The organism is Streptococcus mitis (assembly GCF_005144795.1).
Classification (GTDB): domain Bacteria; phylum Bacillota; class Bacilli; order Lactobacillales; family Streptococcaceae; genus Streptococcus; species Streptococcus mitis_BB.
This window is the reverse complement of record NZ_SWFJ01000005.1, coordinates 1-57,671: the sequence shown is the minus strand read 5'-3', so window position 1 is coordinate 57,671 and position 57,671 is coordinate 1. Positions and strand designations below refer to the sequence as shown.

48 protein-coding genes, 1 tRNA gene, 1 pseudogene and 1 other annotated feature (1 of these 51 running past the window's edge) are annotated in these 57,671 nt (G+C 39.1%); of the genes and pseudogenes, 6 read left to right on the top strand and 44 right to left on the bottom strand.

The window, feature by feature from the left end; translation table 11 throughout:
• The 7 genes and pseudogenes from FBF73_RS04530 to FBF73_RS04500 all read right to left on the bottom strand — a co-directional run.
• Positions 1–527, bottom strand: the 5' portion of a protein-coding gene (locus tag FBF73_RS04530) for a hypothetical protein (RefSeq protein WP_136937104.1). 196 nt of this gene lie to the left of the window's left edge; 527 of the gene's 723 nt are visible here — the first part of the coding sequence; the start codon lies at positions 525–527; the stop codon falls past the left edge of the window.
• A gap of 10 nt (positions 528–537) precedes the next feature.
• Positions 538–2,226: a hypothetical protein gene (locus FBF73_RS04525; RefSeq protein ID WP_136937103.1), complete on the bottom strand. Its 1,689-nt coding sequence runs from the start codon at positions 2,224–2,226 to the stop codon at positions 538–540.
• Between the two features lie 116 nt (positions 2,227–2,342).
• Positions 2,343–2,615 carry a PspC domain-containing protein gene (locus FBF73_RS04520; protein ID WP_001085044.1) on the bottom strand — a complete coding sequence of 91 codons (273 nt, stop codon included), beginning with the start codon at positions 2,613–2,615 and terminating at the stop codon, positions 2,343–2,345.
• A gap of 58 nt (positions 2,616–2,673) precedes the next feature.
• The gene (locus FBF73_RS04515; RefSeq protein ID WP_136937102.1) at positions 2,674–3,123 is read right to left on the bottom strand and encodes a SprT family protein; all 450 of its coding nucleotides are present in this window, start codon (positions 3,121–3,123) and stop codon (positions 2,674–2,676) included.
• A complete protein-coding gene (locus FBF73_RS04510; RefSeq protein ID WP_136937156.1) occupies positions 3,110–5,239 on the bottom strand; it encodes a Tex family protein in 2,130 nt (709 codons plus the stop codon). The genes FBF73_RS04515 and FBF73_RS04510 overlap by 14 nt, the downstream gene beginning before the upstream one ends.
• Before the next feature lie 104 nt (positions 5,240–5,343).
• Positions 5,344–5,427, bottom strand: a pseudogene (locus FBF73_RS10105) (acetyl transferase); the annotation flags it as partial.
• A gap of 332 nt (positions 5,428–5,759) precedes the next feature.
• Entirely contained in the window at positions 5,760–6,140 is a 381-nt protein-coding gene (locus FBF73_RS04500; protein ID WP_115904397.1) for a PBECR2 nuclease fold domain-containing protein, read from the bottom strand.
• Between the two features lie 154 nt (positions 6,141–6,294).
• Here FBF73_RS04500 and FBF73_RS10210 point away from each other — a divergent pair, with 154 nt between their 5' ends.
• From FBF73_RS10210 to FBF73_RS04485, 3 genes are read left to right on the top strand one after another with little or no spacing between them, the layout of a single operon-like run.
• A complete protein-coding gene (locus FBF73_RS10210) occupies positions 6,295–6,426 on the top strand; it encodes an SPJ_0845 family protein (RefSeq protein WP_060628174.1) in 132 nt (43 codons plus the stop codon).
• Positions 6,427–7,332, top strand: coding sequence for a permease (locus tag FBF73_RS04490; RefSeq protein ID WP_136937101.1), 906 nt, complete (start codon positions 6,427–6,429; stop codon positions 7,330–7,332).
• Complete coding sequence (locus tag FBF73_RS04485; RefSeq protein WP_136937100.1) at positions 7,329–8,144, top strand: TIGR03943 family putative permease subunit; 816 nt, start codon at positions 7,329–7,331, stop codon at positions 8,142–8,144. The genes FBF73_RS04490 and FBF73_RS04485 overlap by 4 nt, the downstream gene beginning before the upstream one ends.
• An 83-nt stretch (positions 8,145–8,227) precedes the next feature.
• Here FBF73_RS04485 and FBF73_RS04480 read toward each other — a convergent pair whose 3' ends face one another.
• The 9 genes from FBF73_RS04480 to FBF73_RS04440 form a co-directional block, all read right to left on the bottom strand.
• Positions 8,228–9,154 carry a bifunctional riboflavin kinase/FAD synthetase gene (locus FBF73_RS04480; protein ID WP_136937099.1) on the bottom strand — a complete coding sequence of 309 codons (927 nt, stop codon included), beginning with the start codon at positions 9,152–9,154 and terminating at the stop codon, positions 8,228–8,230.
• Between the two features lie 143 nt (positions 9,155–9,297).
• Complete coding sequence (gene smc / locus FBF73_RS04475; protein WP_136937098.1) at positions 9,298–12,837, bottom strand: chromosome segregation protein SMC; 3,540 nt, start codon at positions 12,835–12,837, stop codon at positions 9,298–9,300.
• Complete coding sequence (gene rnc, locus FBF73_RS04470; RefSeq protein WP_000661490.1) at positions 12,828–13,526, bottom strand: ribonuclease III; 699 nt, start codon at positions 13,524–13,526, stop codon at positions 12,828–12,830. Before rnc ends, smc begins: the two co-directional genes overlap by 10 nt.
• A gap of 181 nt (positions 13,527–13,707) precedes the next feature.
• Positions 13,708–13,779 (bottom strand) — tRNA-Arg (locus tag FBF73_RS04465).
• Positions 13,780–13,845: 66 nt separating this feature from the next.
• Positions 13,846–14,832, bottom strand: coding sequence for a GMP reductase (locus FBF73_RS04460; protein ID WP_000931164.1), 987 nt, complete (start codon positions 14,830–14,832; stop codon positions 13,846–13,848).
• A 713-nt stretch (positions 14,833–15,545) separates the two neighbouring features.
• Positions 15,546–17,117, bottom strand: a complete 1,572-nt coding sequence (gene ffh / locus FBF73_RS04455; RefSeq protein ID WP_136937097.1) for a signal recognition particle protein — start codon at positions 17,115–17,117, stop codon at positions 15,546–15,548.
• Between the two features lie 11 nt (positions 17,118–17,128).
• Positions 17,129–17,461 (bottom strand): putative DNA-binding protein, encoded by a 333-nt coding sequence (locus FBF73_RS04450; protein WP_000402071.1) that lies wholly within the window; start codon positions 17,459–17,461, stop codon positions 17,129–17,131.
• 143 nt (positions 17,462–17,604) lie between these two features.
• The gene (gene tuf, locus FBF73_RS04445; protein ID WP_001040724.1) at positions 17,605–18,801 is read right to left on the bottom strand and encodes an elongation factor Tu; all 1,197 of its coding nucleotides are present in this window, start codon (positions 18,799–18,801) and stop codon (positions 17,605–17,607) included.
• A 205-nt stretch (positions 18,802–19,006) separates the two neighbouring features.
• Entirely contained in the window at positions 19,007–20,116 is a 1,110-nt protein-coding gene (locus FBF73_RS04440) for an AI-2E family transporter (protein WP_136937096.1), read from the bottom strand.
• A gap of 102 nt (positions 20,117–20,218) precedes the next feature.
• Here FBF73_RS04440 and pbp3 point away from each other — a divergent pair, with 102 nt between their 5' ends.
• Positions 20,219–21,460: a D-alanyl-D-alanine carboxypeptidase PBP3 gene (gene pbp3, locus FBF73_RS04435; protein WP_136937095.1), complete on the top strand. Its 1,242-nt coding sequence runs from the start codon at positions 20,219–20,221 to the stop codon at positions 21,458–21,460.
• Positions 21,461–21,650: 190 nt separating this feature from the next.
• On the opposite strand, the gene sdbB is transcribed toward pbp3, so the two are convergent.
• The 9 genes from sdbB to FBF73_RS04390 form a co-directional block, all read right to left on the bottom strand.
• A complete protein-coding gene (gene sdbB / locus FBF73_RS04430; protein WP_136937094.1) occupies positions 21,651–22,217 on the bottom strand; it encodes a thiol-disulfide oxidoreductase-associated lipoprotein SdbB in 567 nt (188 codons plus the stop codon).
• A gap of 10 nt (positions 22,218–22,227) precedes the next feature.
• Positions 22,228–22,935: a thiol-disulfide oxidoreductase-associated membrane protein CcdA2 gene (ccdA2, locus tag FBF73_RS04425; RefSeq protein WP_136937093.1), complete on the bottom strand. Its 708-nt coding sequence runs from the start codon at positions 22,933–22,935 to the stop codon at positions 22,228–22,230.
• A 165-nt stretch (positions 22,936–23,100) separates the two neighbouring features.
• Positions 23,101–23,961 (bottom strand): methionyl aminopeptidase, encoded by an 861-nt coding sequence (locus FBF73_RS04420; protein ID WP_136937092.1) that lies wholly within the window; start codon positions 23,959–23,961, stop codon positions 23,101–23,103.
• A gap of 15 nt (positions 23,962–23,976) precedes the next feature.
• Positions 23,977–25,254 carry a CBS-HotDog domain-containing transcription factor SpxR gene (spxR, locus tag FBF73_RS04415; protein ID WP_136937091.1) on the bottom strand — a complete coding sequence of 426 codons (1,278 nt, stop codon included), beginning with the start codon at positions 25,252–25,254 and terminating at the stop codon, positions 23,977–23,979.
• On the bottom strand, positions 25,247–25,798 hold the full coding sequence (locus FBF73_RS04410) for a GNAT family N-acetyltransferase (protein WP_070482709.1): 552 nt from the start codon (positions 25,796–25,798) through the stop codon (positions 25,247–25,249). The genes spxR and FBF73_RS04410 overlap by 8 nt, the downstream gene beginning before the upstream one ends.
• 15 nt (positions 25,799–25,813) lie before the next feature.
• Positions 25,814–27,073 (bottom strand): UDP-N-acetylglucosamine 1-carboxyvinyltransferase, encoded by a 1,260-nt coding sequence (locus FBF73_RS04405; protein ID WP_124787933.1) that lies wholly within the window; start codon positions 27,071–27,073, stop codon positions 25,814–25,816.
• A 177-nt stretch (positions 27,074–27,250) separates the two neighbouring features.
• Positions 27,251–28,756: a pyruvate kinase gene (gene pyk / locus FBF73_RS04400; RefSeq protein WP_136937090.1), complete on the bottom strand. Its 1,506-nt coding sequence runs from the start codon at positions 28,754–28,756 to the stop codon at positions 27,251–27,253.
• Between the two features lie 57 nt (positions 28,757–28,813).
• Complete coding sequence (gene pfkA / locus FBF73_RS04395) at positions 28,814–29,821, bottom strand: 6-phosphofructokinase (protein ID WP_124787935.1); 1,008 nt, start codon at positions 29,819–29,821, stop codon at positions 28,814–28,816.
• Positions 29,822–29,902: 81 nt separating this feature from the next.
• On the bottom strand, positions 29,903–33,004 hold the full coding sequence (locus FBF73_RS04390) for a DNA polymerase III subunit alpha (RefSeq protein ID WP_136937089.1): 3,102 nt from the start codon (positions 33,002–33,004) through the stop codon (positions 29,903–29,905).
• 401 nt (positions 33,005–33,405) lie between these two features.
• Here FBF73_RS04390 and FBF73_RS04385 point away from each other — a divergent pair, with 401 nt between their 5' ends.
• On the top strand, positions 33,406–35,688 hold the full coding sequence (locus FBF73_RS04385; RefSeq protein ID WP_136937088.1) for a Xaa-Pro dipeptidyl-peptidase: 2,283 nt from the start codon (positions 33,406–33,408) through the stop codon (positions 35,686–35,688).
• 474 nt (positions 35,689–36,162) lie between these two features.
• Positions 36,163–36,633 (top strand): arginine repressor, encoded by a 471-nt coding sequence (locus FBF73_RS04380; protein ID WP_136937087.1) that lies wholly within the window; start codon positions 36,163–36,165, stop codon positions 36,631–36,633.
• A 42-nt stretch (positions 36,634–36,675) separates the two neighbouring features.
• On the opposite strand, the gene FBF73_RS04375 is transcribed toward FBF73_RS04380, so the two are convergent.
• The 19 genes from FBF73_RS04375 to FBF73_RS04285 form a co-directional block, all read right to left on the bottom strand.
• A complete protein-coding gene (locus FBF73_RS04375) occupies positions 36,676–36,834 on the bottom strand; it encodes a hypothetical protein (protein WP_033683527.1) in 159 nt (52 codons plus the stop codon).
• 9 nt (positions 36,835–36,843) lie between these two features.
• The gene (gene obgE / locus FBF73_RS04370; protein ID WP_136937086.1) at positions 36,844–38,154 is read right to left on the bottom strand and encodes a GTPase ObgE; all 1,311 of its coding nucleotides are present in this window, start codon (positions 38,152–38,154) and stop codon (positions 36,844–36,846) included.
• Positions 38,155–38,217: 63 nt separating this feature from the next.
• Complete coding sequence (locus tag FBF73_RS04365) at positions 38,218–38,352, bottom strand: DUF4044 domain-containing protein (protein WP_000863852.1); 135 nt, start codon at positions 38,350–38,352, stop codon at positions 38,218–38,220.
• Positions 38,353–38,410: 58 nt separating this feature from the next.
• On the bottom strand, positions 38,411–38,602 hold the full coding sequence (locus FBF73_RS04360) for a PspC domain-containing protein (protein ID WP_000744434.1): 192 nt from the start codon (positions 38,600–38,602) through the stop codon (positions 38,411–38,413).
• Between the two features lie 14 nt (positions 38,603–38,616).
• Complete coding sequence (locus tag FBF73_RS04355; protein ID WP_136937085.1) at positions 38,617–39,942, bottom strand: glycosyltransferase family 4 protein; 1,326 nt, start codon at positions 39,940–39,942, stop codon at positions 38,617–38,619.
• 15 nt (positions 39,943–39,957) lie between these two features.
• On the bottom strand, positions 39,958–41,001 hold the full coding sequence (gene cpoA / locus FBF73_RS04350) for an alpha-galactosylglucosyldiacylglycerol synthase (RefSeq protein ID WP_169435173.1): 1,044 nt from the start codon (positions 40,999–41,001) through the stop codon (positions 39,958–39,960).
• Positions 41,002–41,115: 114 nt separating this feature from the next.
• Positions 41,116–41,445 carry a metal-sulfur cluster assembly factor gene (locus tag FBF73_RS04345; protein WP_000331929.1) on the bottom strand — a complete coding sequence of 110 codons (330 nt, stop codon included), beginning with the start codon at positions 41,443–41,445 and terminating at the stop codon, positions 41,116–41,118.
• A 14-nt stretch (positions 41,446–41,459) separates the two neighbouring features.
• A complete protein-coding gene (rpoD, locus tag FBF73_RS04340; RefSeq protein WP_004259586.1) occupies positions 41,460–42,569 on the bottom strand; it encodes an RNA polymerase sigma factor RpoD in 1,110 nt (369 codons plus the stop codon).
• 2 nt (positions 42,570–42,571) lie between these two features.
• Positions 42,572–44,332, bottom strand: coding sequence for a DNA primase (dnaG, locus tag FBF73_RS04335; RefSeq protein WP_240798242.1), 1,761 nt, complete (start codon positions 44,330–44,332; stop codon positions 42,572–42,574).
• A gap of 193 nt (positions 44,333–44,525) precedes the next feature.
• Positions 44,526–45,284, bottom strand: coding sequence for an ABC transporter ATP-binding protein (locus FBF73_RS04330; protein WP_136937084.1), 759 nt, complete (start codon positions 45,282–45,284; stop codon positions 44,526–44,528).
• Complete coding sequence (locus FBF73_RS04325) at positions 45,281–46,147, bottom strand: ABC transporter permease (protein WP_136937083.1); 867 nt, start codon at positions 46,145–46,147, stop codon at positions 45,281–45,283. Before FBF73_RS04325 ends, FBF73_RS04330 begins: the two co-directional genes overlap by 4 nt.
• A 61-nt stretch (positions 46,148–46,208) precedes the next feature.
• Positions 46,209–47,204 (bottom strand): tryptophan ABC transporter substrate-binding protein, encoded by a 996-nt coding sequence (gene trpX / locus FBF73_RS04320; RefSeq protein ID WP_136937082.1) that lies wholly within the window; start codon positions 47,202–47,204, stop codon positions 46,209–46,211.
• 112 nt (positions 47,205–47,316) lie between these two features.
• Positions 47,317–47,534: a binding site (T-box leader), on the bottom strand.
• Positions 47,535–47,630: 96 nt separating this feature from the next.
• Positions 47,631–50,327 (bottom strand): phosphoenolpyruvate carboxylase, encoded by a 2,697-nt coding sequence (ppc, locus tag FBF73_RS04315; protein WP_136937081.1) that lies wholly within the window; start codon positions 50,325–50,327, stop codon positions 47,631–47,633.
• A gap of 23 nt (positions 50,328–50,350) precedes the next feature.
• Entirely contained in the window at positions 50,351–51,574 is a 1,224-nt protein-coding gene (ftsW, locus tag FBF73_RS04310; protein WP_125411498.1) for a cell division peptidoglycan polymerase FtsW, read from the bottom strand.
• A 159-nt stretch (positions 51,575–51,733) separates the two neighbouring features.
• Positions 51,734–52,672 carry a peptidylprolyl isomerase PrsA gene (gene prsA, locus FBF73_RS04305; protein WP_136937080.1) on the bottom strand — a complete coding sequence of 313 codons (939 nt, stop codon included), beginning with the start codon at positions 52,670–52,672 and terminating at the stop codon, positions 51,734–51,736.
• A gap of 66 nt (positions 52,673–52,738) precedes the next feature.
• Positions 52,739–53,452 carry an O-methyltransferase gene (locus FBF73_RS04300; protein ID WP_136937079.1) on the bottom strand — a complete coding sequence of 238 codons (714 nt, stop codon included), beginning with the start codon at positions 53,450–53,452 and terminating at the stop codon, positions 52,739–52,741.
• A 1-nt stretch (position 53,453) separates the two neighbouring features.
• Complete coding sequence (gene pepF, locus FBF73_RS04295; protein ID WP_136937078.1) at positions 53,454–55,256, bottom strand: oligoendopeptidase F; 1,803 nt, start codon at positions 55,254–55,256, stop codon at positions 53,454–53,456.
• Between the two features lie 18 nt (positions 55,257–55,274).
• Entirely contained in the window at positions 55,275–56,228 is a 954-nt protein-coding gene (locus tag FBF73_RS04290; RefSeq protein ID WP_136937077.1) for a competence protein CoiA, read from the bottom strand.
• A 403-nt stretch (positions 56,229–56,631) separates the two neighbouring features.
• Positions 56,632–57,671 (bottom strand): DUF1542 domain-containing protein (locus tag FBF73_RS04285; RefSeq protein WP_136937076.1); only part of this gene is annotated, 1,040 nt, incomplete at its 5' end.

The following is a 57,671-nucleotide window of genomic DNA, read 5'->3' as shown; positions in this document are numbered from 1 at the left end:
TTTACAAGTCTATCATTAAATTTAGAAAGTATTACCTCATGTTTTTCGATAGAGTTTTTGCTATTTTCTTCGTTAAATTTCTCTTTAAATTGCTTAAGAGCTACTAGAGTTGCTTTTTGTTTCTCAATGGTTTTATCAATACGAGATTGTTCTTTCAGAATTTTCTTGTTGGTATGTTCAATGGCAACTACAGAAGAGAGGATTGCTTGAATATAATCTTTATCCAGAGCCTCTAAAGCTTTATAAACTTGACCAAATTCTTCAATAAGTTTTTGTTGATTATCATAAAATTTTGAAATGTAATTTTGAGTTTGTTCAACTAAAGTATTAAACTCTTTACCTGTAACCCCGTGTTCAGCAAATTCAAAACCAAAGAAATCTTCATGAGTTCTAACTGTATCAAAATACAATTCATCTTGACTTTGTTCAGCAAACTCTTTCAGATGCTCTTTCGCTTCATCGAAATCATGGTTACTAATGTTTATCTCAATTGTTTCTTGTTCTTGCTCAAATACTTCTTGTTCCATATTTTTCTCCTTAATCTAATAATTCTTGTAATAAAGTATCAATCTCATCAAAGTCACTTTTATCGTCTCTTGTAGATTCTGCAAAAATATCTGACAGCTTTTCTTTCATCATTGAAGCAGCCATATCATGTCTTTCCTTAATAGTATTGATAACAGAATCTTTTTCAACTTGTAACTTTATACTCTTAACATCTAATAATTGATCTTGGATTACTAACATTTCATTATTTTGATCAATTTTCTTAGAATTTAGCTCGGAAATTTGTTTATTGACAATTTGCTGATCAATCATTTTTAGTACGAAAGCGCCAATAATTCCTGATAAAGTTGCTCCCATAAATGTTCCAATGACGCTACCGATTGTTCCCAAAAGTGGTATTGAAATAGCCAAAACTGGAAAACTTGCAGTGAGGGATGCTCCTAAAACTTCCCCAACTACAATTGCACCTGTAGCTGTTAAACCCCCAACAATAATTTTTCCAACCTCTAACATCATAATATCAAGGCTTTTATCTTTATTTTCAGGATTATTTATATAATCTATTGCTTCTTTCAAAGATTTCCAACCTTGGTGTATAAAGGTCCAGGCTTTAAGAACTGTATTAATTACAGGTCCAACTATTGCAGACGCAATCATCGTAACTACAGATTTACCGACATTTAATACATGATTTGCTAAGTTATTTACAAAAGATATGATAGCCTCTTTTATTTTATCAATAAAAGTCGATAAGTTTCTTTCTGTATCTTTTAGCCAAGAGATAAATTTAGAAATCAATTCTCGCAAAAATTCTGATAATAACTGTAAAAGCGCTGCTTTCAAAGCTTTTCCGGAAATTTTTAACGCTTCATCACGACGTGATTTTTTACCTGATTTTATAGCTCGCTTCTCAGCCTCATCTCTCACTCTGTCGTATTCCGTGCGTGCCTCTTTATCTTTCTCTCTTAACTGTTTCTCTTCTTTTGAACTAATATTATGGACTTCTCTAGCATATTGTCCCTTAGAGTTTGGATTATCGAATAATTCTGATGTAGATAAATCTCCCTTCGCTTGATTAACTTCACTCCTAATTTCGTTAAGATTAGCTTTACTATTTGCAAAAGCAATCTGCTCTTCTTTTGTCAAAAAAGCATTTGCTTTTGGATCACGTATAATCTCTCCAGCAGAAACTGTATGATCCATTTGGGTTCCTTTTTCTTTTGAACCTGTTGGCCTTCCGGTGTCAAATGGTTTTCTCGCTTCTTTGGTTAAAGTATTTACAATTTTACCTGAACGAGTTGAGTGTGTTTGAATATTCCCTAAGTCGTCTTTAGCAAAATTATTTTGCCAAGTGTCGTATCTTTCTTGAAAATTAACATCTCTATTATGAGTCGCAAGTTTCCCTTTTTCAAAATTTTCAGCAGTTTGTATATGTGCTTCTTTTCGTAAGTCTAGGGTTTGTCCCTGATTCTCATTTATAAACTCTTCACCTATCTGAGCGGCAAGTTGAAGTTGTACTTGCTCCCAGACTATATTTTCAATAGATTCTTGAAGGTATTCATTATTTTGTAATTTTTCCCTATCTAAATCAATTTTTTCTATATCTTTAATAAGATCTTTGAGATTATTTTCTAGAGAATTTTCTAAATTAAGCAATTCGTCGTATTTAATCTCAATATCTGATGATCGTAATGCGAGTAACTCATTTTCATTAGCCATAATCCATTTCCTGTCAAATTATTTTTATACGCTTATTATACCATTTAGCCATAGATTCTGACAAGATGAAAAAAAGCCTTGTCTTTTATAATACAAAGCTTATTTTCTTATTTAACTCACCAAAACCAGCCTTCATTATCGTCAATGGCTTGGGCTTCTTTGCGTTTACGTGGGCCTGTTCCGTACATTTCTGCTTCGATTTCTTCCTTGGTTGGCATGATAGAAGCTAGGATGATATATATAATCACGCCAAGTCCAAAGTTTGCGACTGTAAAAATAGCAAATAGAAAACGAACAAGGGTAACATCAAAGTTCCACTTGTCTGACAGACCCGCCAGAACTCCTGAAATCATGCGATTTCGTCTCATTTTATAAAATTTACTGTTCATGATATTTCCTCTTTCTGCTAGGTTAGACATAGTATATCACGGGTAGGCTCGGCTTTCATCAGTCCTCAGGCTGATTTATTAGTAGCAATTTACCTCTACAAACTCCACAGCGATAGCGTTTGGTATCAATCCTTCGCTTGCGCTGATAAGTTTGCCGGCAGGATTGGCAACGATAGAGCTTGAGTGGTTTGGAGTTGCTATTTGTCAAGGAAGGCACAAAGCGTAATCCATCCACTGCTTTCAACAGTTCCTTAAAATCCCGATCCTTGTGTTGATAGCCCTTCCCTTGAAAATAGAGGTGATAATGACAGAGTTCATGTCGGACAATTTTCCTAAAAATGTCCAACCCCAGTTCCTGATAAACCTTAGGGTTAAAATCCAAATGCCCATCTTTTGGGAAAAATCGCCCACCTGTCGAACGTAGACGCCTATTCCACTGGGCATGATGGATAAAAGGTCTGCCGAAGTCTTCTAGTGAAACCTGCTTGACGTAATCAGTCAGTCTCATTTGGAGCTAGAAGCGACAGATTGACTTTTTCACGTTCAGTATCAATTTTCTTAACCCAAACGGTCACCAAATCTCCAACTGACACTACTTGGCTAGGATGTTTGATAAATTTGCGACTCATGTGGGAAATATGGATGAGACCGTCCTCATGAATTCCGATGTCAACAAAGGCACCGAAATCAACGACATTACGCACCACACCTTCTAGCTTCTGACCAACCACTAAGTCCTTGATATCTAGGACATCTTGGCGAAGCACAGGTGCATCAAAAGAATCACGGAAATCTCGACCTGGTTTGAGAAGATCTGCAATGATATCTTTAAGAGTTTCTGGACCAAGATCCAGTTCTTGTGCCATCTCCTTAACTGAAAGCGACTTGAGTTTGCTTTGGGCTTCTTCATTCAGATCCTTGATGTCTAAGCGTTTGAAGAGTTCCTTAACGGCAGAATAGTTTTCTGGGTGAACTCCTGTATTATCAAGGATATTGCTACTTTCAGGGATACGAAGGAAACCAGCTGCCTGCTCAAAGGCCTTGGCCCCCAGACGCGGAACCTTCTTAATTTGAGCTCGTGAAGTGATTTTTCCTTCCTCCTCACGGTATTTGACAATATTTTCAGAAATGGTTTTATTGAGTCCAGCTACGTGTGAAAGAAGAGCAGGACTGGCTGTATTGACATTGACACCGACTTGGTTTACCACTGTATCGACAACAAAGTCCAGACTCTCAGATAGTTTCTTCTGACTGACATCGTGTTGGTATTGACCGACACCGATTGACTTAGGATCGATTTTAACCAACTCTGCAAGAGGATCTTGCAAACGACGGGCGATAGAGATGGCTGAGCGTTTTTCAACAGTCAAGTCTGGAAACTCCTGACGGGCAAGTTCACTGGCAGAATAGACCGAAGCACCACTTTCATTGACAATGACATAGCTGACTTCAGGAAAATCTTTCAGAACTTCCGCCACAAAGGCTTCACTTTCACGACTGGCCGTTCCATTTCCGATGGCAATAATTTCCACACTGTATTGACCAATCAAGTCTGCCAAATCTTTCTTGGCTTCTTCGATTTGACGAGCTGATGCTGGTTTAACAGGATAAATAACTTGAGTTGTCAGCATTTTACCAGTTGCATCTACGACAGCTAGCTTGGCACCTGTACGAAAGGCAGGGTCAAATCCAAGAACCACGCGCCCTTTCAGCGGAGCAACCAAGAGGAGATTGCGTAGGTTGTCAGAAAAGAGTTGGATAGCTCCTTCTTCTGCTTTCTCAGTTAATTCTGTCCGAATTCGTCGTTCGATAGCAGGCAAGACTTTTTTCTTAACTGACTGTTGGACAACTTCATCTATATAGGCGTTTTTAACCTTGAAACGAGCAGCAAAGAAGGCAAGAATACGGTCCGTTGCATGTTCAAAACCGACCTTCAAGACACCTAGCTTCTCCCCACGGTTGAGAGCCAAGGTACGATAGCCCTGCATGTTGCCAACTGTCTCTGAGAATTCGTAATAAATCTGAAAAACTTGTTTTTCATCGAGACTTTCATCCTTGACTTGCGAAGTGATTTTAGAGTGTCTCAGCACTTCCTGATAGGTCAGTGAACGCAAAGTCACATCTTCGGATAAGGCTTCGACCAAAATATCAACCGCACCCGCTAAGGTCTCTTGACCAGTCTCAAATCCTTCACAGACATACTTCTCAGCCTCTTTCTCTAAGTCAGTTACGTTTTGTAAAATCAAGCGCGCAAGAGGAAAGAGTCCAGCTTCACGGGCAATGGTTGCCTTGGTCCGACGCTTTTCCTTGTATGGAAGATAGAGCTCTTCAACATCTGCTAGTTTTTCGGCTGCTAAGATTGCTTCTTCCAACTCCTTTGTCAACTTGCCTTGTTCTTGAATCTTAGCTAAAACAGCTTCCTTACGGTCGTTTAGATTGGTCAGACTTTTATCCAAGTCGATAATGGCCTTAATCGCCACCTCATCCAGACTACCAGTCATATCCTTGCGATAACGCGCTATGAAGGGAATTGTCGCACCTTCAGCTGTCAAACTTAGAACGGTATCGATTTGCTTTAACGTCACTCCCAAATCCTGAGAGATTTTTTCATATTTTTTATCCATAAATCTATTATACCACAAGCTAATATTATTCAAATTATCTCCTACAATATTTAACAACAAGATGTGGGGAATAGATTTATATTCTATAGCGCAATAACTTGTACTTAGAGAGCATTACTTCCTTTTTTTAACCAAGCCATGACATCAAAATTATTTAATGGATCAGACATAATAGCCAGTTCTGGGACCCATATAGTTGAGAAGGTTGCAATTTAATTCTAATAGTTTACAAAAGGATCCGTGATTAATTGCACTGTTTTTATTTTTTACAAAACGCTTTATAAAGCTATTTGTTGAAGTTAACGAATCAATTTTCAGTTCAAATAAAAAACCGTAAGTCTGAGCCTGCGGTGAGTGTAATCTATTTTGAAATTTTAAATAAAAAAAGGAGCATTTAAGCCCCTCCTTTGAAATAACGGACAATTGGCTGGTCGGTGTACCCAGCATCTCAGATACCTTTTTCAAGGTGCGGCAGGAACCTTTCTGCCCTCAAATGTCTTTCGTTAATATTATTCTAGCACTATCTACTTTTTTTGTCAAGTTTTCTCAATCTACCAGACTTAATACGACTTTGTAACTTATAATCTTGTAAACGATACATGGTCGGAACATAAAAGAAATCACCACTTTTATGTAACTTAATCGCAACAAGAACATTATTATCAAATCTTTTTACATATTCAAAACTGGCGCCTTTCTCTCGAGGATTGACCCCAACGAAATCTGGATTACTTAGTATAAGTTCCAGATCTTCGATATGATGAATCACATCATTATGATGCCGTTTCAACATATGACTTCTTAAACCTTCTTTGTTAACTTTGATATCACTAGCTTCAAGAACAATATTAAAAATTTCTTTTATTTCGTCAGTAACCTGACCGATCTTTTTATGTTCCATCATTTCCTCCGTTATTCACAATTATTATATCACAATCATAGTGTATATTAGGATATATCACGCTCTATTATTCGTTAGATACTCAATTTTAACTTTTCCCTTTTCCTTAAAATAATAGTATAATAGAGGTAGAATTTAGAATCGAGGTACACCAATGGCTGTAAAATTTACAAAACGAGACGACTTGGACAAGATGTTTGAAGAATTTGCGAAACTCCCTGATTTGAAACAAGTCACTTTCACTGATGACAAAGAGAAAAAAGCCAAAGCAGAAAAGAAAAACTAGATGACTGCTTTCCAACAACTCCCATCTAGTGTGCTTCAGGCTGGAGCCATTTTTCTCTCCATTATCATTGAAGCCCTACCCTTCGTTCTGATAGGAAGTATTGTCTCAGGACTGATTGAGGTTTATATCACACCTGACAAGGTTTATCATTTTCTCCCTCGAAATCGTTGGGGGAGAATCTTTTTTGGCACCTTCGTTGGGATACTTTTCCCTTCTTGTGAATGTGGAATCGTCCCCATTATCAATCGTTTTCTGGAAAAGAAGGTTCCCAGTTACACAGCAGTTCCCTTTCTCGTAACAGCGCCTGTTATCAATCCTATTGTTCTCTTTGCGACCTATTCTGCCTTTGGCAACTCCTTCCACGTCGCCTTGTTACGAGCTCTTGGTTCCATTCTTGTAGCTGTGATACTTGGGATTTTTCTAGGATTTTTCTGGCAAGAACCGATTCAAAAAGAAAATCGTTTTTCCTGTCATGAGCACGATTTTTCTCATTTGAGTCCTGCAAAAAAAGTTTTTCAGGTCTTTGTGCAAGCAATTGATGAATTTTTTGATACGGGACGTTATTTGGTATTCGGCTGTCTCTTTGCCTCTGTTATACAGGTCTATGTTCCGACACGGATTCTGACCTCTATCAGTGCGACTCCTCTTTTTGCCATCCTACTCTTGATGCTTTTGGCCTTTCTTCTCTCTCTCTGCAGTGAGGCGGATGCCTTTATCGGTGCTTCTCTTCTCTCAAGTTTCGGCTTGGCACCAGTTCTGGCCTTTCTCGTCATTGGTCCAATGCTGGATATCAAAAATATTCTCATGATGAAAAATTACTTGAAAGCACGATTTATCAGTCACTTCATAACGATTGTGACTCTTGTCGTATTAGTGTATTCTCTCTGGATTGGAGTCATCCTATGATTCGATTTTTAGTTTTAGCTGGCTATTTTGAACTGACCATTTATCTCCATCTGTCGGGCAAGTTAAACCAGTACATCAACATGCACTATTCCTATCTGGCCTATATTTCCATGGTGCTTTCATTTGCTTTGGCAATCGTTCAATTGTATATCTGGATGAAGCAAGTCAAAACCCATAGTCATCTGAACAGCCGATTCGCGAAGGTAACGAGTATTGCTCTTCTGGCTATTCCTATTGTCGTCGGCTTAACTTTTCCAACTGTTAGCTTGGATTCTCAGACCGTTTCTGCCAAAGGATATCATTTCCCTTTATCAGAGGGCACGGATCAAGCCATTCAGACAAGCGAAGGGACGACAAGCCAATATTTGAAACCAGATACCAGTTCTTATTTTTCAAAATCAGCTTATGAAAAGGAAATGAGAACTGCAGCGGATAAATACTTGTCCCAAGATAATATTCAGATCACTAATGAAAACTATATGGAAGTCATGGAAGCTATCTACGACTATCCAGATGAATTTGAGGGCAAGACAGTCCAGTTCACAGGCTTTGTCTATAACGACCCCAGTCATGCCAATAGCCAATTTCTGTTCCGCTTCGGCATTATTCACTGTATCGCGGATTCAGGTGTCTATGGATTGCTGACCAAGGGAAATACCCGTCAATATGAAAATAATACTTGGATAACAGCCAAGGGAAAACTCGTCAATCACTATCATAAAGAACTCAAACAAAACCTCCCAACCTTGGAAATTGACAGCTTTACCAAAGTCGATAAACCAGAAAATCCCTATGTGTATCGAGTGTTTTAAAAAAGTAGCCTGGAAAGGGCTACTTTTTCTATTTAGAAATAAGAATCTAAAGTATGGGTAATTTTATATAAAACTCCGATTTCCTACTCAGCATCCTTCCAATTCCGAGCAATTTCTTCATCTTTCTGGAGTTGATCTACCAGTTCTTCAACAGAGTCAAATTTGACCATTTCACGGACACGATCTAGCCAGTAGACAATGACTGTCTCACCGTAAATGTCATCTGAAAAATCAAAAATATTGACTTCAAAACGTGGCTCTTCTCCATCGAAAGTAACATTTTTCCCTACACTCGCCATTCCACGATATCTTTTACGCTGCACTTCAATATCGACTACGTAAACACCATCTGCTGGCATATAGGTTCGATCTCTTAAAACTAAGTTTGCTGTTGGGTAACCGATAGTCCGTCCACGAGCATTCCCATGAACAACCATTCCACGTGACGGTAGAGGAGTGCCAAGTAAATGACCAGCTTCTCTGACATCTCCATCAAGAATAGCTTGACGAATACGAGTAGAACTAATTTTCCCCTTTTCATCCTCAACAGGAGGAACAATGATGATTTCTCCATCAAAATAGTCCTTCAAATCATCCGCAGTTTTCTTATCAGAACCAAAGGTGTAATCAAATCCCGCTACAATAATCGCTGGTTTTAATGCTCTAACATAGGTATCAAAGAACTCTTGACCCGTTAAACTAGCAAATTTACTACTAAAGTCAAGTAAGAAAAGAGCCTCTACTCCATGCCATTTCATCTTATGTTCTCGTTCTTCATGGCTAACAATATGGAGCATTAATTCTGGCTTGTACGGTTGCAAAGCAAGCTTAGGGGACTCTGTAAAGGTCATCACGACAACTGGTAGATAATCTTTCATAGAAGCCTTGCTAGCTACTTCAAAAAGCTTCTGATGTCCTTTATGAATACCGTCAAAATAGCCTAATACAAGAACTGTTTTATCAGGTACTGCGATGTCTTTTTCATTTTTTATAGGTACTGTTGTAATCATGAAACTATTATATCATAGAGAAAGCCTTTTCGCTAAAAGGAAAGCCCAAATGTCGTTTTTTGCCCCTGAACTGACCTTAAAAAATTATTCAAGATGTTAGTTTTAAAAAATAGCATCCCCTAAGAGATGCTATCGTTTGGTAACTAATCTACTGTTTCTTCCAAATCTTTTAACTTCACCGAAACAATTTTTGAGACACCTGATTCTTGCATGGTCACTCCATAGATGGAATCAGCCGCTGCCATGGTTCCTTTACGGTGGGTTACGACGATGAACTGGCTGTCCTTGTCAAATCGATTGAGGTAATCCCCAAAACGTTTAACATTGGCTTCATCCAGCGCAGCTTCCACCTCATCCAAGATGACAAATGGAATGGTCTTGACACGAATAATGGAGAAAAGCAAAGCAAGAGCTGATAAGGCTTTTTCACCACCACTCATCAGATTAAGAGACTGGATTTTCTTACCTGGAGGTTGAACAGAAATCTCAACACCAGCTGTCAGCAAGTCTCCCTCAGTCAAAATGAGGTCCGCCTGACCTCCACCAAACATCTGCTTGAAGGTCACTTTAAAGGACTCACGTATAGCCTCAAAGGTTAATTTAAAGCGTTCCTTGACCTCATCATTCATCTCTGTAATGGTTTCAAGCAGCAAGTTTTTCGCTGATAAAATGTCATCACGTTGGCTATTTAGGAAATCCAGACGATTGTGAACTTCTTCGTACTGTTCAATAGCATCCAAGTTGACAGGACCCAGCGAGCGAATAGCCTTCTCTAAATCTTTAACCTCTTGCTCTGCCAGATTGAGATTTTTCAATTCATGTGCCTTTTCTAGTGCTTCAGTATAGCTAATCTGATACTGGTCTGTTAATTGACTTTGTAGATAGCGCAAGCGCTCGCTGACCTTTTCTTTCTTAGCTTCAGCACGTGTTTGCTTGCGAATCCACTCCTCATTCTGCTGGCGAGCCTGATCCAAATGACTAGCAATATCATCCAGCTGACCTTCTATATCATCCAACTCAAACTGCTCGCGAATCAAACCTTGTTGGAGATTTGTTTTCTGGTTTTTGGCTTCTTCAGCCTGTTGACTGAGCAATTCTGTATCAACCTTCTCAATATTATCAACCTTTTCTTGAAGAAGGCGTTGGATTTCTTCTTGCTCAATATCCAGATTATCCAATTCCTTGCCTAAACGTTCAATATCCGCAACTTCGTAACGTTTTTGCCCTTGCAGTTCTGTCTTAAGCAGGCGAGCTTGCGCTACCTCTTCCTGAAAGTTTTGATAGCGTTCTTGGATGGCGTTTTTGTTAGACTTAATTTCTTCAATCTCAGCTTCCAGATTTTGCTTTTCACTGGCAATGGCAGCAAGTCGCTCTTGGCATTTTTCCTTGTCTACTTGCCAATCTCCCTCAGAAAGACGATTTAATTCCTCTTCTTGAAGTTTCCAAAGAGTTTCCAGTTCCTCAACTTGCTGACTGGTCTGCTGATAAGCGAGGGACAAGCCTTGCTCCTGAATACGAGTCTGCTCACCCTGAGATTTGATAATTTCTAATCTTTCTGTCAATCTAGCCATCTCATCTTGCAAGGTCTTCAAAGTCGCCTCTTCTGAACGCAAGATTGCTTCTTCTTCAGCAATTTCTTTTTGTAATTGCTCCAGTTCTGGCTTGATAAAAATACTGTTGTTCTGGCGATTGGCTCCACCTGCGTAAGAACCACCTGTGCGCAACTCTGTACCGTCCAAAGTCACCATACGAACCTGATAACGAACCTGGCGAGCTGCTACACACGCGTGTTCTACAGTATCAAAAATTGCTGTCATAGCTAACAAATTCTTAAAAATAGCTTCCAGTCTAGTATCGAATTTCACCAACTCATCTGCCATCCCAAGGAAACCTGGACTTGCAGCGATAGCATCTTGGTTCTGACTAGAAATCGTACGCGCCTTAATAGTGGTCAAAGGAAGGAAGGTTGCACGACCTGCTCTGTTTCGTTTGAGGAAATCAATCGCCTTGGTTGCTGCCTCTTCATCTTCTACGATGATATGCTGACTGCTGGCTCCAAGCGCAATCTCTAGGGCAGTTTGATATTGCACATCAAAGGTCAGGTGCTCACTGACTGCACCAATAATTCCACCAAGGCGGGCTTTTTCTTGGAGAACACTCTTAACACCTGCATAAAAGTTACTGTGATTTCTAAGAATATTTTCCAAACTTTGGGCTCTAGCCTGCTTGTTTTTGAGATTATCCAGACGGTCAAAGAGTTGACTTTGTTGAGCTTGATAGGAAGTTTTCTGTTCCTCTTGCTCCTTGGCACAGACTTGATAGTCAGCCAATAATTTCCGAACCTGCTCCTTGGCAGTTTCAAGCTCAGCCTCTTGCTGACTCGCCTTTTCTTTAGCTGTAGCCAGCTGTTCTTTGAGTTTTTGTAGTTGATCTGCTTGTTTTTGAGAAAGCTGACGACTATTTTCCAACTCGTTTTCGATACGGGTCAGCTGGTTTGAGACATCTGCTTCTTCTTGTAAAAGAGCTACAAAGCGTTCGCGTAAGAGCTCAATCATTTGATCAGGATCATCTGAAAAAGCTAGCAATTCAGCTTCTAAACGATTGAGTTTTTGATTATTTTGGACTAGATTTTCCTCTAAAAGTGCTAAAGAGCTTTCCTTATCAGATTTTTCTTTGCTGAGTGAATCTCTCTTATCCTCTAAAGCCGCCAAACGGGCTTGTGCTTCCTGTTGATTCAGAGCTACTTGCTCAGATTCCAGTTTCGATAGGGCTAATTTTCTCTCTAAATCACTAATCAGACTGGTCAAATCCATCAAACTGACTTGGTCTTTGGCCATTTCAGCCTGTAAATCTTGGCGTTGCTTCTTGAGATTCTGATTTTCTTCTTCTAATTTCTCACGCTTTTGATAATAACTAGTCAAGAGTTCCTGAACCTGTGCCAACTCTTCTTCTGTCGATTCTAGTTCAGCCTTATTTTCCTTGATTTGGGCAACCAGTACATCCAAGTAAATAGCTTTGCGTTGAACTTCCAAGTCTAGAAACTTACGAGCATTTTCAGCTTGCTTCTCAAGAGGCTTGATTTGATTATCCAACTCGTAGATAATGTCCTCTAAGCGGTCTAGATTATCCTGAGTTTGTTGCAATTTGCTCTCTGTCTCTTTTCTACGAGTCTTGTATTTCAAAACTCCTGCAGCTTCTTCGAAAATGGCACGGCGTTCTTCAGGCTTAGAATTAAAAATCTCCTCAACCTTCCCTTGGGAAATGATGGAGAAGGAATCTCGTCCCAAACCTGTATCCAAGAAAAGGTCATGAATATCACGTAGACGGACTTTCTTACCGTCAATCTTGTATTCGCTATCTCCACTACGATAAATATGACGTTCCACCCTGATCTCTTGACCAGCGTCCTTGATAAATCCGTCATGATTATCCAGAGTCACAACTACAGAAGCGTAATTGAGCGGTTTACGACTTTCGGTCCCGGCAAAGATGACATCTGGCATCTTGCCACCACGGAGACTCTTAACACTTGACTCCCCCAAGGCCCAACGCAAACTTTCTGTAATATTCGACTTTCCAGATCCATTTGGTCCAACGACTGCCGTCACACCTTGGTCAAAGACGACATTAGTCTTATCAGCAAAAGACTTGAATCCCTGAATTTCGATTTCCTTTAAATACATGAATCCAGCCCTTTCTCAACGGCATTTTTGGCAGCTTCCTGCTCTGCTAATTTCTTAGAACGACCTTGACCTTGACCAATGCTCTTACCTTCAACCAGAACTTCTACATCAAAAACCTTATCATGGGCAGGCCCCGTTTCAGAAATCACTTGATAACGAATAGCCACATCCCCATTGACCTGAAGTAACTCTTGGAGATAGGTTTTGTAGTCTGTAATCATCTCAAATTCTCCTGCTTCAACCTTAGGAATCATGACTTGATAGATAAATTCCTTAACCTTGGCCACATCCTTATCCAAAAGGAGGGCACCAAGAAAGGCTTCAAAGGCATCCCCAAGAATGGTGTCACGATTGCGACCACCAGATTTTTCTTCCCCTTTACCCAACTTGATAAATTGATCAAACTGGCAATCACGCGCAAAACCAGCCAAACTCTCCTCGCGGACAATCATGGCACGGAGTTTGGACAAGTCACCCTCAGGCTTTTTAGGATATTTTTTATACAGATATTCTGAAATCAATAACTGTAGAACAGCGTCTCCTAAAAATTCCAAGCGTTCATTGTGTGAAATTTTTAAGAGGCGATGCTCATTAGCATAACTCGTATGAGTAAAGGCAGTTTCCAGTAAATTTTTGTCTGCAAATTCGATTGCAAAATGGTTCTTTAGTACAGTTTGTAATTCTTTCATACCAACCTCTTTCTAACTGATAACAGTCCTTTTTATTATATCAAAAAAAGCCTCCTGAGTCACTCTAAAACAGGACTGGAGAGCCTTTGGGAATTCTTTAAAATAAGATTTTCAGTTTTAAGGGCCAATTTAGGGCTGTGTAAAAAAAAAGCCCTATTAAAGGCTTTTTAGGATGTTTACATCCACCCTGAGGGAATCGAACCCCCATCTCAAGAACCGGAATCTTACGTGATATCCATTACACTAAGGGTGGAAACTTGTTTTATTATAACAGAAATTTGCTCTAATAACAAGTTTTTTTCTAGACAGATAGCCCGTCTTAGTGGGAAGCATCCCCATTCCAGATTGAGTTTTTCACGATAACATAATCAACGTGTTTAAGGTCAGCAACCTGACGTCCACCTGCATAAGAAATAGCACTTTGAAGGTCTTGTTCCATCTCAGTTAAAGTGTCTTGCAGATGACCTTTTGCAGGAAGTAAGATACGTTTTCCTTCCACATTCTTATAAGCTCCTTTTTGGTATTGGGAAGCTGAACCGTAGTATTCTTTGAACTGTTCGCCATCGACTTCAATCGTTTTCCCTGGACTTTCAATATGTCCTGCAAAGAGGGAACCAATCATGACCATGCTAGCACCGAAGCGGATAGACTTGGCAATATCACCGTGAGTACGAATCCCACCATCAGCGATAATCGGTTTACGTGCAGCCTTAGCACACCAGCGTAGAGCAGCCAACTGCCAACCGCCTGTACCAAAACCAGTCTTAACCTTGGTAATACAAACCTTACCTGGACCAATTCCGACCTTAGTAGCATCCGCACCAGCATTTTCCAATTCACGCACAGCTTCTGGTGTTCCCACATTTCCAGCAATAACAAAAGTATCTGGCAATTCTTTCTTGATGTGTTGAATCATAGAAATCACGCTATCCGCATGACCGTGGGCAATGTCAATCGTGATGTACTCAGGAGCATCAGCCTTGAGCTGGCTAACGAAATCATACTCATAGTCCTTAACACCGACAGAAATAGAAGCAATGAGACCTTGATCATGCATACGCTTAATAAAAGGAATACGGCCTGCCTCATCAAAACGGTGCATAATGTAGAAGTAACCACCTTTAGCTAGTTGCTCTGCTACATTTTCATCTAAAATAGTCTGCATATTAGCTGGCACAACAGGTAGTTTAAAGGTGTGATTTCCCAGAGTGACACTTGTATCCGCTTCTGCACGGCTTTTAATCACACATTTATTTGGAATCAATTGAATATCTTCGTAATCAAAAATTGGAAATTCATTTAACATATCGATGTCTCGTTTCTTTTGTAATGGCCTACCTATGCTCTTGCATCCCTACGTCTTTTCCGACGTTTCCTTAATTTATTATAAACTAAAGTACAGTTTTTGTCAAATTATTTTATAAATTAAAATATGTCGTTCGGATTTTACTTGAACAAATAGAAAGAATAGGAGAGATTATTTTTGCATCAATGATCTTTTTAGTGGATACATTTCTAATATACATTAAAGAGTCCATTTTGTTACAGAAAAATGTTCAATAAAACATATGATAAAAAACTGCGTAACAACTCATCAGAAAAAATTATAAAAACAATTACATTATTATTTCTATCAATTTTTCCCTTTTTTTACTCTCAAAATAAAGTTCCTAAAGAATCGTTAGGTCTCATTGAATAAAATCTAAAGCAGATTCAAGATTTTTTTCAAACCTCCTTTAAAACAATGCTCAAGAATAAAGAAAAAATCTTTTAACGGTCTTCATTTAGCGTAGTCTAATACAAATTAAAAAAATTTAACAATATCATTAAGTATCTCGAAAGCTTTAAATTTGGTTTGAAAAACTTTGATAACTATGAAAAAAGTATTTTCAATGCTCCCAACACAAAAAAGAAAGGACTAAATTTGGTCCTTTCTAGATGTTAGTTTTTTTCAATCCACTGTAATAGATAAAGGGAATGGTTATCCTCAGTCTGAAGAAAACAACTATTCTATCCCTTTTACTTGCGTTTCTTCTTCGCTTTTTTCATTTTGTTAGCCATGCGTTTCATAGACTGTTTCATGGCAAATTCACCGATTTTACCTTTTAGTCCACCACCAAACATCTGACTCATATCTGGCATTCCTGCTCCTCCGAGAGCTGACAGGTCAGGCATACCGCCTTGTCCCATCATTCCTTCAAGGGCAGACATATCCATTCCTCCCATATTTGGCATATTTTTAGGAAGGTTGTTTGGATTGATTCCCATTTGCTTCATCATTTTGTTCATATCCCCAGACATGACACCCTGCATGAGTTGTTTAGCCTGGTTAAAGTCTTTGATGAATTTATTGACTTCGACAAATGTATTTCCAGAACCTGCGGCAATACGACGGCGACGGCTTGGATTTAACAAATCTGGGTTTTCACGTTCTTCAGGTGTCATGGAAGACACAATGGCACGTTTGCGAGCAATCTGGCGTTCATCCACCTTCATGTTTTGAAGTGCTGGGTTGTTGGCCATACCTGGAATCATCTTGAGCAAGTCTTCCATAGGCCCCATGTTTTGTACCTGATCCAACTGATCAATGAAATCATTGAAATCAAAGGTGTTTTCACGCATCTTCTCAGCCATTTCAAGGGCTTTTTGCTCATCGTATTCTTGAGAAGCTTTCTCAATCAAAGTGAGCATATCCCCCATACCAAGAATACGGCTTGACATACGGTCTGGGTGGAAGGTTTCAATGTCCGTAATCTTTTCACCTGTACCAGTAAACTTGATTGGTTTTCCAGTAATGTGTCGAACAGATAGGGCAGCACCACCACGAGTATCGCCATCAATCTTAGTAAGGATAACCCCAGTCACTTCCAACTGAGCATTAAACTCACGCGCAACATTGGCCGCTTCTTGACCAATCATGGCATCAACGACGAGCAGAATTTCATTTGGTTGGGCCAATGCTTTCACATCACGAAGCTCGTTCATAAGGAGCTCGTCAATCTGCAAACGACCTGCCGTATCAATCAAGACATAGTCATTATGATTGGCTTGGGCTTGTTCCAAACCTTGACGTACAATCTCAACAGCTGGAACCTCTGTCCCAAGAGAGAAGACAGGAACATCAATCTGTTGTCCCAAGGTCTTAAGCTGATCAATGGCAGCAGGACGGTAAATATCCGCCGCAATCATCAAAGGACGGGCATTTTCTTCCTTCTTGAGTTTGTTGGCCAATTTACCTGCAAAGGTTGTTTTACCAGCTCCCTGCAAACCAACCATCATGATAATCGTCGGAATTTTAGGAGACTTGATAATCTCAGCCGTATCAGAACCTAAAACGGCTGTCAATTCCTCATCAACGATTTTAATAATTTGTTGCGCAGGATTAAGGGTATCAATGACCTCATGCCCGACCGCACGCTCACGAACTTTCTTGATAAAGTCCTTTACAACAGGCAAGGCAACATCGGCCTCAAGCAAGGCCAAGCGAATTTCTTTGGTTGCCTCTTGGACATCAGCTTCAGAGATTTTTCCTTTTTTACGTAGATTTTTAAAGACGTTCTGCAAACGTTCTGTTAAACTTTCAAATGCCATTTTTCTTCCTCTTATTCTCTATTATCAATGCTTGTTAAAATTTCTATCTGCTCCTGCAGAAAGTTATCCTTGGGATAACGCTCCAAGATCTGGTCAAAAATTTGACTGCGGACAATGTAGTCCGAGTACATGTGCAATTTCATCTCATAATCTTCCAGAATCTTTTCTGTCCGCTTGATATTATCATAGACAGCCTGACGACTGACACCAAATTCCTCGGCAATTTCAGCAAGGCTGTAATCATCAGCGTAGTAGAGCTCTATGTAATTCATTTGCTTATCTGTCAAAAGCGCCGCATAAAATTCAAAGAGCGCATTCATACGATTGGTTTTTTCAATTTCCATAACTTTTATTATACCAAAAAATCTATTATATCGCTATAGCAGAAAGGCTCCTAACACAGTTCGAGTACAAAAAAAGAACCTTGCAAAGCAAGATTCTTTTAGTGTCTGACTTAAATAATTGTTCTTCTGGGAACTAAATCGAATTAAGCTTCGATTTCTGTAACCATACCTGAACCAACAGTACGTCCACCCTCACGGATAGAGAATGTAGTACCTTGTTCTACGGCGATTGGGTGGATCAACTCAACGTCGATTGTCACGTTATCACCAGGCATTACCATTTCAGTACCTGCTGGAAGTTCGATTGAACCTGTAACGTCAGTAGTACGGAAGTAGAATTGTGGACGGTAGTTGTTGAAGAATGGAGTGTGACGTCCACCTTCTTCTTTAGTAAGGATGTAGACTTCACCTTTGAATTTAGTGTGTGGGTTGATTGAACCTGGTTTAGCGATAACTTGTCCACGTTCAATTTCATCACGTTGAACACCACGAAGAAGGACACCTACGTTATCTCCGGCAAGACCTTCGTCAAGTTGTTTACGGAACATTTCAACACCAGTAACAACTGCTTTTTGAGTTTCTTCTTTGATACCAACGATTTCGATTTCGTCGTTGACTTTAACGATACCACGGTCGATACGTCCTGAAGCAACTGTACCACGTCCAGTGATTGAGAATACGTCTTCGACTGGAAGAAGCAATGGTTTGTCAGTGTCACGTTCTGGTTCTGGGATGTACTCATCAACTGTGTTCATCAATTCCATAACGATGTCTTCGTATTTAGAGTCACCTTCAAGGGCTTTAAGAGCTGAACCTTGGATAACTGGAAGATCGTCACCTGGGAAGTCGTATTCTGACAATAGGTCACGGATTTCCATTTCAACCAATTCAAGTAATTCTTCATCGTCAACCAAGTCAACTTTGTTCATGAAGACGATAAGGTGTTTAACACCAACCTGACGTGAAAGAAGGATGTGCTCACGAGTTTGTGGCATTGGTCCGTCAGTTGAAGCTACTACAAGGATAGCACCGTCCATTTGAGCAGCACCAGTGATCATGTTTTTAACGTAGTCCGCGTGTCCTGGAGCGTCGATGTGAGCGTAGTGACGTTTTTCAGTTTCGTACTCAACGTGCGCAGTGTTGATTGTGATACCGCGTTCGCGTTCTTCTGGAGCAGCATCGATAGACGCATAGTCTTTAGGTTGGTTAACTGATGAAGGCAAGCGACGTGCCAAAACAGTTGTGATAGCTGCAGTTAGGGTAGTTTTACCGTGGTCAACGTGTCCGATAGTACCAATGTTAACGTGTGGTTTACTACGATCGTATTTTTCTTTTGCCATTTGAGTAAAAGCCTCCAATAAAATATATTTTATAGATAGACAGTAGGCAATACAGTCTAACTTTCCTTACTATTTTATCAAATTTCAGCTAAATTGCAAGTGTTTTACAAAGTTTTTGTGAATTATTCTTAATCTACTAATCTAAACGACACTTCTGCTCCTATCACTTAGCTAAACAAAAAGAAAAATCAGGAATTCCTGACTTTTACTTAGCTAATTCTCTTTCTCGTTCTTTCATTATTTTATGATTTTCATACAAACGTGATAAGAACTTAGAAATTTCTTTTAAGATAGAATAAGTTGGTACAGCGACAATCATACCAATGACACCATAGATATTACTTGATAACAAAAGTAATACTAAAATCGTAATTGGGTGAACCTTCATCACACCACCAACGATTCGAGGGTAGAGGATATTTCCATCCACTTGTTGAATGATTAGCATGTAAACAACTGCAATCAGCATTCTATGGGGATCAGTAAAGACATTGGCGATAATCATTGGAATCAAGCCAATACTTGGTCCCACATAAGGAATGAGATTGGCTAACCCTGAAAAGATAGCGAAGACCAAAGCGTATTTTAAACCAATCACGCTATATCCGATAAAGGCCAAACAACCAATAATAATCGCATCAATTGCGACTCCACTAATATAGCGAGCAATTGTCGCATTCAAATTCTTTAATAGGCCTGCAATATGTAGCTTATCTCTCTTTAAAACAGTACGTTCAAGCATCGGTAAAAATTTGTGACCATCTAACAAAAAATAAACCAAAAATACAGGTGTCATGATAATAATTAAAACAGTACTAAAAAGAGCTGATAGGATACTTCCGACACTATTCGTCACACTATTTAGTATATTTTGTAAAATATCTACATAAGAAAGATTTAATTGTTGAATATTCGCTTGAATATCCAAATTTTGAAAGGCTGGATAAGTAGATAAATCCACAATCAAATCTTGTAAACGACTGTAGATAGTCTGGCTAGTCGCAATCAAGCTGGTCAACTGATTGACCAAAATCGGTAAGAGATAGACTACCCCAATAACTAGCCCCCAAACCAAGGCACACAAAGTTAGTAGAATACCAATAATACGATTAATTTTGAAATACTTTTGTAAAAAACTAACAAAGGGATTTGTTAAATAATATAAAAAACTACCTAGAAGAAAGGGAATCATTATGGTGTTTGCGACACTTACAAAAGGCGTTATAATCCCACCCATCTGTCTCCATAAATAAAAGATGATGGTTAATAGTAAAATCTCACTGGTCCAAAAAAATAATTTATTCTTACGAAACATGGGGTACCTCCACTCATCTATTTTACCACACTTTCAAAAAAGCTTCTTTCTTCTATCATGAAACTGGGAATATTTTTTTCTTTATGTTAGAATAAACTTACTATGAAAAAAATAATTTTAACTCTACTAAGCTTATCTGTGATTGGGTCAGCATCTACTGTTGCTGCTCAGGATTTTAATATTACTGCAAAACATGCCATTGCTGTTGAGGCAAATACTGGTAAAATTCTCTATGAGAAAGATGCAACCCAGCCAGTTGAAATTGCTTCAATCACAAAGTTAATTACTGTTTATCTTGTCTATGAAGCCTTGGAAAACGGCAGTATTACACTATCAACTCCTGTAGATATTTCTGATTATCCTTACAGATTAACGACAAATTCCGAAGCAAGTAATGTTCCTATGGAAGCTCGTAATTATACCGTCGAACAACTACTTGAAGCAACCCTAGTATCTAGTGCTAACAGTGCAGCTATTGCCCTAGCTGAGAAAATTGCTGGCTCAGAAAAAGATTTCGTCGATATGATGCGGGCAAAGCTCTTGGAATGGGGAATTCAGGATGCCACTGTTGTCAATACGACGGGTCTTAATAATGAGACTCTAGGGGATAACATTTACCCAGGCTCTAAAAAAGATGAGGAAAATAAGCTCAGTGCTTATGATGTTGCTATCGTTGCTCGCAATCTCATCAAAAAGTACCCACAAGTCTTGGAAATCACCAAAAAACCCTCTTCTACTTTTGCTGGAATGACAATCACTTCGACTAACTACATGTTAGAAGGCATGCCTGCTCATCGCGGTGGTTTTGACGGACTCAAGACAGGAACAACAGACAAAGCCGGTGAATCTTTTGTGGGTACTACTGTCGAAAAAGGGATGAGGGTTATCACAGTTGTTTTAAATGCAGAGCATCAAGACAATAATCCTTACGCTCGTTTTACAGCTACATCTTCACTAATGGATTATATTTCTTCTACATTCACACTTCGCAAAATCGTTCAAAAAGGGGATGCCTACCAAGATAGCAAAGCTCCTGTACAAGATGGAAAAGAAGATACAGTCACTGCCGTTGCCAAAGATGATATCTCTTTAATTGAACGTGTTGGAAGTCAATCTTCCCAATCTGTTCAATTCACACCTGATTCTAAAGCAATCCCAGCACCACTTGAAGCCGGAACAGTGGTTGGACATTTGACTTATGAAGACAAGGACTTGATTGGTCAAGGTTACATTACCACAGAACGTCCTAGTTTCGAAATGGTAGCGGAAAAGAAAGTTGAAAAAGCTTTCTTCTTAAAAGTTTGGTGGAATCAGTTTATCCGATTTATAAACGACAAACTATAATATAGTAAACTTATCAAAGCTAAAAAATAAATAGTATGTTTAAAGAAAGAACAGAGTTCTGTATTATGCAGTTCTCCGTTCTTTTTCTTTATGCTTAATTTATTGACATCAAAAAACCCCTAAATCTTAGATTAACACTATCTAAAATCTAGGGGATTGATTATATAAATATTATTTTAAAATCTTGATTCTAGTTCATTTCTTTAAAGGCTGCTTCTGCATCTTCATTACTTATGACACCAAATTGAATCTTTCCAATCTTTCCTTGACTGTCAATTAGGTATTCTGTAGGAATGCTTCGAATTTGATAAGCTTGGAAAGTTGTTGCTTTAGTATCATAAAGTACTGGGATATCCTTATAACCTTGATCTTGGAACCATTGTGGGAATTGCTCAACAGTTTTTTCACCTTGAATTCCCGGTGCAATAACAGTAAGAATTTCAAAGTCACGATCTTCTTTTTCAGCTAATTTCATCAACTCAGGCATACTTTTTTTACATGGACCGCACCATGAAGCCCAAAACTTCAAATAGACTTTTTTCCCCTTAAAATCAGATAACTTAACTTCTTTGCCATCCATTGATTGCAAGGTGAAATCTGGAGCCTCTTTTCCAACAGCAATTTGTTGTACAGTCTTTTGTTGCTGTTGTTTGGGAGATTGTTCTGGTTCTTGAGTCTGTTTAGTCTCTTTCTCACCACAGGCCATCAATACAACTACTGACAAGAGGCTTAAGCCAGCAAACATTACTTTTTTCATTTGTTCTCCTTTATTCAAAAATTCCAGCTAGAACATTTACTTGTCCTAATAGTAACAAAATTCCCATTAAAATAATAAGGAAACCACCAATTTTCTTTAGTAGCATCATATGACGTTTGATTTTACTAAAATAAGGCATCACTACACCAGAAGCTAGAGCCAAAACCAAGAAAGGAATAGCCATCCCCATAGTGTAAACAAGAGTATAGATAGCTCCTTGCCAGGCACCATCGCCTCCAGAAGCCGCAAGTGCTAAAACAGAACTTAAAACTGGACCAATACAAGGCGTCCAACCAAAGCTGAAGGTAATACCAAGTAAAAAAGCTGACCAATAACGATTAGAATCTGATTTTTTAAAGGTAAAGCTTTTTTGAACCTCTAATTTCTTAAAATGAAAAATTTCCATCTGGTGTAAACCTAAAATGATAATAATCGTCCCCATGGTATAGCGAAACCAATTCGCATAGAGAATATTACCAAGGTAACCAGCACCAAATCCTAAGATAAAGAAAATGAGAGAGATACCTGCAATAAAGCAAAGTGTTCGAATCAAACCTGACCAAGCGACTTTTCTTCCAAAAAGAGAGAAGCTTTTTGCACTTTCCTGATCATCCAATAAAATTCCAGCATAAACTGGTAACAGAGGAAAAATACAGGGGGAAAAAAAGGACAAGACGCCTGCTAAAAAAACGGAGATTGAAAATAATATCGTTTCCAATAAAGAACCAACTTTCTTAATAATTCATATCCTATTGTACTATAAATGTTAAAATTTGTATCAAGTTTGCTACGGTTAGCTGTATATACTATGATGTTAGAAAAAAGAAAAAGATTGAAGAAAGTTATCCAAGTCAACTTTTTCTTCAATCTGCCTTTAGTTATTTTAATAAGTCCCTTCTTCACCTTGACTAGTCAAGATAACAGGACCATCTTTAGTAATCACAAATTGGTGTTCATACTGACATGACAATCCACCGTCAATGGTCTTATGCGCCCAGCCAGTTTTCATATCTGTATCAATTTCCCAGTCACCTGTATTGATCATCGGTTCAATAGTCAATACCATTCCTTCACGGAGACGAAGCCCACGACCAGCAATACCATAGTTAGGAACCATTGGTTCTTCATGCATAGTTGGACCAACACCATGACCAACCAAATCACGCACTACACCGTATCCACGACTTTCAGCATATTCTTGAATAGCTGCTCCAATATCACCGATACGATTTCCAACAACAGCTTGCTCAATACCCTTGTACATAGCTTCTTTAGTTACATCCATCAAGTTTTTCACTTCTTCGGACGGTGTACCGACAGCATAAGCCCAACATGAGTCTGCAAGACCACCAGAATAGCTCCGAGTGTATTTTTTCATTTGTTCCACATTGTTGAAGTTTAATTTTGAGACATTCAGGTCAGATTTAGCAATTGGACCTCCCAAAACCATATCAACTTTGAGCAAATCACCATCTTTCAAGATATAGTGACGAGGGAAAGCATGAGCTACTTCATCATTAAGAGAGCAACAGGTAGCATAAGGATAGTCCATCATTGCACCGTCAACTCCAATCTGAAGCGGAAGGAAATTTTCTTCCTTACAACGACGGCGAACGTATTCTTCAACTTCCCACATATCTACGCCAGGCTTAATCAAATCACGCAAGCCAATATGGATACTTGCTAAAAAATCACCGGCCTTATCCATAGCTTCGATTTCACGAGCTGATTTTAATGTTATCATTTTTTCTCCTAGTTTCTAATTAATTTTAACGGTTACATTTGCCTTTGAAACAATCTGATGACCATGATAAATATCGTAGTCAATAATAGCTGACCGTCTAGTATGGTGGATAATGCGTGCCTGAATACGCAATATATCATCTATCTGAACTGCTTGCAAAAAGTAGATCAACATCTGCTCAATAATGAGATTTCGACCACTATTAACAACTAAATCTTGTGTCATATGAGTCAGTATCTCCGCCAATACACCATTAGCCAAAACTCCGTTTTTCTCAAGCATAAAGGGTTCCACTGTAATCACTACTTCATCGTGATGATAAGACAGTTTTTGACCAATCTGCTCAGAAAAAGTAGGCAGAGCAGAAACTTGGGAACGACTCATCTTCTCCATGACATCTCGTCTGGTTACAACTCCAAGCAAGGTTTGATTATTTCGAACAACCGGTACCATTTCAAAGTCTTCAGCAATCATCCGTTGACTCACATTGGCAATATTTGTCGATAATCCAACCAAAAATAGACTACGAGACATGACCTTATCAATTGTCGTACTTGGTGACTTATCACCAGCATCTCTCATGGTAACAACTCCCACCACAACCTGATGTTGATTGATAACTGGGAAACGACTGCTACGATTCTTACGTACCAAATCTAAATAATCTTTAACAGTGTCGGTCTCTCTCAGAAAACCATATTCGTGACAAGGGCGATAAAGTTTCTCAACTGTCAAAATATCTGTTTTAATTTGAACATTTGACAAGGCTTTATTGATCATGGTCGCGACGGTGAATGTGTCATGCTTACTTCTCAGAACTGGAATTCCTTTTTGATTGGCCAGTTTAAGCACATCATCATGGACCTGAAATCCACCTGTAACTAGAACTGCATTTTCATTTTCCAAGGCTAACAACTGAATACGGGTTCGATCTCCGACAATCAAGAGTCCCCCATCATGGAGATAAGATAAGATATTTTGCTCAGTCATGGCACCGATTGAAAACTTACTAAATTCTCTCTCTAAACCTTCTTGCCCAGCCAAAACCTCAGAAGAAGTCACTTCTGCAATTTCTGCAAATGTTAATCTTTCGATAGCAACTTTCTGAGATTTAACACGGATAGTACCACTTCTTGGACGAGTCTCTACAATTCCACGATTTTCAGCTTCTTTAATGGCCCGATAAGCCGTTCCATCACTGACTCCTAGATGGTTGGAAATACTTCGAACACTGACTCTTTTACCAACGGGTAATTCTTCCAAATAGCTTAGAATTTCTTGGTGTTTACTCATTAATTTCTCCCTTTACAAAGCGAAACTCAAGATAATCACGCATTTTCTTTGTATAGCGATCACTTCCTTTAAACTGACGAATCAATCGAAATCCAGACTTAAGAGCAACCCGTTGGCTAGCTTCATTTTCAAGGTGGGTAATGATGGATAATTGTTTTAAACCAAATTCCCCAAAAGAAAGTTGGCAAAGTTTTTTAACAACTTCTGTCATAAAACCTTTAGACCATGAATCTTTTCTCAAAAAATAACCAAGTTCTGCTTCTTTTTTTATTTCATCTAGCTTTTCAAACTTAATTGAACCAATCATTTTTTCAGTTTTCTTATCACAAATAGCCCATACCCCTAAAGGAGCCTTCATAAAATAATTGGCCAGTGCATATTGACTTTCTTCTGGACTAGCTTGACTTGGAAAAATGAATTGTAAATTTTCTGGATTTGAAGCTATCTCATGGAAGTCCTTACTATCACTAAAAAAGAAAGGACGCAAATACAAGCGATCCGTTTCAAAAAAAGAAAACATTGCTAATTTGGTCCAAATATTCATAAACACCTCTACGGTTTATTCTTCAACAAGTGTAATATCCGCTCCTAGATTACGTAATTTTTCAATAATATCAGAATAACCACGTAAGATGAACTCAATATTTGTAATTTCAGTTTTACCTTCAGCCATCAAACCAGCAATGACAAGTGCGGCCCCAGCTCTAAGGTCAGTAGCTTTTACATTTGCTCCACGTAAACTACGTCCACCAGTATATATGATATGGTCGTTTGTAGTCGTAATATCTGCATCCATCTTTGCTAGTTCAAAAACATGGTTTACTCGTTTTTCATAAATGGTATCAATAATGGTACCACGCCCCTCCGCTGTTAACAAGAGTGGAGTAATTGGTTGTTGCAAGTCAGTAGCAAAACCAGGATAAGGTGCTGTCTTAATATTGATTGCTTTCAAATTAGACTGTTCTTCGACAAAAATACTGTCTTCAGATACAGTCATTCTCACACCCATCTCTTCCAACTTAGCGATGAATCCTTCTAAGTGTTCGTATAATACATTGTTGATACGAATTCCCTTACCGACTGCAGCAGCTAAGGAAATGTATGTTCCCGCTTCAATACGGTCTGGAATCACCTGATGACGAGTTCCATGTAATCTTTCAACACCATCAATAATGATGATATTGGTCCCAGCACCACGGATATGGGCTCCCATATTATTCAAAAGTGTCGCAACGTCAATAATCTCAGGTTCACGGGCTGCATTTTCAATAATCGTACGACCATTTGCTTTAACAGCAGCAATCATCGTATTTATCGTCGCACCCACGCTAACCGTATCCATGTAAATACTTGCTCCATGAAGTCCTGTATCTTTAGCAGATAACTTCATGTTATCTCCCTCGTAGCTAACAGTGGCACCCATAGCTTCAAAAGCCTTAAGGTGTAAATCAATAGGACGAGGGCCCAAATCACATCCACCAGGTAAGCCAACAGTGGCTTCACCAAAGCGACCTAAAAGACTTCCATAAAAATAATAAGATGCACGAAGACTATTGATCTTTCCATATGGCATTGGAATATTTTGAACACCTCTTGGATCAATCTCTAACACATCGTCATATCTCTTAACAGTAGCCCCCATTAACTCCATAATTTCGACAAGACTAGCAACATCGGAAATATCTGGTACACAATCCAAAGTCACAACATCATCTGCCAAGATAATAGCTGGAATCAAAGCTACAACACTATTTTTTGCACCACTAATGGTAATCTCACCTTGCAGGGACAAGCCACCATTGATAACAATTTTTCTCATTTTTAATTTTTAATACTCTTTCAAAATTTCTAAAAAGGTCTTTCCAGTCTATTATACCATAAATTTTAATATTTTCCCATTGCTCTTATTAAAATCATCCCCTTTTTGCCCCCTAATACAAAAAAGACCTATCACACAAGCTATAAAACTTGATATGATAGGCTTTTTAATGTCAGATTAACGTACAGTGCGGATACGCATTGTGTTTGTACGAACAGCTTCTCCAACTGGTACACCAGCTACGATAACGATATCGTCACCAGATTGTACAAGACCTGCTTCAACTGCTTTACGTTCAGCAATTTCGAACATATCGTCAGTTGATGATGGAGCATCTGTCAACATTGGGATAACACCCCAGTTCAACATCAATCCACGTTCTGTCAATTCGTCGAATGTCAATGCCAAGATGTCAGCATTTGGACGGTATTTAGAGATCAAACGTGCAGTGTGTCCAGTCTTAGTAAGTGTTACAACCAATTTAATGTCCATTGAGTTAGTAGCATCTTTAACAGCTGAAGCCATTACTTCTGTCTTAGAGTTACGTTCGAATGAATCTGAGTTCAAACGGCCGTATTCGTTAAGAAGAGTTTGAGCGTTCTTGTCAATTGTAGCCATTGTAGTTACTGACTCAAGTGGGTATTTACCATTTGCAGACTCACCTGAAAGCATTGTAGCGTCAGTTCCATCAATAACAGCGTTGAAAACGTCTGATACTTCTGAACGAGTTGCACGTGGTTTTTCAGTCATTGTTTCAAGCATGTTTGTTGCAGTGATAACAACTTTACCTGCAGCATTGACTTTCTTGATGATCATTTTTTGGTAAACTGGAACCATTTCGAATGGTACTTCGATACCCATGTCACCACGAGCGATCATGATACCGTCAGCAGCTTCAATGATTTCATCCAAGTTGTCGATACCTTGTTGGTTTTCGATTTTAGCGAACAATTGAACGTGTCCGTTTCCAGTTTCTTTACAGATTGCACGAACTTCTTCAACGTCTTTTGCAGTACGTACAAATGAAATCGCAATAAAGTTGATACCTTGTTCAAGACCAAAGCGGATGTCATCATTATCACGTTCAGCAAGAGCTGGGAAAGGAATTTTAGTGTTAGGGATATTAACACCTTTTTGTTTAGCGATTACACCGTCATTTTCAACTTCAACTTCAAATTCACGAGTCGCATCATCTTTAGCCACTACACGAAGACCAAGTTTACCATCGTCAATTAATACTTGACGTCCAACTTCAACATCGTCATAGATATCAAGTGAACCAGCAACGTTCAATGCAATTACTTCACGAGTTGATTGAATTCCTTGTTTAGTTGCAACACGAATTTTTTCACCAGTTGTGTAAGAGTATTCTTTTGCATCTCCTTCGAACAATTCTGTACGGATTTCTGGTCCTTTAGTATCAAGAAGGAAACCAACTTTTTTACCTGCAAGTTTTTCAGCAAGTTTAACAGTTGCCATACGGTCACCTTGTTCTTGGTGGTCACCGTGTGAGAAGTTGAAACGGAATGTATTAGCACCAGCTTCAATCAATTTAGCAATGTTTTTAGCTGAAGCTTCAACATCCAGTTTTCCACTCCAGTATCCATCTTCACCATATTTTTTACCACCACGGATTTCAACCGCAGGACCCAAAGTTGCAACGATTTTTACACGTTTGTTCATGATTTTGTGACTCCTTTATATAAATGACCTTTTTGGTCTTATTAACTAATTTTTTAATTATGACAAGTTCTTATTCAAGTTAGATAGCTCAAGGTCTGCTTTATGAGGATTGTTAACCACAATCTTACCATCTGCAGTGAGGCTAAACAATGCTCCCTCTTCTGCCGTACCAAGAATTGGGTTTTCAACCATTTTCTCATTACGGATACCAACCGCAACACCACCGATACCTTCTTTAAGAAGTTTAACAGCATGCGCACCCATACGTGACGCCAATACACGATCACGCGCAGTTGGAGAACCACCACGTTGAATATGTCCAAGTTCTGTTACACGAAGATCGCTTGTATCCCCTGCTTCTTTCAGTTTTTGACCAAATTCAGCTGCTGACATCACACCTTCTGCCAAGACGATGATATTGTGTTTTTTACCACACTCATAACCACATTTAATGCTCTCTACGATATCTTCAATCTTGAATCCTTCTTCAGGAATGATGATTTCATCAGCACCTGTTGCAATACCAGCCCAAAGAGCGATATCACCAGCGTTACGTCCCATAACTTCGATAACAAAAGTACGACGGTGACTTGATGATGTATCACGAATCTTATCGATAGCATCCATAGCAGTTGTAACCGCTGTGTCAAAACCGATTGTGAAGTCAGTACCAACGATATCGTTATCGATTGTACCTGGAAGACCGATAGCTGGGAAGCCATGTTCAGTCAAACGCATAGCACCGTGGTAAGATCCGTCACCACCGATAACAACTACACCTTCAATCCCGTGTTTTTTCAATTGCTCAATTCCTTTAAGTTGCCCTTCAAGTTGAGCGAACTCTGGGTAACGAGCAGAGTGAAGGAATGTACCACCACGAGAAATGATGTCTCCTACTGAAGCAGCATCTAGGGGATGAATTTCACCAGCAACCATTCCAGCATATCCATCATAGATACCAAAAACTTCCATTCCTTCTGAAATTGCTTGACGAACAACTGCGCGGATGGCAGCGTTCATACCAGGGGCGTCTCCACCACTAGTCAAAACAGCAATACGTTTCATTTAGTTTATGCTCCTTTTTCTTTTAACATTCCTACTGATTATATCACATTTAAATGGAAAATTCTTCTATTTTCCGTAATTTTAGTGATAAATCGTTTTCATAGCAATTTTATCCAATTTCGCTTCTAATTCATTGGATTTAGTCACAAAATATTGGGAAGAAACAATTGTTTTCTGTTCCTCTTCATACCTGATGATGACTGGGATTGAGCCTTTATACTGGTCTAGGATATTTGAAATTTCTTTATCATATTCATGATTTTTAACCTGAATCCAGAATCGTTCAGCCACTGCTTCTTTCAAATCTTGTGCAATCATTTGCAGACGGTCATCTCTTGATTGAATCTTACCGTTGATGTAGTAGAATTTTCCTTCAGATAGGAGAGAGGCAAATTTTCGATACTGGTCTGAAAATACTGTAACATCCATCCGAGACTTACTGTCGTGAACCTGTAGAAAGGCCATATTCTCGCCTTTTTTAGTTCGAATAACTTTTATTTTTTGCACTTCAACTAGAAGAGTTGCATTTGCTCCCTCAATAAGATTAGCAATTGGGGTTGTCGGATATAGGGCTTGTTTAGCGAGAGTTTGTAGAGGATGTGCACTGATACCTACCCCAATCAGTTCTTGTTCCTTGTAAAACTTCTCTGCCTCTGTTAAATCATCAGCCTCAGTCCAACTATAATTTGTATCTGCAAAGAGCCCACCCAACTCCTCAACGAAAACAAATAAGTTAGGTAGGTTCACTAAAATCTTCTGACGATTTTTGTCAAATTCATCAAAGAGCCCCAATTCAACTAAAGGCGTCAAAAGTGAGAGTTTCTTGTAATTCTTAGGAAGACGCGTGACGAAATCTTCAATACTTGAGAAAGGACGGTTTTCAATAATCCAATAAGAAAAATCTCTTGGCATCCCCTTAATCGCTTTCAAACCTAGGTAAATTTTCTTTTGAACAATCTTATCATGAAAGGGAATACTATTAATCGCTAAAGGTGCCACTTCAAATCCCATCTGCAATGCATCTACAATATAATCACTACTTGAATAATTCAACATGACTTGAAAGAAAATAGCAGGATAGTGCGTCTTGAAATAAGCAAGTTGGAATGCCAGTGCTGAGTAAGCATAGGCATGGGATCTATTAAATCCATAACCCGCAAACTTTTCCATCACTGCAAAAACTTGGTTGGCTTTCTCTTTTGAATGACCGAGTTTAACTGCACCAGTGATAAAATCTTCCTTCATCAAATGCATCTCTTTAGCATTTTTCTTACCCATGGCACGTCTGAGAATGTCGGCTTTACCAAGACTGAATCTTCCAAAGCGCTGAGCTACCTGCATAACTTGCTCTTGATAGAGCATGATACCGTAAGTTGATGACAGGATGTCCTCCAAGGAAGGATCTAGTACCGTCACTTTTTCTTTGCCATGCTTGCGAGCCACAAAATTATCAATATAATCACTAGCACCTGGTCTGTTAAGGGATGTTGTTGCCACCACTTCTTCGAAGACTTGTGGTTTGACCCGTTTCAAGAGTCGAATGGCTCCAGATTGTTCAAATTGGAAAATCCCTTTCGTATTTCCAGCTGCAAAGAGAGCCAAGGTTTCTTTATCTTCCAGATCAATCTCTTCGATTTTGAGATGAACACCCTCTGACTCCGCAAGTAATTCTTGCATTTTTTGTACGAAAGTCAGGTTACGTAAACCAAGAAAATCCATTTTTAGAAGTCCATTAGCTTCAATACCATGAGCATCATACTGGGTGATGAGCATATCCTCACCATATTTTAGAGGAATATAGTCTGTCAAGTCTTGGTCACTCATAACGACTCCTGCCGCATGGATAGAGGTCTGACGAGGATAACCTTCAATCTTTCGAGCAATATCAAAAGCTTTTTGGTACTCAATCTTACTATTTATGACCTGTCTAAATTGCAAATTCTTTTCATAGGCCATCGTTAGCGTATCTCGAAAACTGATTTTTTTCGTAATATTTGTTAATTCGTACTCTGGAACACCATAGCGTTTGAAAACATCACGAATTGCCTGTTTTGCTCCAAAGGTCGAATAAGTGACAATCTGCGCCACGTGTTGACTGCCATACCGATCACGAACATAACGAATGAACTCTGGTCTATAAAGGTCTGGAATATCAATATCAATATCAGGCATGGTATATCGTTCACGATTGAGGAAACGTTCAAAAATCAGATTTTTCTCTACTGGGTCAATCCCTGTGATATCAAGTGAGTAGGCGACCAAACTACCCACAGCAGAACCGCGTCCCATTCCCATATAATAGCCTTGGGAACGTCCAAAACGCAATAAATCCCAAACAACTAGGAAATAGTCATCAAAGCCCATATCATGAATCACAGCCAACTCTTCATTTAAACGCTTTTGATAAAGAACTGAGGTTAGCCCCTTGACTATCAGTCCCTGCTCAGCCCTCTCTCTAAGTTCTTCTACTGCAGGCTTTTCAGGGTTAAAGCGAGGGAGTTTTAAACTTGGATCAAGTTGGTAGCTAACATTCCCTATCAAACCTTGGAGATTGGCAAGCGCCTGAGGGAAGCGATTTTTAAACCGAGCTTCTAAATCTGAGGCAGGTAAAAAAATCCCTGGTTGTGAATGCACATCCACTTCTCTCAGACTGATATTATCCTTGACTGCCGACAAGATTTGCAAAACTTGTATATCTTCTTTCTCAAAAGAGTTGACCTGATACAGTGGAAGAATGGGTTTGGTAAAGACTTCTTGGTGAGTATCGGGACTAACCCCAATAAAATAATCATGACCCAAATCCAGCTGATCGATTCCATCAAAATAAGAAACAATAACAGCAACATCCTCAAGGTGACTGGTAAAGTCAGACCAATTTTTTCGTCCCGTCATTTTTAAAGTGGATAACTTCATCAACTCTTGGTAACCTTTAGTAGATAGAGCTAGAAAACGAAAAGAGATCTCCTTCTCGTCTATAATCAAGGTCATTTCAAGACCAATTAGAGGTTGGATTCCATATTTTCGAGTCACTTCTAAAAAATGATAGGCTCCATAGAGATTATCCACATCCATAATAGCAAGGTGAGAATAACCATAGTTTTTAGCTATTTGTACATATTTTTCAATCGAAACTACACTTCCCATAAAACTATAAACTGTTTTGGTGTCAAGTTGTGCAATCATGAACTCACCTCTCCTATTTTGATATATTTCTATTATACCATTTTACACCCCATATTTCTTAATCAGTCCATTAAGTACAAACTGATTATCCTTATCCAATTCTAAACAGTAGTATAAAACAGATTCTGCAAAGATTAACCTATTTTTATATTATTATGTTTTAAATAAAAATTCAAAACATTTTTATACTATATAAAGAATAATAAGACAAACATATATATTCTTTTGTTCTTTGTAAATCTTTAAACATGACTATATTTTATATTTTATTTACTGTAAATTATCATAAGTAACAGTAAATCTATACTATATTTTGAAATTTATTTCATTAGGGTTTATTTATTCCATTTTTCCCATTTTTTTGATATAATAAATTTAGTGTTTTTTCAAAGGAGAATACTATGCATTTTAATCAATTCAGCTATCTAGCATTTTCTAGTTCGCAATTGTTAAATGAATTGGAAAAGCTAGGGCTAAATCTAACACCACATCTGCCTTCAAAAAAGCAGTTTGAACACTTCATTCGTTGGAGTTTTTTTACTTACTCCAATACCGACTATGCTCTATCTACAATCTCGATAGATAAGGACACTGACTTTCTGACTTTTTGTCAGTCAGACAGAGAGTTGACTGCAGATATTTTCTATACTGTAGCCTTTCAACTCTTAGGTTTTTCTTACTTGGTTGACTTTGAAGACAGTGATGTTTTCCGTAAAGAAACAGGTTTTCCCATCGTATATGGTGATTTGATTGAAAATCTCTATCAGTTACTCAATACTCGTACCAAAAAGGGAAATCTCCTGATTGATCAACTGGTAAGTAATGGTCTCATTCCTGAAGATAATACCTACCACTACTTTAACGGTAAGAGCTTGGCTACTTTTTCTAGCCATGATGTCATTCGTGAAGTCGTTTACGTTGAGTCTCGTGTCGATACTGACCAAAAAGGACTTCCAGACTTAGTCAAGGTCAGCATTATTCGTCCTCGTTATGAGGGACAAATCCCTGCTATCATGACAGCCAGTCCCTATCATCAGGGAACAAATGACAAGGCTAGCGACAAGGCTCTCTACAAGATGGAGGGTGAGCTTGAGGTCAAACCTGCTCACAAGATTGAGCTAGAAGAACCTCAACTAAATCTCGTCCAAACTCATGGTCAAGCTGAGCTTGTGTCAGAAGCTGAGGAAAAGCTAACGCACATTAACGCTAGCTATACACTCAACGACTACTTCCTTCCACGAGGCTTTGCTAATCTCTATGTCTCAGGTGTTGGTACCAAAGACTCTACTGGTTTCATGACTAATGGGGACTACCAGCAAATCGAGGCTTATAAAAATGTTATTGATTGGCTCAACGGTCGTTGCCGTGCCTTTACTGACCACACGCGCCAACATCAAGTCAAGGCTGACTGGTCAAACGGGAAAGTAGCCACAACTGGACTTTCCTATCTAGGTACCATGTCAAACGGCCTTGCCACTACTGGTGTAGATGGCTTAGAAGTTATCATTGCCGAGGCTGGTATTTCCTCATGGTACAACTACTATCGTGAAAATGGTTTAGTGACTAGCCCAGGTGGTTATCCAGGTGAGGACTTTGACTCCCTTGCTGAGTTAACCTACTCTCGTAATCTCTTGGCTGGTGATTATATTCGTGGGAATGAAGCTCACCAAGTTGATTTGGAAAAGGTAAAAGAACATCTGGATCGCAAGACTGGCGACTACAATCAGTTTTGGCATGACCGCAACTATCTTCTCAATGCCCATAAGGTAAAAGCAGAGGTTGTCTTTACTCATGGTTCTCAGGATTGGAATGTCAAACCACTTCATGTTTACCAAATGTTTCATGCCCTTCCAGCTCATATCAATAAGCATCTCTTTTTCCATAATGGTGCCCATGTTTATATGAACAACTGGCAGTCCATTGACTTCCGTGAATCCATGAATGCTTTATTGACTAAGAAATTACTGGGACAGGAAACGGATTACCAACTTCCTACTGTTATCTGGCAGGACAATACTGCTCCTCAGACTTGGTTATCTCTTGATAACTTTGGTGAGCAAGAACACCTTGAAACCTTCTCACTTGGTCAAGAAGAGCAGGTTATTCAAAACCACTACTCAGATAAGGATTTTGAGCGTTATGGTAAGACATACCAGACCTTCAATACGGAACTCTATCAAGGGAAAGCCAATCAAATTACTATTGACCTGCCTGTTACTAAAGATCTCCACCTGAACGGTCGCGCTCAGCTTAATCTTCGTATCAAATCTAGTACAAACAAGGGGCTCTTATCTGCCCAACTGCTAGAATTTGGACAAAAGAAATACCTACAACCTTATCCAGCTGTTTTAAGTGCTAGAACCATTGACAACGGTCGCTACCACATGTTGGAAAATCTTAACGAATTGCCTTTTCGTGAAAATGCACAACGCGTCGTGACAAAAGGCTATCTCAATTTGCAAAATAGAAATGATTTACTGTTAGTAGAGGATATTACTGCAGATGAATGGATGGATATCCAGTTTGAACTGCAACCAACTATTTACAAGCTAAAAGAAGGAGATACTCTTCGTTTAGTCCTCTATACTACTGACTTTGAAATCACCATACGTGACAATTCTGCTTACCACCTGACTGTTGATCTTGAACAGTCTACGCTTATCTTACCTTGTCAAAAGGTATAATGTAACAGACATTCAGTATGGAAAGATTTCCACTTGAATAGTCTAACGAAACATAAACTTGGTATCAAATCCACTCTCAAAGAAGGACTTATGATAAGCTCATAACTGGAGTTTGGACAAAAGATACTAACACCCCTGACCAACATGTGTAACCCTCTATCATACACGCTACCACACCACATGTTGGACAATCTCTGTGAATTGCCATTTAGCGTGAATTCACAAAAAGCCGTGACAAAATGCTACTATAATTAAATGATTCACTGTCATTAAAGAATATCAATGCAGATGAAGGGATAGACAGTCAATTCTCTGCACCCAACGAGTGACAAGTTAAAAGAGGGAGATGCTCTCCATCTAGTTCTTTAGGCTACTGACTTTGAAATCATCATACGTGACAATACCGCTTACCACTCGACTGACAATTTCGATCAGTCCACGCTTTCTGTACTTTGTACAAGGAGTTAAATTATTATGAATAAATCTGAACACCGACACCAACTCATACGCGCTCTTGTTGCAAAAAACAAGATTCATACACAGGCTGAGTTGCAAGCCCTTCTTGCTGATAACGACATTCAAGTCACCCAGGCAACTCTCTCACGCGACATCAAAAATATGAACCTGTCAAAAGTTCGAGAAGAGGATAACTCTTACTACGTGCTTAATACAGGTTCCATCTCAAAATGGGAAAAACGCTTAGAGACTTATATGGAGGATGCTCTTGTACTGATGCGTCCTGTTCAACATCAAGTACTTTTGAAAACTCTTCCTGGTCTGGCTCAATCATTTGGTTCTATTATTGATGCTTTGAGTTTTCCTGACGCTATCGCTACCCTCTGTGGTGACGATGTCTGTCTTGTCATCTGTGAAGATGCAGAGGCTGCACAACATTGCTTTGAAGAATTGAAAAAATTTACACCACCATTTTTCTTTGGTGAATAACAAAATTCCGTGTCTAATTAGGCACGGAATTTTTTATCTTCTTTACTGAGATGGATTTTCATTTTTGGTTCGTGCCAATCTCAGGGCACGATTTGGATTGAGACGATTAAATAGTTCTTCCAATTTCTTTTCATTCCAAAGGTCTGCGGCGGAAACGAAATTACCATCCGCATCTCGGAAAGATATCGGTTTATCTCCCATACCAGTCTCCTAGTCTACAAATTCAAACTCAAATTTACCAATGCGAACCAAGTCCCCATCCTTAGCACCACGCGCACGAAGGGCTTCATCAACCCCCATACCACGAAGCTGGCGGGCAAATTTCATGACTGATTCGTCACGATCAAAGTTGGTCATGTTAAAGAGTTTCATGAGTTTTTCACCAGAAAGTAGCCATGTTGCATCGTCATCACGGCTAATTTCAAAGGCTTTTTCTTCCTCATCAAATCCATAGTAAGCTTCTTCTTCCATATCTGACTCGTCGTAGAGCAAGAATTCTGGTGTCTTGTCTAACAATTCAGCTGTAGCATCCAAGAGCGTTGCCAAACCTTGCTTGGTCAAACCAGAAATTGGGAAAATAGCTGGTAACTCTTCAAATTCATCGTAGTTTTCAGCTAATTTTTTCTTGAATTCTGCAAGATTTTCTTGACTCTCAGGCATGTCCATCTTATTTGCGACGATAATCTGTGGACGCTCCATGAGACGAAGATTGTATGACTCCAACTCCTTGTTAATAGCAAGATAATCCTCATAAGGATCACGTCCTTCGCTAGCTGACATATCAATAATATGAAGGATGACACGGGTACGCTCAATGTGGCGGAGGAACTGAGTTCCCAAACCGACACCCTGACTAGCCCCTTCAATCAAACCTGGTAAATCAGCTACTGCAAAGGATTCACCTGATTGGGTACGAACCATACCTAGATTTGGCACAATGGTCGTAAAGTGGTAGGCACCAATTTTAGGTTTAGCTGAGGTAATAACACTTAAAAGTGTTGATTTCCCAACAGATGGGAATCCAACTAAACCAACATCAGCCAAGATTTTTAGTTCCAATTGTAACTCACGTTCCTGACCTGGTTCTCCATTTTCAGAGATTTCCGGTGCAGGATTTTTTGGTGTCGCAAAGCGGATATTTCCACGACCACCACGACCACCGTGGGCTACAATAAATTCTTGACCGTGTTCAATCAAATCTGTCAAGACCTTGCCTGTCTCCGCATCACGCACTGTCGTACCTTGTGGCACTCGAACTCTAAGGTCCTCAGCTCCACGACCATGCATCCCTTTGGTCATTCCTTTTTCACCAGAATCAGCCTTGAAATGACGATTGTAGCGGAAATCCATGAGAGTACGTAGACCTTCGTCTACAACGAAGACGACATTACCTCCACGACCACCGTCACCACCCCAAGGACCGCCATTAGGGACATATTTTTCACGGCGAAAGGCAACCATACCATCGCCACCATTACCAGCCTTGACCTTGATCTTGGCTGTATCTAAAAACATACTCATTTTTTCTTCTCACTTTAAAAAAGGGCTGGGAAATCCCAGTCACAAAATTTTCTTGAATCTATTTTATAGATTACTGAGGGCACCAATTGCAGTTGCAAAAATACCCAAAATACTTGCTACTAACATGATAAGTACGATAAGCAAGGTTAATTTCTCAAACATAGTTTTTTTACGTTTTCCATTATCTCCAAATGCCATTTTTATCTCCTTCGTTACATTCTATTTTCTATTATCTTAGCATGAATTTAGCTAGTTTTCAATAGTCACTTGCTACCGGCGCAATAATCCATAAAATGATATAAGCTACAATTCCTGCCCCATAACAAAATGCAAGAACACCCCATATTACACGAACAATAGTCGGATCAATATCAAAATAATTTGCGACCCCAGCACATACTCCAGCAATTTTTTGATCACTACCACTTCTCATCAATTGTTTTTTCATAGCTATTCCTCTTTCTATTCTTCATGGTCTTTCCAATAATCTCTGATGCTGATTAACTGTGTTTTTGAAGCCCTCAGCATTCGTCTAGAGCCTTTTACAGGCACAGCAACCACCTGTTGCGGTAGATACAAAACTGTCTTAAAGATACGCTGACTGACCGTATCATCTTTTGCTAAATCTTTCTGGAAGTTATTTGAAATAATGGCATCCAGATAAAACTCATGCACTCGTTTTCCAAAGTTCTCAGCTGAAATCTCGTACAATTTCTCTGATAAGGTATGCTCATCCATATCTGGAGTTGCAATCAGGGCTTCCAAAATAGCTCCAGCCAAATCATGTTCCCCATAGTACAAGGTTCCAAACATTTTATCACTGATAAGATTATCCAGATAAGGATTTCCATGAGCAATGACAGGCGTTCCACTGGCTAAGCTTTCCAAGTATGTCAAACCTTGCGTTTCACTTGTCGATGCCGAGATGAAGAAATCCGCCGCCTTATAGTAAAGAGCCGTCTCACTAGGAGCAATCATGCCTGTAAAGATAACAGAATCTTGAATCTCTAGTTTCTTGGCTTGCTCTTTGAGGTCATCTAGATAAGGACCATCCCCAGCTACCACCAGTTTAACCTTGTCTTCCTCTTTCAGAACATCAGCAAAGGCTGCTAATACTGCTTGAATATTTTTTTCATAGGAAATTCTGGAAAGACTAAGCAACATCTTTTCATCATCTTGAATCCCTAGTTTACTACGCAGTTCTGTCAAATTTTCCTGCTCTATTTCCGGACGCTCAAACTTAGCTAATTCAATCCCAGTAGGAATGACCCGCTTTTCAACCTTGACCTTATAGTCAGATAGCAAGTCACGAACAATCTCACTCGGACAAATAACCCCATCCACGTCATGAAGAAAACCTCTGACCAGATATTTGACCATACTAGGACGAATCAGCATTCCCTTAGCAATATAATGCACATAGTCTTCATACTGGGTATGATAGGTATGAATGACTGGAATCTTCAATTCACGCGCAATCCAAATACCCAACAAGCCCAGAGAAAATTCTGTCTGAGTATGGATAATATCTAGCTGATACTGTTTGGCAATTTCAAGCGCCTTGCTAAAACCTCGATAGGCAAAGCGGCGATCCTTAAAAGCAAAGAAAGGAACACTTGGAATGCGGATGATTTGCCAATCTTCATAACGATTGACATCCTTATCTGTCGTCGTAAAGATAAAAACAGCATGTCCCTGCTTTTCAAGTTCTGTTTTCAAGGTTCGAATACTGGTTGCAACACCTGAAACCTGAGGAAAATAGGTATCTGTAAATAAACCAATTCGCATAGATTACCTCACTTTTTACTTTCTCCCTAAAGCGGCTTGTTTCTCATAAAAGTCCAACCAGATTTGTAACAGATGCTCTTCAGAATACTCTCTGGAAATATTCTTAGCTTTTTCTTTGAGATCTTTTAAGGCAGCAGGATTTGCTTGATATTCTAAAATAGCCTCTTTCATCTCTTCTCTATCTGCTGTCGCCCGATAATCTCCCTCCAAAATTACCTTATAAAGATCTAAATCACGCAACATAATCGGAGCTTCACAACTGGCAGCCTCTAAAATCGTCATCGGAAAGAGCTCATTATAACTAGGCAACAAGAAAAGATCCGCTAGGGCATACAATTCGCGCATCCGCTCTGGCGATACAATACCTGGAAAAATCAAATTTTTAGGGGGATTCTCCATGATTTTCTTATAACGTTCATAACCATCTGTCATACCACCAAAAGAGAAACCACCCGCCCATATAAAGGTAATCTGAGGCAATTCCTCAGCCAGACGGATAAAGTCATCAATTCCTTTACGTTTCTGAACTTGACCAGCACCCACTACGATAAACTGATTGTCACTAAGACCTAGTTCTGTTCGCAGTTTCGCTACCTCTTCTTGTGGAAGAGGATGCCATTTTTCCTTGTTAACAAAGTTAGGAATATAGGTCACTTTTTCACGTGGAATACCAGCTGCCACCAAATCCTCGATAAACATAGGATTGACCACAACCAAGTGCTCCATCCGATTGTAAAAAGAAAATACATAGCGTTTAACAATTCCCTTTAAGAAAAATGGAATCTTCAAACTCCCCTCAAGTGTATCAGGTAAGAAATGCACATAGCCAATTTTTCTCCCTGAGCGTTTCTTTTGAAATGTTGATAAATAATAGGGGAAATCAATTGTATGAAAGTGAGTCACATCTGCCTCGATAGGAAGATTTTCCGTAACAATCAATTGGTCCTTGGCATCACGGTGAAGAAGACGAACTAATTCACGGTAGGCACCTGAAACTCCTTGTCCTGCTACTTTCTCACTTGAACTCAACATATTGATGCGTAATTTCTTTTTTTCCATAACTACTATTATATCATTTTCTTTGAATAAAATCAGCAAAATAAAGGAGAGACTAGAGGAAAAGAGGGGAAATTTCCTCGCTTTTCCAACGTTCTCTCACATGCTTTTATCTATTTACTTAATGCCTAGGGCAATGCGTGCATAACGACTCATTTTTTCAACGGTCCAGGCTGGATACCAAACCAATTTGACCTCAGTATCCGTTACTTCTGGCACCTCGGTCATAGCATCATAAATCTGGTCCGTCAAAAGGTCTGCCAGGGGACAACCCATAGTTGTCAAAGTCATATCAATCTCTGTTTGCCCTGTATCACCGTCAAAACGAATCTCATAAATCAAACCAAGATTGACAATATCGATTCCCAACTCAGGGTCGATAACTTCTTCCAAGGCTGTTAAAATGCGTGTTTTGATGTTTTCGATTTGCTCTTCTGTATAAGCCATATTTATCCTCACTCTTAGTCTTCAATAAAATCACGAAGCGGTTTGCTGCGACTTGGTTGACGTAGTTTTCTCAAAGCCTTGGCTTCAATCTGACGGATACGCTCACGAGTCACGTTAAAGACTTTACCTACATCTTCAAGGGTGCGCATTTTACCATCATCTAGTCCGAAGCGCAAACGCAAAACGTTTTCTTCACGGTCTGTAAGAGTATCCAAGACCTCATCCAGCTGCTCACGCAAGACGATACGAGTTGTGTAGTCTACTGGATTTTCAATCACTTCGTCTTCGATAAAGTCCCCAAGATGGCTATCGTCCTCTTCACCAATCGGTGTTTCAAGCGATACAGGCTCTTGGGCGATTTTCAAGATTTCACGGACCTTGTCAGGAGTCATATCCATACGTTCAGCGATTTGCTCTGGCGTTGGATCTTGTCCCAATTCTTGAAGGAGGTTACGTTGTTCACGAACCAATTTATTGATGGTTTCAACCATGTGGACTGGGATACGGATGGTACGAGCTTGATCCGCAATAGCACGAGTGATAGCCTGACGAATCCACCAAGTTGCGTAAGTTGAGAACTTGAATCCTTTAGAATAGTCAAACTTGTCAACTGCCTTCATCAAGCCCATGTTTCCTTCTTGAATCAAGTCAAGGAACTGCATACCACGGCCGACATAGCGTTTGGCAATAGAAACAACCAAACGAAGGTTGGCTTCAGCAAGACGTTGTTTGGCTTCGATATCACCTGCTTCAACTGCTAGTGCCAATTCTTTCTCCTCTTCATTGGTCAAAAGAGGTACGACCCCGATTTCTTTCAAGTACATACGAACAGGGTCATTAACCTTAGCCGAAGTTGATCCAATTAAATCCTCATCACTGAGTTCTGGTTCTTCTTCTGCACTAAGCACACGCGCACTTGGGTTTCCTTCATTATCTGTGATTGAAATCCCTGCATCCTGAATTCGTTGCAAGAGATCTTCAATCCCATCAGCGTCCAAGGTAAAAGGAATAACCAGACTAGCATTGATTTCATCATCTGTTGCTGTCCCTTTTTGCTTATGATTACGGATAAATTCTGCTACTTGTACGTCAAATGTTGTTACTTCTTTTTGTTTTGTTGCCATTATTACTCCATTCTTCTCTTTTGGGAAATTAAACGTTCCAATTCTTCTAGGGCTGTGTCGGTATCTCCTACATGGCTAGCTTCCTGCACCTTCTTTTTGATTCTCATATTGTCCTGATTCAAGAGAGCCTTGTTTCGAGTCATCTCTACTTCGCTTAGTTCCTGGGGTGACATCTCAGCAGGCAAATCCTGAGCTAAGACTTGGTACCAAGCTCTTTCAACTTCCTCTGTCTGTTCTGATAAAACTTCTGGAGGAAGATTGCCATACTGACCAAGCAAGTCATATAAGACCTGAAATTCAGGCGTGTCAAATGCAAAATCTTCTCGCAAACGGTAATCATTCAAAACAAGAGGGGATTCCATCATCCGATAGAGTAGATGGGCTTCTGCTCTCATAATAGCTGATAACTGCTTGGTGACAGGCATAGTGATTTGCGTCGGTCTGGAAATCCCTTCCATGCGATTCTGCCTTTGTGCCTGTCGACTCTCATTAACAATCTGCTCAATCTGGGCATAATCAAAGGACGCCAGACTATCAGCTAAAATATGAATATAACTGTTTTGAGCAGTGATAGACTTTTCTTGAACAATCAAGGGAGCTATTTTTTCAATAAACTCAATCTGAGCCTGCAGATTTTCACTATTTTCAGGCTTGTACTGGTGAATGTAAAACTCAATCGGACTAATACGAGTTTTTGTTAATAGATAGGCCAAATCTTCTGGACCATTTTTTTGTAGATACTCATCTGGATCCAAGTTATCAGGCATACTAACGATTTGCACAGGCATATCGCCAATTTCATCCAAGGCTTTCAATGTCGCAGCTTGCCCAGCCTTATCGCCATCGTAAACAAGAACCAACTTCTTGGTTAACCTTTTCAGATGCTCAACATGCTCACGACTCAAGGCCGTTCCCATAGACGCCACAGCATTTTCGATTCCAGCCCGATAGGCTGCAATGACATCCATAAACCCTTCCATGAGGTAAATCTCACTGGCTTTACCAGAAGATTTTTTTGCCCTATCCATATGATATAATTCGTAACTTTTGTTAAAAATTGCAGTCGATCGACTATTTTTATACTTAGAAGTTTGTGAATCCGTTTTCTGCCAGATACGACCTGAGAAGGCAATAACCTTTCCCTGATCATTGGTCAAGGGAAACATAATTCGATTGTGAAAGGTGTCTACAAATTGATTAGCATCCGAGAGATAAAACAGTCCTGAATCCAGGAAATCCTCTTCACGATACTGACCAGACAAACGTTGATAGAGATAGTTTCGTTCTGGAGGTGCTAAACCAATCCGAAAATGCTTGAGCACTTCATCTGTCAAACCACGCTGATAGAGGTAGTTTCTAGCCTCTTCCCCCATGGTCGTTGTCATGAGAATAGCATGATAAAATTTGGCAGCATCTTCGTGCATATCATAAAGAGCTTGGTGGGGCGAAGCTGGCTTCTGCTCACTATAAAGCGGTTTCTCCACCTCTATCCCAACACGCTGACCTAAGATTTGGACAGCCTCCATAAAGGGAACCCCTTGGTACTCCTCGATGAACTTAAAGACATCACCTGAGCGACCACAACCAAAACAGTGATAAAACTGCTTGTCCTCTACAACGTTGAAAGAAGGTGTTTTTTCACCATGAAAAGGACAGAGCCCTAGATAGTTCCGTCCTGCCTTTTGTAAAGAAATCACATCTCCTATGACTTCCACAATGTTGGCATTGTTTTTGATTTCTTCAATGACTTGTTTGTCAACCATACACAATACCTCCATGTTATCATAGTTTACTTTATATAGTATACTTTATTTCAGAAAAAAAGTAAACCATTTCATACACTTTCCGCAATTCTCTTTGCCTCATTTTTTAGATTGCAAGAGAAGATAAAAAACTCAGAAACACTTCCATGCCTCTAAGTTTTGCTTCACAGTTTTTGATGAAAATAGAGCTTATCTATTCAAACAATTGATAGTAGTCTGATATTTTCATTTTTGCTTTTTCTTCTTGTTTCAAATCTTGGATAATTCGTCCTTCTTTCATGACAATCAAGCGATTGCCATATTTGAGAGCATCTTCCATATGATGAGTAATCATAAGGGCTGTCAACTGATCCTTCTTGACAAAGTCATCTGTCAATTCCATCAAGGCCACACTGGTCTTTGGATCAAGGGCTGCAGTATGCTCATCTAACAAGAGTAATTCAGGACGCTTCAAGGTTGCCATCAAGAGACTCAAGGCCTGTCTTTGTCCACCTGATAAGAACTCAATTGGTGTATTCAAGTGTTTCTCAAGACCATTTCCTACTTTATCAATTGTTTTCTGAAATTCATCCTTATAACTAGTCAAGCGTCTTGGAAAGAGGCCACGTTTTTCACCACGAAACTTAGCAATCAAAAGATTTTCAGCCACTGTCATACGAGGAGCTGTCCCCATCTTGGGATCTTGGAAAACACGAGACAGATACTTGGCTCTCTTCTCTGGTGAAAACTTGGTAACATCTTCACCTAAAATACGGATGGTTCCACTGGTTAGTGATAAGGTTCCTGCAATAGTGTTAAAGAGAGTTGATTTACCAGCACCATTTCCACCTAATATCGTGATAAAATCCTGTTCAAAAATTTCTAAGGAAACATCATTTAAAATAATCTTTTCTTCATCAAAGCCATTTTTAACGACTTTGGTTGCATTTTTTAATTCTACAATTGCTGTCATTTACTTAACTTGGCTCCTTTCAAGATTGTTTGCTTAAATGTTGGAATCATGAGGCAGACTGCTAAAATCACTGCACTATATAGACGAAGGTAACTTGTGTTAAAGCCAAGCGCGATAACTGCCCATACTAAGAATTGATAGGCGATAGAACCGACAACGATAGTAACCAAACGCTCTGCCAAGCTCAAACTCTTGAAGATAACTTCTCCAATAATCAAACTTGCAAGCCCCACAACGATAACCCCGATTCCTCGAGACACATCGGCATAACCTTCTTGCTGGGCAATGAGAGCTCCTGCAAGGGCAATCACACCATTTGATAAGACCAAGCCCATAAGCTCCATGCGTCCAGTATGAATACCGAAACTTCTAGCCATATCAGGATTGTCACCTGTAGCAATATAAGCCTGTCCAAGTTTGGTGTCCAAGAAAAAGAGCATGAGAGCAATGACAATACTCACAAAGATGAGACCTGTCAAGAGTTGGTTCATGTCTGAAGCAAAAGGCAAAACATCCGGAATTTGCTTGGTTCCAAGCAGGCCTAAATTGGCGCGTCCCATAAGCAAGAGCATAATCGAATGACAAGAAGTCATTACTAAGATACCTGACAACAAAGTCGGAATCTTACCCTTTGTATAGAGAAGTCCGGCTGCCATTCCTGCCAAACAACCAGCTCCAACAGCAATAAGAGTCGCGAGAAAAGGATTAACTCCTTTTGTAATCAAGGTTACTGCTACTGCTCCACCAAGTGGGAAAGAGCCCTCTGTTGTCATATCTGGAAAGTTTAAGATTCTAAAGGTCATAAAGATTCCCAAGCCTAAAATAGCCCAGACAAAACCCTGAGAAACAATGGATACTATCATAATTTTTCACTCATTCCTTTCGTAAAAATGGGAGGAGATGTCCCCAACTCCTCCTTTTATCTTATTCAATCACTTGTCCTGCTTCTTTTAAGATAGATTCTGGAATAGTGATACCAAGTTCTTTGGCTAATTTTTTGTTAACAACAGACTTACCAGTTGAGAAAACATTAACTGGTGTATCAGCTGGTTTTGCCCCTTTCAAAACTTGGGCAATCATTTTACCTGTAGCCACTCCAAGATCACGTTGATCAACAACCACTGATGCCAAACCACCAGCTTCTACCATGGCTGTTGCACTTGGGTAAATTGGTTTTTTAGCTGTTTGATTGCTAGATACAACTGTTGGAAAAGCTGACGCAATAGTATTGTCAATTGGAACCCAGATAGCGTCTACTTTGCTTGTCATAACATTAACAGTGGAAGCAATTTCATTTGTTGAAGGTACTGCAAATGTTTCTACCTTAAAGCCTGCTTTCTCAGCGTATTCTTTAAATTCTTTTACCTGTGTTTTTGAGTTATCTTCACTACTTGAATAAAGAGCTCCAATTGTTTTAACATCAGGTGTTAGAGCTTTAATTAGTTCAACTTGCTGTTGAGCAGGATTATGGTCAGAAACACCTGTAATATTTCCACCAGGATTTTTCAAATCTTTAACCAAGTTAGCTCCGATTGGATCTGTAATGGCTGCCATAATAACAGGTAAATCTTTTGTTACACTAGCTAATCCTTGAGCAGCTGGAGTTGCAATACCTACTACAATATCGTTGCCATTTGAAACCAATTGCTTACTCATTGTAGCAACTTTACTTTGATCCCCTTCTGAGTTCATAAAGTCAAGCTTCAATTGGTCATCTTTGTAACCTTCTTCTGCTAATCCCTCTTGAATCCCTTTATAAATCAAATCAAGAGACGGATGGCTTACAAACTGAAGCACACCAACTTTGGCAACTTTCTTCTCATTCTTAGCTTCTGGTTTATTCATTGAAGAGTAAATCAAGCTTCCTGCTACTAAGACTGCTAATGCAGCGATAATTCCAATTAATCGTTTATTTTTCATTCTATTTCTCCTTTTTATTTCCTTTAAAATGCTTCACTTATCTAAACAAGCGACGCCATCGTTTTCTTTCCATACTAACCTCCATCAAAAAAGTCCTCACACAAAAAACTTGTGTGAGGACGTCGATGCGCGGTACCACCTCAATTATAGGGAATTTCCCTATCGCTCTGTCTCGCAATAACGAGATGCACTGTAAGGTGTGCTCACCGAATTTTTATGATTTCAAATTCTAAATAACATCCAGCCCAATTTTCATCATCACCACTTATCTGTTTTCAGCTACCACAGACTCTCTAAAAAGTTTATATGATTACTTTTCTGAATGGTTAAATTATATCATTTTTCAACTACTTGTCAAGACTCTTTTAGCATTTTTTTGAAATATTCAAAAACTTCCCCTATGAAAAAGAGGAAGTTTGATAGGTATCAGCCTGAATTACGCAATCCGGTCGCAATTCCGTTGATGGTTGTATGGATTAATTTTTCTTGATCGCTTGATAATTCTCCTCGGCGTTGACGTTTAATCAACTCCAACTGGATATAGTTAAGGATATTAAAGTAAGGCATACGGTAATCCAAACTTGCTTTTAGATATGGATTTTCAGCTAATAATTCGTCATAGCCTTCAATCTCTAGGATAACATTTTTCGTTAATTGCCATTCGTCTAAAATAGTATCATAAATAGCCTTCACTTGATCATCTTCACATAACTTAGCATATTCAAAAGCAATATTCATGTTGGATTTAGATAAGACCATATCGACATTTGAAAGGAGAGATTGGAAGAAAGGCCAATTTTGGTACATATCTCGTAAGACAGCGATATTCTCTGGATTTTTATCGATAAACTCCTTGAAGCTTGATCCGACACCATACCAGCCAGGGAACATGACACGACTTTGTGACCATGAGAAGACCCAAGGAATAGCACGCAAACCACCGATTTCAGTAATAGTCTTACGAGCAGCTGGACGAGAACCAATATTAAAGCTGGAAATAGCCTTGATTGGACTTGACTCAAAGAAATAATCATAAAAATGGTCATTCCCAAAGACTAAGTCTCGATAAATATCATAACTACGGTCCACTACTTGGTCCATAATGGCTTCATAGCGATTTGAGGTATTTGTATCACTCTTCCATTGAGTAATCATACGGTTAATGGCTGCTGAAACCAACATTTCAAGGTTATAGTAAGCTGCATCTTTATTACCGTATTTATTGCCAATTACTTCACCCTGCTCCGTCAAACGAATACGGTCCTTGATAGACTTGAGCGGTTGAGAGGTAATAGCTTCATAAGTTGGTCCACCACCACGACCGACAGTCCCACCACGACCGTGGAAGAAGGTAACCTTAACACCAAATTCATCTCCAATAGCAGTCAATTGTTGTTGAGCCTTGTAGAGGGTCCAACATGATGATAAGTAACCACCATCTTTATTACTATCAGAATAGCCAAGCATGATTTCTTGGTAATTATTGCGCGAAGCTATCCATTTCTTAGCTAGACCAAGAGAAAGGTATTCTCTCATGGTTTCTTCTGAGTGGTCCAAGTCCTCAATTGTTTCAAAAAGAGGAACGATTTGGACACGAGCTCTTTCTTTATCCACTAGTCCTACTTCTTTTAGCAAGATAGCCAATTCCAGCATATCTGATACGCTGGTTGCATGTGAAATAATGGTCTGACGAATAACGTCATCACCCAACTTATCTTTCAAATTACGGGCAGCCTTAAAGATAGCCAATTCTTTTTCAAGTAACTCTGATTTTTCAACATGAGTGGCAGAAAGAATACGTGGATCTTCTTCTAATTCTTTTAAGAGAAGCTGGCATTTTTCCTCTTCACTTAGTTCGCTGTAACGAGAATGGATTCCTGCTGATTTCAAGAGTTCGGCCACACAAGATTCATGAACACTAGAATCTTGACGCATGTCAATAGATGCCAAATAGAAACCAAAAATTTCAACTGCCTGAATCAGCTCAACAAAATCACCAGAAATTAGTGCTTCACCCTTATTTTCCAAGAGGGAATCACGGATGGTAATTAAGTCCTTATAAAAATCATTAGCTGTTTCATAGCGAGCTCCAACTTCCTTATCTTCAATCAGATAGGTTTTTGTTGCTTGGATTTTTGATTGAATATCAAACAAGGCACGACGGTAAAGTTCTTTTTCACGATAAATCGAGTTGTCCTTGGATTGACGAGCCATTTCTCTAACTTGCTTGCTTACATTGACAATACTGGTTGAGAGAGAGAATTCACGATAAAGTTGGTAAATCTTTTCATCATAGTAGTTCATGATGACTTCACACTGAGTCATAGCAGATTGTTTCAAGGTATCTGCTGTAACAAAAGGATTCCCATCACGGTCGCCACCAATCCACATTCCCATGGTAATTGGTTTAGGATGTTTTAATTCTAATCCGTGTTTTTTTGCTAAGCGCTTGTATTCCGCTGTCAAATGAGGGACAGCCTTCAAGAAAGAACTGTTGTAATATTCCATAACATTCGTGATTTCATTGGTCACTTTCAATTTCTTTTCACGAATCATATCTGTCTGCATGATAATCTCAATATAACGACGGAGATCATTATGCCATTTTTCCTTATTAATCAAGCCTAATTTTACATCACGATACTTACGCAAGAGGGTATGTATATGGTTGGTCAAATCCAACATACTCTTACGTTGCACTTGTGTTGGATGGGCTGTCAAAACAGGGACAACATTCAAATGTTCTAAAATTTCAACCGCATTTTCTTTTTCTGCAACCATTTTAATCGTTGCTGATAATTTACCAAGATAATCTTGATCGATATTATTTTGATGGTTGATTTCATAGGCCAAATCCACGTCTTCTGAAATATTAATCAAAAGAGGCAAGATAGAGAAATAGCGTGAAATATAAGCCATTTCATCATTTGTCAGACTAGTAACTAATTGGTTCAAACCTTGATAATCTTCTTGAGTTGATAATTCTTTCAACTGCATGATTTTATCAAAAGTCTCTGGGGCAAGCATGTTTTTAGTGATATCTTCTAACAATTCTGTTAAAATCAATACTTCTTCTTGCACAACAGCTTTATTACTATAGTTTTCTAATTTTTGAAGAGACATAAACTTTCCTTTCTATACAATCCTTATAATATTTCAGAAGATTGATTTTCATACTCCCTAATAAGTTTAGCACGTTTCTCACTTGCATCAATATTTAATACAAAAGCAATTGCGACAGATAATACCAAGAGGCTATTCCCACCTTGCGATAGAAAAGGGAATGTTACTCCAGTTGAAGGAATAAGACCAGAAATTCCACCGATATTAACAAAGACCTGCACCAAAAGCATGCCTCCTACCCCAATAGCCACCATTGAATTAAATGGATTCTTAGCACGAATCCCCACCAAAATAATTCGCAAAATTAAGAAAAAGAGAAGTGATAAAATCAAACTAGCTCCAACAAATCCAAATTCTTCTATAACAATAGAGAACACAAAATCTGTATGAGCTTCTGGTAGATAACCCCGTTTCTCGATTGAATTTCCTAATCCTAGACCAAACCACCCACCATTTACCATAGCATAGTAAGAATTTGCGAGTTGGTGTCCTGCACCTGCTAGGTCATTAAACGGATTGAAAAATGCGCTAAAACGTTTGGCAACATAACCAAAGACCGGAATACGAGAGAAATTTTCAACCCCAACAAAACGAATTACAGACAGGGATAACATTGAACCACCTGTAAGCAGAAGTAGAAAAGTCGTGAACCAGCGATAAGCAATCCCACTAAGTGTATACATAATCAAGGCTACCAAAGCAAGGATAGTGGCATTTCCTAAATCTGGGAAAATTCCTAAGCTTCCAATTAATACGATTATAACGAAACGCCAGTCATTAAAAGCCCGAGGAATCCATTGGTTTTGGGTTAAAATCTGAAAATCGTAAATAGCGATTTCTTCTTGTTGTTTGGAAAAACGATGAGCCAAATACCAAATAATAATAATTTTTAGATACTCTGCTGGTTGAATTGTTACAGGTCCTACTGAAATCCAACCGTAGGCTCCATTAACCGGAACTCCTATTAAACGTGCCAAAGCTAGTAAAATTATCTCTATGAACATAACGATAATAATCAGTCGTTCATTCCTTAAGAAACCTAGTTTTAACTTATATATTAAGGCGATCAAAATTAAACTAACTATCCAGAAAACACCTTGGTTTCGGACCAATTGAAGAGCACTTTTCCCTTCTTCAATCAGGGTTGCACTCGTCGTCGAATATACTACGATTAGCCCTAATACAGACAAAAGAAGATAAGGTATCAAAATGGAATAGTTTAACAGGTGCCTTTTACTAATTTTCATATCACACCACTCTAATAGGAACAAAGAAATTTGTTCCCAATTCCGTTTTATTTTCTAGTTTTGATTGCTATTATACCACTTTTTCAGAAAGAAAAAAACCCTTACCCTTAAGATATAAGATTTTCCCATAAGAAAAAGAGCGCTTGGCTCTTTTCTGTTTTATTCTTTTGAAGAACTGCTTGAGCTTGAATCTCCACCACCAATGTATTGAGTAAAGATATTTTGGAAAGCTTGATCTTTAACTTTAATATTTGCAGTTTGCAACTCTTTTCCGATAATACTTTGAACAAATGATGAATCATTTTGTTTTTGAGTAAGAATAAGCGTCTTCAATTTTTCTTTATAGTCATCAATATTAGATGACTTTTCTGTTTTCTTAGTGAGTTTTACAATGTAATATTGACTGCTGTATGCCTGAGTACCAGTAGCTGTAATGACATCAGAAATGCCGTTAACATCCAAGGCAAAAGCTGCTTTCTTAACTTGATCTGGTACCTCTGTTGAAGCTGAATCAAAAGTGATTTCACCACCGTTAGCTTTGGTTTTCTCATCAGTTGAGTTATCTTTAGCTAATTGAGCGAAATCTGCGCCACTTGCCTTAGCTTTTTCGAGGACTTCTTTCGCTTTATCCTCATTATCAAGACGAATGATTTGAGCCGTTACATCTGGAGTGTATTCATCAAAGGCCTTCTTATAAGCATCATCTGTCAATTCAGCTTCTGCTGCCTTCTTAACTGCTAATTCAACCAATTTACTAGTACGGATTTGAGCTTTACGTGTCTCAAGTGTCATTCCGGCACGTGAGAGTACATTTTGATAGCTGTCCCCATATTTCTTTTGTTCTTCAGCAATTGCATCTTCTACTTCTTTGTCAGTTACTTCTGACCCATATTGTTTTTCAAAAACATTTTGAATGGTCATGTTAAGCAAAACTTGTTGAGCTGCTTGATTATTCTTTACTTCCTCGAAGAACTGATGTTCAGTGATAACATCTCCTTTCATGCTGATAAGATCTGCTCCTTCTGAACCTTTCGAACAAGCTGCTAAAGTTGCTACTGATAATAGTGTAATGGCACCTGCCAATAGTTTTTTCTTCATGTCTACTCCTTTGAGATAAGTGTTACCCTATCTATTTTACTATATTTTCTTAAATTATTCTGAAAATCATTCGCTAACAGGCAATTGAACGTCTGCTACATTTTTACGAAGCATGAGAATGCCGTCCCCTAAAGGTACTAATGTTGCAGTGAGTCCTGGATTATCTAAGGTTGCATCAAATAATCTTTGAAGGCCACGATAAATGGTTCGCTGGCCACGACGAACCTCCATAATGTCCTTGGCAACATCACCACCTTGGAAAATATCATCCAAGACAACCACGCCTCCAACGTCCAAGTGTTTGAGGATTTCTGGCAGAAAGACGATATATTTAGACTTGGCAGAATCCATAAAGACAAAATCATAGGACTCTGTTAGGGTCGATAAGACATCTACCGCATCTCCTTCTAGGAGCGTAATTTGCTTACGACTGTCAAACTGGGCGAAATTTTCCTTGGCAAATCCAATCATCTCTGGATTGCGGTCAATGGTTGTAATCTTGGCCTTTGGTGCATGTTCAGCCATCAAGAGAGCTGAAAAACCGATAGCCGTCCCAATTTCCAGAATGTTTTTAGGTTGCATGGTTTCCATGAGAAAACGGAAATAAGCAACCGTTTCATGGGGAATAATGGGAATATTTTCCTTGCGAGCAAATTCTTCCAATTCTTTCAAATCGCCTGTGACTTGCTTTTGACGCTGACGCATCAAGTCCACAATTTCTTCCTTGACGACAGGGCGACGCATGTTATGGTTGGCATTTTTACTATATGATTCAACCATCTTATGCCAATCCCAATTTTTCAACAAGGGCTTCAAACTCATTCAAACGACGTTCGAAGACTGCAAAGGCATCGTTGAGATAGTCTTCCTTCTCCATATCAACACCAGCTTTTCTCATGACATTAAGTGGATAGTCAGATTTACCTGCCTTAAGGTAGTCGATATAGCGGTCACGGTCTTCTTGACTACCATGGACAATTTTTTCAGCCAAGGCTGAGGCTGCTGCAAAACCTGTTGAATATTGGTATACATAGTAGTTATAGTAGAAGTGTGGAATGCGAGCCCACTCGTATTGGATTTCAGGATTGTCTTCCTTACTCAAACCATAATACTCTTGGTTCAAGTCTGCGTAGAGTTTATTTAGGAAATCGCTTGTCAAGACTTCACCATTTTGGTCTGCTTGATGAATCGCGTGTTCAAACTCAGCGAATTGAGTTTGACGAAAAACTGTTCCACGGAAACCGTCTAGGAAGTTATTGAGAATAGTAAAGCGTGTTGCGTCGTCTTCCACTTCTTCCAATAATTTCTCCGTCAAGATATTTTCATTGGTAGTTGAAGCGATCTCAGCCAAGAAGATAGAGTAATCTCCGTAAACATAAGGCTGACTTTCACGAGTATAGCTTGAGTGCATACTGTGACCTGTTTCATGAACAAGAGTAAAGAGATTGTCCAGATTGTCCTGCCAGTTAAGGAGCATAAAGGCATTAGTATCATAAGAACCACCAGAATAGGCTCCTGAACGCTTGCCTTGGTTTTCGTAAACATCAATCCAGCGCTCACTGAAGGCACGTTTAACACGGCTCAAATAATCCTCACCCAAAACTGCCAAGGCATCTTCGGCTTTTTTCAAGGCTTCTTGGTAGGTAAAACTATATTCGACAGACGAAAGTGGTGTGTAGACATCGTACATCTTGAGGTCTGAAATCCCCAAAATCTTTGAACGAAGCTCAAGGTATCGATGCAAGAGTGGCAAATGCTTGCGAACTGCTGCTACCAAATTGTCATAAACACTCTCTGGAACAAAATTGGCTGCTAGGGCTGCATGACGAGCACTCTTGTAGTTGCGAACTTTTGCACGATAGTTTTGAACCTTAACATTTGTTTGCAAGGTTTTAGCATAAGTATGTTGGAATTGCTCATAAGTTGCATAAAGGGCTTGATAGGCACCACGGCGAACTTCACGGTTTTTAGACTCCATCAAACGCATATAAACGCCATGTGATAATTGTACTTCGTTACCATCTTCATCTTTAACAAATGGAAAGACGATATCTGCATTATCTAAAATAGCAAAGGTTTCACTTGCCGAACCAAAGATTTCTCCAGCTCCAGCCAATAATTCTTCTTCACGTTGTGAAAGAACGTGTTCCTTGCCTTGTAAAAGCTTGTCAAAATAGTGTTGATAAACCTGCAATTTTGGTTGAACTTCTAAAAAGTCAGCATACTGCTTTTCGCTAATATCCATAAATTCAGGTTCATAGAATGAAAAAGCTTGGTCTAGCTGGCTATAGAGAGCCATTGCCTTAGCATAGTACTCTTGGTACTTGGCTTCACGTGTATCCTGGTCATTCTTCATATGAGCATAAACGTAAAGCTTCTCCATCTGGCGTTCCATTTCAAGAGAAAATTCAGTGATTTCTAGAAGGCTATCCGCACTATCCAAGAGATGGCCTTCATACTGGGCTACTGTCTCCAATTGTTCTGTTAAATCTTTTAAGGCTTCTTCCCAAGCCTGGTCAGTTGGGTAAATCGTTGATAGATCCCATGTATATTTTTCATTTATTTCATTTCTTTGTAATACCATTAGATTCCTCCATCCTTTCTATTTTACCATATTTTTCAAGAAATATTGCTGATAAAAGGCTGGTGGATAGAGCTTTTGCCAATCATTTTGAGGGTTTTTTTGGTAATAGGTTTGAAAATGCTGATAATAGCGAGTCAAATCTTGCTCAATTTGGCAAAAATCACCTACTAGTGGTCGAATTTGTGGATACCATTCTTTTAGCCCATAAGTCAGGAGATTTTCTCCCTTCTGATAGGCTTCTGCTTGTTCTTTCATCCAAATAGGATTTTGATAATAGAGTTGTTGCTTAATATAGCTACAGATGTCCTTATCCTCAGAAACTGTAAAATGAGATATTTTTTGTTTCTTATAGGGAAAACGTAATATCTCCAGTAGACTATCTTGGCCATAGGGAAATTCCTTGATTTGATAATGGAGTTTGCCTCGAAGATCCTGGTGTATGAGATATTTAAGCCTTAAAAGCTGTTTTTCCTTGTCTACTTCCCAAACATAAAAGCCCATGTTTTGACTGAAATAAAGAAAACCTTGTTGCAGACGGGTCAAACGCTCCTTGAGCCACAGTTTTTGACCCAGCAACCACAGTACTTGGTAACCCTGACTACGATAACCCTCGCTACGCTCTTTAAGAACTTTTTGTGGCAAGGGACTACACTGAACTTCTAGAGCAAGATGACCATTTACAAATACATCCGCAATCTGTTTAAGCTCTGGGAGAGGGTATTCTAATTGCACCTCTGAATCTCTTTTCAACCAGTGATAAAGGGATTCCTTATTTGCCAGATGTTCTGGACTTTCATTTTCAGAGGAAAAATCACAGTCTTTTAAGGTTTTGTGAGCAAAATGGGTCCGGACACTTGGTCCTTGCCGCAAATGGAGCTGACCTCCACAAGCTGGGCAGGTGTAGGCTTGCTTCTCAAGCTTATCCTCTAACACATTTACCAATTCTCCCCTAGCATCTATCGCAACAAACATGATTTTCCTCCTTTTCTATATTATTCGTAAAAATTAATAATCGTATTTTTAATTATAGAAGAAAAGTATAGTAAATCGAAATAAAATATAGGCAAATTGATTGGGAAATTATAGTGAGTTGAAATAAGATATGAACAAATTTATTAGGGAAATCAAATTAATTTCTAGAAATACTTTAGCAGAAGTTATATACTATACTGGTTTCAGTCTACTTATAAAATCAAATTTCTAACAATGATTAAGAATTTATGTCGTACTATTCCCGTTTCATTTTACTATACCATAATTAACAAATAATCTCCTAGCAATCAATGGACTACTAGGAGATTTTTTAAGAAATTCTATATAAGCTATAAAATCAAATACAGATTTTACTAAAAGATTAGATTAACTCATATATAAATTATGCTTCTTCGTCTTCTTTACGACGACGGCCTGCAAGACCAAGACCAAGTACTGCACTTGCTGCAGCTGCTACCATAGCTACTGTAGAGTCTGCTGTACCAGTATTTGGAAGTTGTCTATCTTTATTTATTGTAGTTTCAGATACTGGAGTTCCATCTGACATTTCATTAGCACTGCCGTCCTTATGTGGCTGAGCTGGCATTTCTTCTGAAATACCGTTCACACTTCCTGTATAGGCTGGTACTTCTACAGTTGGTGGTGTAATGACATTACCTTCGCCATCTGTACTACTTGTACCTACTGGATCTGTATAGACTGGTACTTCTGCAATTGGTGGCGTAATGACATTACCTTCACCATCTGTACTGCTTGTGCCTACTGGATCTGTATAGGCTGGTACTTCTGCAGTTGGTGGTGTAATGACATTACCTTCGCCATCTGTACTGCTTGTACCTACTGCATCTGTGTAAGCTGGCACTTCTACAGTTGGCGGAGTTAGCAAGTTACCTTCGCCATCCGTACTGCTTGAACCTACTGCATCTGTGTAAGCTGGTACTTCCACAGTCGGTGGAGTTATGACATTGCCTTCGCCATCCGTACCGCTTGTGCCTACTTCATCTGTGTAAGCTGGTACTTCCACAGTCGGTGGAGTTATGACATTACCTTCGCCTGCTTTACTAGTTGTTCCTACTGGAGTTACTGCTTCAATTGCTTTAACTCCTGTAGTTTGAGCGGCATCTACACCATCTTGATCTTTCGCTTCATTGATAGCATTTACGGCTGCGATGGCTGCTTTCGCTACTTCGGCTTTCGCTGCTGCTTTTTCATCGTCTGACAATTTAGCGTTCTTATCAATTGACGCAATCTTAGCTTCTGATGCTGTTTGGATGGCTTCTAGGGCTTTCTCTTTACCTACTGGAGTTACTGCTTCAATTGCTTTAACTCCTGTAGTTTGAGCGGCATCTACACCATCTTGATCTTTCGCTTCATTGATAGCATTTACGGCTGCGATGGCTGCTTTCGCTACTTCGGCTTTCG

Bases quoted from the DNA above. Each gene is read 5' to 3' on its own strand.
- FBF73_RS04525 (WP_136937103.1), bottom strand. From the start codon at position 2,226: ATGGCTAATGAAAATGAGTTACTCGCATTACGATCATCAGATATTGAG.
- FBF73_RS04520 (WP_001085044.1), bottom strand. From the start codon at position 2,615: ATGAACAGTAAATTTTATAAAATGAGACGAAATCGCATGATTTCAGGA.
- FBF73_RS04515 (WP_136937102.1), bottom strand. From the start codon at position 3,123: ATGAGACTGACTGATTACGTCAAGCAGGTTTCACTAGAAGACTTCGGC.
- FBF73_RS04510 (WP_136937156.1), bottom strand. From the start codon at position 5,239: ATGGATAAAAAATATGAAAAAATCTCTCAGGATTTGGGAGTGACGTTA.
- FBF73_RS04500 (WP_115904397.1), bottom strand. From the start codon at position 6,140: ATGGAACATAAAAAGATCGGTCAGGTTACTGACGAAATAAAAGAAATT.
- FBF73_RS10210 (WP_060628174.1), top strand. From the start codon at position 6,295: ATGGCTGTAAAATTTACAAAACGAGACGACTTGGACAAGATGTTTGAA.
- FBF73_RS04490 (WP_136937101.1), top strand. From the start codon at position 6,427: ATGACTGCTTTCCAACAACTCCCATCTAGTGTGCTTCAGGCTGGAGCC.
- FBF73_RS04485 (WP_136937100.1), top strand. From the start codon at position 7,329: ATGATTCGATTTTTAGTTTTAGCTGGCTATTTTGAACTGACCATTTAT.
- FBF73_RS04480 (WP_136937099.1), bottom strand. From the start codon at position 9,154: ATGATTACAACAGTACCTATAAAAAATGAAAAAGACATCGCAGTACCT.
- smc (WP_136937098.1), bottom strand. From the start codon at position 12,837: ATGTATTTAAAGGAAATCGAAATTCAGGGATTCAAGTCTTTTGCTGAT.
- rnc (WP_000661490.1), bottom strand. From the start codon at position 13,526: ATGAAAGAATTACAAACTGTACTAAAGAACCATTTTGCAATCGAATTT.
- FBF73_RS04460 (WP_000931164.1), bottom strand. From the start codon at position 14,832: ATGTTAAATGAATTTCCAATTTTTGATTACGAAGATATTCAATTGATT.
- ffh (WP_136937097.1), bottom strand. From the start codon at position 17,117: ATGGCATTTGAAAGTTTAACAGAACGTTTGCAGAACGTCTTTAAAAAT.
- FBF73_RS04450 (WP_000402071.1), bottom strand. From the start codon at position 17,461: ATGGAAATTGAAAAAACCAATCGTATGAATGCGCTCTTTGAATTTTAT.
- tuf (WP_001040724.1), bottom strand. From the start codon at position 18,801: ATGGCAAAAGAAAAATACGATCGTAGTAAACCACACGTTAACATTGGT.
- FBF73_RS04440 (WP_136937096.1), bottom strand. From the start codon at position 20,116: ATGTTTCGTAAGAATAAATTATTTTTTTGGACCAGTGAGATTTTACTA.
- pbp3 (WP_136937095.1), top strand. From the start codon at position 20,219: ATGAAAAAAATAATTTTAACTCTACTAAGCTTATCTGTGATTGGGTCA.
- sdbB (WP_136937094.1), bottom strand. From the start codon at position 22,217: ATGAAAAAAGTAATGTTTGCTGGCTTAAGCCTCTTGTCAGTAGTTGTA.
- FBF73_RS04420 (WP_136937092.1), bottom strand. From the start codon at position 23,961: ATGATAACATTAAAATCAGCTCGTGAAATCGAAGCTATGGATAAGGCC.
- spxR (WP_136937091.1), bottom strand. From the start codon at position 25,254: ATGAGTAAACACCAAGAAATTCTAAGCTATTTGGAAGAATTACCCGTT.
- FBF73_RS04410 (WP_070482709.1), bottom strand. From the start codon at position 25,798: ATGAATATTTGGACCAAATTAGCAATGTTTTCTTTTTTTGAAACGGAT.
- FBF73_RS04405 (WP_124787933.1), bottom strand. From the start codon at position 27,073: ATGAGAAAAATTGTTATCAATGGTGGCTTGTCCCTGCAAGGTGAGATT.
- pyk (WP_136937090.1), bottom strand. From the start codon at position 28,756: ATGAACAAACGTGTAAAAATCGTTGCAACTTTGGGTCCTGCGGTTGAA.
- pfkA (WP_124787935.1), bottom strand. From the start codon at position 29,821: ATGAAACGTATTGCTGTTTTGACTAGTGGTGGAGACGCCCCTGGTATG.
- FBF73_RS04390 (WP_136937089.1), bottom strand. From the start codon at position 33,004: ATGATTGCACAACTTGACACCAAAACAGTTTATAGTTTTATGGGAAGT.
- FBF73_RS04385 (WP_136937088.1), top strand. From the start codon at position 33,406: ATGCATTTTAATCAATTCAGCTATCTAGCATTTTCTAGTTCGCAATTG.
- FBF73_RS04380 (WP_136937087.1), top strand. From the start codon at position 36,163: ATGAATAAATCTGAACACCGACACCAACTCATACGCGCTCTTGTTGCA.
- FBF73_RS04375 (WP_033683527.1), bottom strand. From the start codon at position 36,834: ATGGGAGATAAACCGATATCTTTCCGAGATGCGGATGGTAATTTCGTT.
- obgE (WP_136937086.1), bottom strand. From the start codon at position 38,154: ATGAGTATGTTTTTAGATACAGCCAAGATCAAGGTCAAGGCTGGTAAT.
- FBF73_RS04365 (WP_000863852.1), bottom strand. From the start codon at position 38,352: ATGGCATTTGGAGATAATGGAAAACGTAAAAAAACTATGTTTGAGAAA.
- FBF73_RS04360 (WP_000744434.1), bottom strand. From the start codon at position 38,602: ATGAAAAAACAATTGATGAGAAGTGGTAGTGATCAAAAAATTGCTGGA.
- FBF73_RS04355 (WP_136937085.1), bottom strand. From the start codon at position 39,942: ATGCGAATTGGTTTATTTACAGATACCTATTTTCCTCAGGTTTCAGGT.
- cpoA (WP_169435173.1), bottom strand. From the start codon at position 41,001: ATGGAAAAAAAGAAATTACGCATCAATATGTTGAGTTCAAGTGAGAAA.
- FBF73_RS04345 (WP_000331929.1), bottom strand. From the start codon at position 41,445: ATGGCTTATACAGAAGAGCAAATCGAAAACATCAAAACACGCATTTTA.
- rpoD (WP_004259586.1), bottom strand. From the start codon at position 42,569: ATGGCAACAAAACAAAAAGAAGTAACAACATTTGACGTACAAGTAGCA.
- dnaG (WP_240798242.1), bottom strand. From the start codon at position 44,332: ATGGTTGACAAACAAGTCATTGAAGAAATCAAAAACAATGCCAACATT.
- FBF73_RS04330 (WP_136937084.1), bottom strand. From the start codon at position 45,284: ATGACAGCAATTGTAGAATTAAAAAATGCAACCAAAGTCGTTAAAAAT.
- FBF73_RS04325 (WP_136937083.1), bottom strand. From the start codon at position 46,147: ATGATAGTATCCATTGTTTCTCAGGGTTTTGTCTGGGCTATTTTAGGC.
- trpX (WP_136937082.1), bottom strand. From the start codon at position 47,204: ATGAAAAATAAACGATTAATTGGAATTATCGCTGCATTAGCAGTCTTA.
- ppc (WP_136937081.1), bottom strand. From the start codon at position 50,327: ATGTCTCTTCAAAAATTAGAAAACTATAGTAATAAAGCTGTTGTGCAA.
- ftsW (WP_125411498.1), bottom strand. From the start codon at position 51,574: ATGAAAATTAGTAAAAGGCACCTGTTAAACTATTCCATTTTGATACCT.
- prsA (WP_136937080.1), bottom strand. From the start codon at position 52,672: ATGAAGAAAAAACTATTGGCAGGTGCCATTACACTATTATCAGTAGCA.
- FBF73_RS04300 (WP_136937079.1), bottom strand. From the start codon at position 53,452: ATGGTTGAATCATATAGTAAAAATGCCAACCATAACATGCGTCGCCCT.
- pepF (WP_136937078.1), bottom strand. From the start codon at position 55,256: ATGGTATTACAAAGAAATGAAATAAATGAAAAATATACATGGGATCTA.
- FBF73_RS04290 (WP_136937077.1), bottom strand. From the start codon at position 56,228: ATGTTTGTTGCGATAGATGCTAGGGGAGAATTGGTAAATGTGTTAGAG.